Origin of the sequence: Gottfriedia sp. NPDC057948 (assembly GCF_042887255.1) — a bacterium.
Classification (GTDB): domain Bacteria; phylum Bacillota; class Bacilli; order Bacillales; family Bacillaceae_G; genus Gottfriedia.
Genome location: NZ_JBHVPN010000004.1, coordinates 287,389 through 344,676 on the forward strand (window position 1 = coordinate 287,389; position 57,288 = coordinate 344,676).

66 protein-coding genes and 2 riboswitches (2 of these 68 cut by a window edge) are annotated in these 57,288 nt (G+C 32.1%); of the genes, 57 read left to right on the forward strand and 9 right to left on the reverse strand.

Annotated features, from left to right (window positions below; all coding sequences use genetic code 11):
- The 7 genes in view from ACFVRR_RS09980 to ACFVRR_RS10010 are tightly spaced (at most 13 nt apart) and all read left to right on the forward strand, a layout consistent with a single transcriptional unit that may run on beyond the window.
- On the forward strand, positions 1–236 hold the 3' end of the coding sequence (locus ACFVRR_RS09980) for a stage V sporulation protein AA (protein WP_387327703.1). Its footprint begins 388 nt before the window's first position; 236 of the gene's 624 nt are visible here — the last part of the coding sequence; its start codon lies off the left edge, out of view; the stop codon is at positions 234–236.
- Positions 229–645 (forward strand): stage V sporulation protein AB, encoded by a 417-nt coding sequence (locus ACFVRR_RS09985; protein ID WP_069031809.1) that lies wholly within the window; start codon positions 229–231, stop codon positions 643–645. Before ACFVRR_RS09980 ends, ACFVRR_RS09985 begins: the two co-directional genes overlap by 8 nt.
- A 12-nt stretch (positions 646–657) precedes the next feature.
- On the forward strand, positions 658–1,110 hold the full coding sequence (spoVAC, locus tag ACFVRR_RS09990; protein ID WP_387327707.1) for a stage V sporulation protein AC: 453 nt from the start codon (positions 658–660) through the stop codon (positions 1,108–1,110).
- Between the two features lie 13 nt (positions 1,111–1,123).
- Positions 1,124–2,131 carry a stage V sporulation protein AD gene (spoVAD, locus tag ACFVRR_RS09995; RefSeq protein WP_097979051.1) on the forward strand — a complete coding sequence of 336 codons (1,008 nt, stop codon included), beginning with the start codon at positions 1,124–1,126 and terminating at the stop codon, positions 2,129–2,131.
- An 11-nt stretch (positions 2,132–2,142) separates the two neighbouring features.
- Positions 2,143–2,493, forward strand: a complete 351-nt coding sequence (gene spoVAE / locus ACFVRR_RS10000; RefSeq protein WP_097979052.1) for a stage V sporulation protein AE — start codon at positions 2,143–2,145, stop codon at positions 2,491–2,493.
- A 3-nt stretch (positions 2,494–2,496) separates the two neighbouring features.
- Positions 2,497–3,060 (forward strand): stage V sporulation protein SpoVABEA, encoded by a 564-nt coding sequence (spoVAEA, locus tag ACFVRR_RS10005; RefSeq protein WP_069031813.1) that lies wholly within the window; start codon positions 2,497–2,499, stop codon positions 3,058–3,060.
- The gene (locus ACFVRR_RS10010) at positions 3,057–4,517 is read left to right on the forward strand and encodes a spore germination protein (protein WP_387327713.1); all 1,461 of its coding nucleotides are present in this window, start codon (positions 3,057–3,059) and stop codon (positions 4,515–4,517) included. Before spoVAEA ends, ACFVRR_RS10010 begins: the two co-directional genes overlap by 4 nt.
- A 473-nt stretch (positions 4,518–4,990) precedes the next feature.
- On the opposite strand, the gene ACFVRR_RS10015 is transcribed toward ACFVRR_RS10010, so the two are convergent.
- Positions 4,991–5,824, reverse strand: coding sequence for a DUF1002 domain-containing protein (locus ACFVRR_RS10015; RefSeq protein ID WP_387327838.1), 834 nt, complete (start codon positions 5,822–5,824; stop codon positions 4,991–4,993).
- A 223-nt stretch (positions 5,825–6,047) separates the two neighbouring features.
- Here ACFVRR_RS10015 and ACFVRR_RS10020 point away from each other — a divergent pair, with 223 nt between their 5' ends.
- Positions 6,048–6,485, forward strand: a complete 438-nt coding sequence (locus ACFVRR_RS10020; RefSeq protein WP_056466860.1) for a peptidylprolyl isomerase — start codon at positions 6,048–6,050, stop codon at positions 6,483–6,485.
- A 413-nt stretch (positions 6,486–6,898) separates the two neighbouring features.
- Here ACFVRR_RS10020 and ACFVRR_RS10025 read toward each other — a convergent pair whose 3' ends face one another.
- Entirely contained in the window at positions 6,899–7,525 is a 627-nt protein-coding gene (locus ACFVRR_RS10025) for a cupin domain-containing protein (protein WP_387327716.1), read from the reverse strand.
- A 326-nt stretch (positions 7,526–7,851) separates the two neighbouring features.
- Here ACFVRR_RS10025 and ACFVRR_RS10030 point away from each other — a divergent pair, with 326 nt between their 5' ends.
- Positions 7,852–8,211, forward strand: a complete 360-nt coding sequence (locus tag ACFVRR_RS10030; RefSeq protein WP_025672354.1) for a GNAT family N-acetyltransferase — start codon at positions 7,852–7,854, stop codon at positions 8,209–8,211.
- 609 nt (positions 8,212–8,820) lie between these two features.
- Here ACFVRR_RS10030 and ACFVRR_RS10035 read toward each other — a convergent pair.
- The gene (locus ACFVRR_RS10035) at positions 8,821–9,324 is read right to left on the reverse strand and encodes a DUF309 domain-containing protein (RefSeq protein WP_387327718.1); all 504 of its coding nucleotides are present in this window, start codon (positions 9,322–9,324) and stop codon (positions 8,821–8,823) included.
- Positions 9,325–9,434: 110 nt separating this feature from the next.
- The gene (locus ACFVRR_RS10040; protein ID WP_084006686.1) at positions 9,435–9,551 is read right to left on the reverse strand and encodes a YjcZ family sporulation protein; all 117 of its coding nucleotides are present in this window, start codon (positions 9,549–9,551) and stop codon (positions 9,435–9,437) included.
- A gap of 208 nt (positions 9,552–9,759) precedes the next feature.
- On the opposite strand from ACFVRR_RS10040, the gene ACFVRR_RS10045 reads away from it, so the two are divergent.
- From ACFVRR_RS10045 to ACFVRR_RS10105, 13 genes are all read left to right on the forward strand, one after another.
- Positions 9,760–10,530, forward strand: a complete 771-nt coding sequence (locus ACFVRR_RS10045; protein ID WP_387327721.1) for a segregation/condensation protein A — start codon at positions 9,760–9,762, stop codon at positions 10,528–10,530.
- Positions 10,530–11,111: an SMC-Scp complex subunit ScpB gene (scpB, locus tag ACFVRR_RS10050; protein WP_387327723.1), complete on the forward strand. Its 582-nt coding sequence runs from the start codon at positions 10,530–10,532 to the stop codon at positions 11,109–11,111. The genes ACFVRR_RS10045 and scpB overlap by 1 nt, the downstream gene beginning before the upstream one ends.
- Before the next feature lie 72 nt (positions 11,112–11,183).
- A complete protein-coding gene (locus ACFVRR_RS10055; RefSeq protein ID WP_387327725.1) occupies positions 11,184–11,579 on the forward strand; it encodes a hypothetical protein in 396 nt (131 codons plus the stop codon).
- Between the two features lie 18 nt (positions 11,580–11,597).
- Positions 11,598–12,092, forward strand: a complete 495-nt coding sequence (locus ACFVRR_RS10060; protein ID WP_069031822.1) for a DUF3907 family protein — start codon at positions 11,598–11,600, stop codon at positions 12,090–12,092.
- A gap of 167 nt (positions 12,093–12,259) precedes the next feature.
- Positions 12,260–13,246 (forward strand): aromatic acid exporter family protein, encoded by a 987-nt coding sequence (locus ACFVRR_RS10065; RefSeq protein WP_387327728.1) that lies wholly within the window; start codon positions 12,260–12,262, stop codon positions 13,244–13,246.
- Positions 13,247–13,392: 146 nt separating this feature from the next.
- A complete protein-coding gene (locus tag ACFVRR_RS10070; protein ID WP_387327731.1) occupies positions 13,393–14,316 on the forward strand; it encodes a superoxide dismutase in 924 nt (307 codons plus the stop codon).
- Positions 14,317–14,461: 145 nt separating this feature from the next.
- Complete coding sequence (locus ACFVRR_RS10075) at positions 14,462–15,607, forward strand: serine hydrolase (protein WP_387327734.1); 1,146 nt, start codon at positions 14,462–14,464, stop codon at positions 15,605–15,607.
- Positions 15,600–16,193, forward strand: a complete 594-nt coding sequence (locus ACFVRR_RS10080) for a nucleoside recognition domain-containing protein (protein WP_069031825.1) — start codon at positions 15,600–15,602, stop codon at positions 16,191–16,193. The genes ACFVRR_RS10075 and ACFVRR_RS10080 overlap by 8 nt, the downstream gene beginning before the upstream one ends.
- Positions 16,194–16,724, forward strand: a complete 531-nt coding sequence (locus tag ACFVRR_RS10085; protein WP_056466828.1) for a spore maturation protein — start codon at positions 16,194–16,196, stop codon at positions 16,722–16,724.
- 189 nt (positions 16,725–16,913) lie between these two features.
- The gene (locus ACFVRR_RS10090) at positions 16,914–17,834 is read left to right on the forward strand and encodes a PLP-dependent cysteine synthase family protein (RefSeq protein ID WP_387327738.1); all 921 of its coding nucleotides are present in this window, start codon (positions 16,914–16,916) and stop codon (positions 17,832–17,834) included.
- Positions 17,835–17,837: 3 nt separating this feature from the next.
- The gene (locus ACFVRR_RS10095) at positions 17,838–18,992 is read left to right on the forward strand and encodes a bifunctional cystathionine gamma-lyase/homocysteine desulfhydrase (RefSeq protein WP_097977999.1); all 1,155 of its coding nucleotides are present in this window, start codon (positions 17,838–17,840) and stop codon (positions 18,990–18,992) included.
- Entirely contained in the window at positions 18,993–19,634 is a 642-nt protein-coding gene (locus tag ACFVRR_RS10100; protein ID WP_387327741.1) for a class I SAM-dependent DNA methyltransferase, read from the forward strand.
- Positions 19,635–19,662: 28 nt separating this feature from the next.
- A complete protein-coding gene (locus ACFVRR_RS10105) occupies positions 19,663–20,136 on the forward strand; it encodes an S-ribosylhomocysteine lyase (protein WP_056466815.1) in 474 nt (157 codons plus the stop codon).
- 402 nt (positions 20,137–20,538) lie between these two features.
- On the opposite strand, the gene ACFVRR_RS10110 is transcribed toward ACFVRR_RS10105, so the two are convergent.
- Together ACFVRR_RS10110 and ACFVRR_RS10115 are read right to left on the reverse strand one after the other, a co-directional pair.
- Complete coding sequence (locus ACFVRR_RS10110; protein ID WP_088010721.1) at positions 20,539–20,811, reverse strand: hypothetical protein; 273 nt, start codon at positions 20,809–20,811, stop codon at positions 20,539–20,541.
- Positions 20,812–20,878: 67 nt separating this feature from the next.
- Positions 20,879–21,157 carry a hypothetical protein gene (locus tag ACFVRR_RS10115; RefSeq protein ID WP_387327744.1) on the reverse strand — a complete coding sequence of 93 codons (279 nt, stop codon included), beginning with the start codon at positions 21,155–21,157 and terminating at the stop codon, positions 20,879–20,881.
- Between the two features lie 244 nt (positions 21,158–21,401).
- On the opposite strand from ACFVRR_RS10115, the gene rluB reads away from it, so the two are divergent.
- The 13 genes from rluB to ACFVRR_RS10180 all read left to right on the forward strand — a co-directional run bounded on the left by rluB (position 21,402) and on the right by ACFVRR_RS10180 (position 34,745).
- Positions 21,402–22,130 (forward strand): 23S rRNA pseudouridine(2605) synthase RluB, encoded by a 729-nt coding sequence (rluB, locus tag ACFVRR_RS10120; protein ID WP_387327748.1) that lies wholly within the window; start codon positions 21,402–21,404, stop codon positions 22,128–22,130.
- Between the two features lie 281 nt (positions 22,131–22,411).
- Positions 22,412–22,939 (forward strand): thiol-disulfide oxidoreductase ResA, encoded by a 528-nt coding sequence (gene resA, locus ACFVRR_RS10125; protein ID WP_387327751.1) that lies wholly within the window; start codon positions 22,412–22,414, stop codon positions 22,937–22,939.
- Between the two features lie 28 nt (positions 22,940–22,967).
- Positions 22,968–24,584: a cytochrome c biogenesis protein ResB gene (resB, locus tag ACFVRR_RS10130; RefSeq protein ID WP_387327754.1), complete on the forward strand. Its 1,617-nt coding sequence runs from the start codon at positions 22,968–22,970 to the stop codon at positions 24,582–24,584.
- A 20-nt stretch (positions 24,585–24,604) separates the two neighbouring features.
- On the forward strand, positions 24,605–25,771 hold the full coding sequence (gene ccsB / locus ACFVRR_RS10135; protein WP_387327756.1) for a c-type cytochrome biogenesis protein CcsB: 1,167 nt from the start codon (positions 24,605–24,607) through the stop codon (positions 25,769–25,771).
- Between the two features lie 235 nt (positions 25,772–26,006).
- On the forward strand, positions 26,007–26,726 hold the full coding sequence (locus ACFVRR_RS10140) for a response regulator transcription factor (RefSeq protein ID WP_025672290.1): 720 nt from the start codon (positions 26,007–26,009) through the stop codon (positions 26,724–26,726).
- Positions 26,726–28,510, forward strand: a complete 1,785-nt coding sequence (locus ACFVRR_RS10145; RefSeq protein WP_387327758.1) for an ATP-binding protein — start codon at positions 26,726–26,728, stop codon at positions 28,508–28,510. Before ACFVRR_RS10140 ends, ACFVRR_RS10145 begins: the two co-directional genes overlap by 1 nt.
- A 144-nt stretch (positions 28,511–28,654) precedes the next feature.
- A riboswitch (cobalamin riboswitch) is annotated at positions 28,655–28,827 on the forward strand.
- A 123-nt stretch (positions 28,828–28,950) separates the two neighbouring features.
- Positions 28,951–29,910 carry an ABC transporter substrate-binding protein gene (locus ACFVRR_RS10150; RefSeq protein ID WP_387327760.1) on the forward strand — a complete coding sequence of 320 codons (960 nt, stop codon included), beginning with the start codon at positions 28,951–28,953 and terminating at the stop codon, positions 29,908–29,910.
- Positions 29,876–30,928 (forward strand): FecCD family ABC transporter permease, encoded by a 1,053-nt coding sequence (locus ACFVRR_RS10155; protein WP_387327762.1) that lies wholly within the window; start codon positions 29,876–29,878, stop codon positions 30,926–30,928. The genes ACFVRR_RS10150 and ACFVRR_RS10155 overlap by 35 nt, the downstream gene beginning before the upstream one ends.
- The gene (locus ACFVRR_RS10160; RefSeq protein WP_387327764.1) at positions 30,925–31,710 is read left to right on the forward strand and encodes an ABC transporter ATP-binding protein; all 786 of its coding nucleotides are present in this window, start codon (positions 30,925–30,927) and stop codon (positions 31,708–31,710) included. Before ACFVRR_RS10155 ends, ACFVRR_RS10160 begins: the two co-directional genes overlap by 4 nt.
- 29 nt (positions 31,711–31,739) lie before the next feature.
- Complete coding sequence (locus tag ACFVRR_RS10165) at positions 31,740–32,309, forward strand: cob(I)yrinic acid a,c-diamide adenosyltransferase (RefSeq protein WP_387327767.1); 570 nt, start codon at positions 31,740–31,742, stop codon at positions 32,307–32,309.
- Between the two features lie 287 nt (positions 32,310–32,596).
- Positions 32,597–32,743 carry a hypothetical protein gene (locus ACFVRR_RS10170; protein WP_175403423.1) on the forward strand — a complete coding sequence of 49 codons (147 nt, stop codon included), beginning with the start codon at positions 32,597–32,599 and terminating at the stop codon, positions 32,741–32,743.
- 105 nt (positions 32,744–32,848) lie between these two features.
- Positions 32,849–33,757: a phosphotransferase gene (locus tag ACFVRR_RS10175; RefSeq protein WP_387327770.1), complete on the forward strand. Its 909-nt coding sequence runs from the start codon at positions 32,849–32,851 to the stop codon at positions 33,755–33,757.
- Between the two features lie 63 nt (positions 33,758–33,820).
- Positions 33,821–33,957: riboswitch (FMN riboswitch) on the forward strand.
- A 218-nt stretch (positions 33,958–34,175) separates the two neighbouring features.
- A complete protein-coding gene (locus tag ACFVRR_RS10180; RefSeq protein WP_025672334.1) occupies positions 34,176–34,745 on the forward strand; it encodes an ECF transporter S component in 570 nt (189 codons plus the stop codon).
- Positions 34,746–34,841: 96 nt separating this feature from the next.
- On the opposite strand, the gene ACFVRR_RS10185 is transcribed toward ACFVRR_RS10180, so the two are convergent.
- Positions 34,842–35,408, reverse strand: coding sequence for a YpiB family protein (locus ACFVRR_RS10185; RefSeq protein ID WP_387327772.1), 567 nt, complete (start codon positions 35,406–35,408; stop codon positions 34,842–34,844).
- 250 nt (positions 35,409–35,658) lie between these two features.
- Between ACFVRR_RS10185 and ACFVRR_RS10190 the strand changes: the two genes are divergently transcribed.
- Positions 35,659–35,946: a hypothetical protein gene (locus ACFVRR_RS10190; protein ID WP_387327774.1), complete on the forward strand. Its 288-nt coding sequence runs from the start codon at positions 35,659–35,661 to the stop codon at positions 35,944–35,946.
- A gap of 97 nt (positions 35,947–36,043) precedes the next feature.
- Here ACFVRR_RS10190 and ACFVRR_RS10195 read toward each other — a convergent pair whose 3' ends face one another.
- Positions 36,044–36,292: a ferredoxin gene (locus tag ACFVRR_RS10195; RefSeq protein ID WP_025672247.1), complete on the reverse strand. Its 249-nt coding sequence runs from the start codon at positions 36,290–36,292 to the stop codon at positions 36,044–36,046.
- Positions 36,293–36,612: 320 nt separating this feature from the next.
- Between ACFVRR_RS10195 and ACFVRR_RS10200 the strand changes: the two genes are divergently transcribed.
- From ACFVRR_RS10200 to rpsA, 14 genes are all read left to right on the forward strand, one after another.
- Complete coding sequence (locus ACFVRR_RS10200; protein WP_387327777.1) at positions 36,613–37,686, forward strand: YpbB family protein; 1,074 nt, start codon at positions 36,613–36,615, stop codon at positions 37,684–37,686.
- Positions 37,673–39,190 carry a RecQ family ATP-dependent DNA helicase gene (locus ACFVRR_RS10205; protein ID WP_387327779.1) on the forward strand — a complete coding sequence of 506 codons (1,518 nt, stop codon included), beginning with the start codon at positions 37,673–37,675 and terminating at the stop codon, positions 39,188–39,190. Before ACFVRR_RS10200 ends, ACFVRR_RS10205 begins: the two co-directional genes overlap by 14 nt.
- A gap of 9 nt (positions 39,191–39,199) precedes the next feature.
- Positions 39,200–39,784 carry a CPBP family intramembrane glutamic endopeptidase gene (locus tag ACFVRR_RS10210; RefSeq protein WP_387327782.1) on the forward strand — a complete coding sequence of 195 codons (585 nt, stop codon included), beginning with the start codon at positions 39,200–39,202 and terminating at the stop codon, positions 39,782–39,784.
- The gene (locus tag ACFVRR_RS10215; protein WP_387327784.1) at positions 39,781–40,383 is read left to right on the forward strand and encodes a LysM peptidoglycan-binding domain-containing protein; all 603 of its coding nucleotides are present in this window, start codon (positions 39,781–39,783) and stop codon (positions 40,381–40,383) included. The genes ACFVRR_RS10210 and ACFVRR_RS10215 overlap by 4 nt, the downstream gene beginning before the upstream one ends.
- Positions 40,384–40,495: 112 nt before the next feature.
- Positions 40,496–41,152 (forward strand): CBS domain-containing protein, encoded by a 657-nt coding sequence (locus ACFVRR_RS10220; protein ID WP_387327786.1) that lies wholly within the window; start codon positions 40,496–40,498, stop codon positions 41,150–41,152.
- 372 nt (positions 41,153–41,524) lie between these two features.
- Positions 41,525–42,175, forward strand: a complete 651-nt coding sequence (locus ACFVRR_RS10225) for a hypothetical protein (protein WP_387327788.1) — start codon at positions 41,525–41,527, stop codon at positions 42,173–42,175.
- A 33-nt stretch (positions 42,176–42,208) separates the two neighbouring features.
- A complete protein-coding gene (locus ACFVRR_RS10230; protein WP_335447919.1) occupies positions 42,209–43,117 on the forward strand; it encodes a MerR family transcriptional regulator in 909 nt (302 codons plus the stop codon).
- A 76-nt stretch (positions 43,118–43,193) separates the two neighbouring features.
- Positions 43,194–43,802 (forward strand): genetic competence negative regulator, encoded by a 609-nt coding sequence (locus ACFVRR_RS10235; RefSeq protein WP_025672362.1) that lies wholly within the window; start codon positions 43,194–43,196, stop codon positions 43,800–43,802.
- A 237-nt stretch (positions 43,803–44,039) separates the two neighbouring features.
- Positions 44,040–45,320: a Glu/Leu/Phe/Val family dehydrogenase gene (locus ACFVRR_RS10240; protein ID WP_387327791.1), complete on the forward strand. Its 1,281-nt coding sequence runs from the start codon at positions 44,040–44,042 to the stop codon at positions 45,318–45,320.
- Positions 45,321–45,462: 142 nt separating this feature from the next.
- Positions 45,463–46,437: a YpdA family putative bacillithiol disulfide reductase gene (locus ACFVRR_RS10245; RefSeq protein WP_387327794.1), complete on the forward strand. Its 975-nt coding sequence runs from the start codon at positions 45,463–45,465 to the stop codon at positions 46,435–46,437.
- A gap of 117 nt (positions 46,438–46,554) precedes the next feature.
- The gene (locus ACFVRR_RS10250; RefSeq protein WP_387327796.1) at positions 46,555–47,523 is read left to right on the forward strand and encodes an asparaginase; all 969 of its coding nucleotides are present in this window, start codon (positions 46,555–46,557) and stop codon (positions 47,521–47,523) included.
- Between the two features lie 471 nt (positions 47,524–47,994).
- Positions 47,995–48,180 (forward strand): DUF5359 family protein, encoded by a 186-nt coding sequence (locus ACFVRR_RS10255; protein ID WP_069031855.1) that lies wholly within the window; start codon positions 47,995–47,997, stop codon positions 48,178–48,180.
- Positions 48,181–48,318: 138 nt separating this feature from the next.
- Positions 48,319–48,999: a (d)CMP kinase gene (gene cmk, locus ACFVRR_RS10260; RefSeq protein WP_387327800.1), complete on the forward strand. Its 681-nt coding sequence runs from the start codon at positions 48,319–48,321 to the stop codon at positions 48,997–48,999.
- Positions 49,000–49,107: 108 nt separating this feature from the next.
- Positions 49,108–50,226 carry a 30S ribosomal protein S1 gene (gene rpsA, locus ACFVRR_RS10265; protein ID WP_387327802.1) on the forward strand — a complete coding sequence of 373 codons (1,119 nt, stop codon included), beginning with the start codon at positions 49,108–49,110 and terminating at the stop codon, positions 50,224–50,226.
- Between the two features lie 47 nt (positions 50,227–50,273).
- On the opposite strand, the gene ACFVRR_RS10270 is transcribed toward rpsA, so the two are convergent.
- Entirely contained in the window at positions 50,274–50,411 is a 138-nt protein-coding gene (locus tag ACFVRR_RS10270) for a YpzI family protein (RefSeq protein WP_069031858.1), read from the reverse strand.
- A gap of 128 nt (positions 50,412–50,539) precedes the next feature.
- Between ACFVRR_RS10270 and ACFVRR_RS10275 the strand changes: the two genes are divergently transcribed.
- The 7 genes from ACFVRR_RS10275 to spoIVA all read left to right on the forward strand — a co-directional run.
- Positions 50,540–51,130, forward strand: coding sequence for a YphA family membrane protein (locus tag ACFVRR_RS10275; protein ID WP_387327805.1), 591 nt, complete (start codon positions 50,540–50,542; stop codon positions 51,128–51,130).
- Positions 51,131–51,261: 131 nt separating this feature from the next.
- Entirely contained in the window at positions 51,262–52,572 is a 1,311-nt protein-coding gene (gene der / locus ACFVRR_RS10280) for a ribosome biogenesis GTPase Der (protein WP_097979290.1), read from the forward strand.
- A 42-nt stretch (positions 52,573–52,614) separates the two neighbouring features.
- The gene (locus ACFVRR_RS10285; RefSeq protein ID WP_387327807.1) at positions 52,615–53,652 is read left to right on the forward strand and encodes an NAD(P)H-dependent glycerol-3-phosphate dehydrogenase; all 1,038 of its coding nucleotides are present in this window, start codon (positions 52,615–52,617) and stop codon (positions 53,650–53,652) included.
- A gap of 335 nt (positions 53,653–53,987) precedes the next feature.
- A complete protein-coding gene (locus tag ACFVRR_RS10290) occupies positions 53,988–54,257 on the forward strand; it encodes a stage VI sporulation protein F (protein WP_056466710.1) in 270 nt (89 codons plus the stop codon).
- 443 nt (positions 54,258–54,700) lie between these two features.
- Complete coding sequence (locus tag ACFVRR_RS10295) at positions 54,701–54,898, forward strand: DUF2768 family protein (protein ID WP_387327810.1); 198 nt, start codon at positions 54,701–54,703, stop codon at positions 54,896–54,898.
- 20 nt (positions 54,899–54,918) lie between these two features.
- Positions 54,919–55,635, forward strand: coding sequence for a hypothetical protein (locus tag ACFVRR_RS10300; protein ID WP_097979292.1), 717 nt, complete (start codon positions 54,919–54,921; stop codon positions 55,633–55,635).
- A 196-nt stretch (positions 55,636–55,831) separates the two neighbouring features.
- A protein-coding gene (gene spoIVA, locus ACFVRR_RS10305; RefSeq protein ID WP_387327813.1) for a stage IV sporulation protein A crosses the window boundary here: on the forward strand, positions 55,832–57,288 show its 5' portion. Its footprint extends 22 nt past the window's final position; the window shows 1,457 of its 1,479 coding nt (coding positions 1–1,457); it begins with the start codon at positions 55,832–55,834; its stop codon lies off the right edge, out of view.

The following is a 57,288-nucleotide window of genomic DNA, read 5'->3' on the forward strand; positions in this document are numbered from 1 at the left end:
TTTACTATATGATTACAGGAAAACATAATCATAAACCTTTATTACTTCAAGTACCATATTCTTTTGGACTAGGAATTGGGATGATTTTATTTTTTAATCAATGGTTTAAGACTAGATTAAACGAAGAACCGAGTCCTCTTGAAGTAGAAATGTTTCAGTATCAACGCTCAATGGATGAATATGTGTTAGTAAACGAAAATAAAAAGCCAAACAAAAGTGTAAATACCGATGATTAGAGAATTGTTTATTGTGTTTGTAGGGTTTTCAGGAGGTATTGCTGTTGGTACGGGCTTTGTAGCATTTTTATCGGTTATCGGAATTATTCCAAGACTAACGCAGTTAACAAAAACGATTAAAAAAATTCGAGCTTATGAGTTTGCAGTTATTTTAGGAGCAATTTTTGGTTGCTGGATTAGTTTGCGAAATACCGTTTTTAATTTGCCGAATATCTTTTCAGTTTTTATTGGACTGTTAGCAGGTATTTTTATTGGAATGTTAGCTGCAGCATTAACCGAAGTATTAAACGTTTTTCCAATCTTAGCGAAACGAATTGGCATTCAAAAGAAAATTGTGTACTTATTAATGGCTATTGCACTAGGTAAAGTTTTTGGGTCGTTATTTCATTGGATTTATTTTATAGAGTAAAGGATGGATGAAATGAGTGGGAAATTAAAAGCTAATTATAAAGAGAATATAAAACCATACCAACCGAAAAAACCGGTATTAAAAAATTGTATAAAAGCGTTTTTAGTTGGAGGATTTATCTGTCTTTTAGGTGAGTGTATTACGAAAGTCTATATTAACTATTTTAACTTTACTGAAAAAAATGTTGGTGATCCAACAGTAGCAACACTTGTATTAATTTCTAGCTTACTTACAGGGTTAGGTATATATGACAAAATTGGACAATTTGCTGGCGCAGGATCTGCTGTTCCTGTAACAGGCTTTGCCAACTCTATGACGAGTGCTGCTATGGAACATAGAAGTGAAGGTCTCGTTTTAGGGGTTGCAACAAATATGTTTAAACTAGCTGGTTGTGTAATTGTTTATGGAGTTGTTTCGGCATACGTCGTTGGAATGATACGATACGCATTTAAAGTATTCTTTTAGGAGGTGAGTACATATGGCTTTAGTCGGTAAACAAACTTGGGAGTTTCAAAATGGTGTTTATGTCCAAGCATCTGGAACAGCTGTAGGACCAAGAGAAAACTTGGGACTGTTAGGTGGCAAATTTGATTATGCTTATGAAGATCTTCATTGCAATGAAGATAATTGGGAATTAGCAGAAAGAGCATTAATGAGAAATGCAATTTCGGTGGCTCTAAAAAAAGCAAACAAAACCGTAGAAGATATTGATGTATTTTTAGCAGGAGATTTACTAAATCAAAATGTTACTGCGAACTTTATGGCAAGGGAATTGCAACTTCCTTTTTTATGTATGTTTGGTGCCTGCTCAACATCTATGGAAACGGCTGCACTTGGCGCACAATTAATCGATAGTGGCTATGCGAAAATGGCATTGGCAGCAACAAGTAGCCATAATGCTACTGCTGAAAGGCAATATAGATATCCGACAGAATATGGTGGACAAAAACCAGATTCAGCAACTTTTACAGTAACTGGAGCAGGAAGTGTTCTCCTTTCGAATAAAAAAAGCAAAATAAAAGTAAAATGCGCCACAATTGGTACAGTTCAGGATTTAGGTTTGACAGATCCATTCGACATGGGTTCTGCAATGGCACCAGCAGCAGCCTATACAATCGTACAACACTTTAAGGACACAAATACGACACCTGATGATTATGATTTTATCGTAACTGGAGATCTTTCAGCAGTAGGCGCACCAATTTGCGAACAACTTGTTAGAGAAGAAGGTTATGATATGGCAGGGAAATATAATGATTGTGGATTGCTAATCTATGATCGAGAAAATCAGGAAGTTTTTGCTGGGGGAAGTGGATGTGCTTGTTCAGCAGTTGTAACATATGGTCATTTATTTCAAGAGTTAAATAAAGGTACTTATAAACGAATTTTAGTAGCGGCAACCGGCGCACTTTTAAGCCCAACAATGATTCAACAAAAAGAATCAATTCCAACTATTTCACATGCTGTCGTTTTCGAAAGCTGTTAGGAGGTGTTCAGATGGATTTTGTTAATGCTTTTATAGTAGGAGGTCTAATTTGTGTAATTGGCCAATTATTTTTTGATTTTACAAAATTAACACCAGGGCATGTGATGTGCATATTTGTAGTAATTGGGTCAATTTTAGATGGATTTGGAATTTACGATAAGCTAATAAAATTTGCTGGTGCAGGTGCAACCGTTCCAATTACTAGTTTTGGGCATTCCTTATTACATGGAGCGATGGCAGAAGCAAGTGATCACGGATTTATTGGTATTGGAATGGGGATCTTTTCACTTACTTCATCTGGAATTTCAGCAGCAATTTTATTCTCATTTATAATTGCACTTATTTTTAAGCCAAAAGGTTAACTTATGAAAAAGAAAAGGATCATTATCGTAACCGACGGAGATGTTTATGCACATCGGAGTATTGAGTATTTGGCAAAACAATTTGGCGGATGCACAATATCACAATCGCAAGGTAATCCCACTAAGTTCTCTGGAAAGAGAATGGTTGAAATCATAATGCAAGCACAAAAAGAACCAGTATTTGTATTGTTTGATGACAGTGGCTTTATGGGAGAAGGTCCTGGAGAGAAAGCTTTAAAATATGTGGCGAGTGATAAACATATTGAAGTTATTGCTGCACTAGCAGTAGCATCAAATACACATCATCAAGAATGGACAAAAGTGGATGTAAGCATTGATAACGAAGGGAATTTAACTGAATACGGTGTCGATAAGTATGGAGTGCCTGATATTGAAATCGGAAGAATAAATGGAGACACCGTTTACAATTTAGATCAACTAAATATTCCCTTCATTTTAGGAATCGGCGATATTGGAAAAATGGGTGGAAGAGATGATATTGAAATCGGTTCACCCATTACAAGAAAAGCAATTGAATATATCCTCGAGAGGAGTGAACTCCAATGACTACGAAAAAAGAGCCGACAAAACTGACAAATAAACTAGTTACAAATGCTCATACAATAAGTGATCGTATAGGTTATGGAGTAAGTTTTGATGTCGGTAAACGTGTGATCTTTGTAAATAAAGTTGAAGTTAATCTATATTATGTTAACGGATTAACGGATACAAGCTTTATTCAAAGATTTTTGGATGACTTAATTGGGTTAGAAAAAGTCGAGAAAAATAAATCAATGTTTAAAAATATTGAGGATACAATTGTCCATCAATCAGTAGAGATCGTTTTAACATTTGAAGATGTTATAAAGAAAGTATTATCTGGTTTAATTGTAGTATTAGTTGATGGAGAAGATAAAGGACTTGCAGTCGATGTGAGGAGTTATCCTGGACGTGGTCCAACAGAACCAGATACCGAGCGAGTAGTACGTGGATCACGAGATGGTTTTACTGAAAACATTATTAATAATACTGGCCTAATAAGAAGACGTATTCGCGATGAGAATTTAAGAAATGAAATTCTTCAAGTAGGTGAAAGTTCAAAGACAGATGTATGTTTATCGTATATAGAAGGTTTAGCGCACGCGGAACTTGTAAAAGAAGTTCGGGATCGAATTACAGGTATTCACGTTGATGGTCTTACAATGACAGATAAGAAATTAGAAGAATTTATTTTAAAGCAAGGATATAATCCATTTCCTTTAGTTAGATATTCTGAAAGACCTGACGTTGTAGCAAACCACATTCTTGAAGGGCATGTATGTATTATCGTGGATACATCTCCGAGCGTAATTATTACGCCTGCAACGTATTACCACCATATGCAACATGCTGAAGAATTCAGACAAACTCCTACAGTCGGAACATTCCTTCGATGGTGCCGTTATATAGGAATTTTTATGTCAGTCTTTTTATTACCGTTTTGGTTACTATTATGTAATTACCCAGAGGTATTACCAAAATCATTAAGTTATATTGGTCCAAAAGAAACAAGTAATATTCCAATTTATTTACAATTAATAATTGCCGATATGGGGATTGAATTCCTGAGAATGGCAAGTATACATACACCAAATGCAGTTTCCACTTCGATGGGGATTATTGCAGCAGTATTAATTGGGCAAGTCGCAATTGATGTTGGCCTTTTTCAACCGGAAGTAGTACTATATACAGCTGTTTCAATGATTGGATCATATGCGACGCCTAGCTATGAGCTAGCACTTGCAAATAAATTGGCCAAATTTTTTATCTTAATTTTAACTGCAATATTAGGTGTTAAAGGCTTTATGATTGGTTCAACATTATTTATACTGTTTTTAGCAAGTCTCAATACTTTAAATACACCTTATTTTTGGCCATTTATCCCATTTGATGGCAGAGCCTTCTGGCATTTAGTTATCCGTACAAAAGCTAGTGAAAGTCAACATCAAAAAGGTGGAAAAACAATCGGTGATGCGACCATTTGATCTGCTTATGAAATAAAAGAGGTGGGCTGTCCTAGGAGTCAGATTAACTGACAAATAGACGACCTCAAAAATGTACTAGCGCTGGGGAGGTATCTCAACAGCGCTTTTCATTTATAGTAGATAAAATCGAACTTTTTGATAGCAATTAGCCAAATTTTTATTGGAAATAGAAAAAATTAGAGCTATCCATTTAATATAACCTTATATTGTATTATCTTTAACTCGTAATACCCGTACTGGTATGGGTAAATTTTATTTTTAATTGCGGTTTTATAGAATTTAATTGCAGTTTAGTTAAATTTAATTGCGATACTCAAATTTTAATTTCAGTTTTACCAAATTTAATTGCGATTTTCAGATTTTAATTGTACCTCATGATTTATTTGCACAGTCTGAGCCTTTTTTTGCAGTGCAGCGCGCTTTTAACACAATAAACCCGGTTACTTTTTTAAGTAACCGGGTTTGTTTCATTATTATTTAAAGAATGAAAGAATCGCATCAAATAATGCGGAGAAGAAATCTTTAAGTTTTTGAATAAAAGATTGACCTTCTTTAGAATTTAGGTAATCTGAAATTTTATTTTTAGCTTTTGTTAATTGGTTCCCTACTTGATCCCAATTAATATTTAAATCTTTCATTTTTTCAAATAAAGACATCAAACTAGCCTTTTGATCTGCAGTTAATGTGATACCAAGATCCTTTGCTATTCGATCAATTAATGATTTTAATTCATCGGTTGACATGTTTGGATTTTTAGCAAGCTCTTCTTTCACTTTAGTGACAAGTTGTACAGCTTTTTCATTACCTACTGAATCACCAAGTTTGGCAGTTTTAACCATTTCTTCATTTGCTACTTTTTTAACATCATCAGGTATAACTTCACCTGAACTTAGCTCATAAGCCTTCATAATCCCAGTTAAAGCAGCTGTACCAGAGACTTCAAATGGTGCAGTAATGACAATATTTGCATCTTTTAATCCAGCTGTGATTAAAGCATTTGTATACATTGAGTTAGTAACCCATGAAATGTTATTTGATTGAACGACGATACCTGTATTTTTTTCACCGATTGTAATCATAGCAGATGAAAGAGCTCGAGTACCGATTTGAGCACTAGGTACAGTACCATCTAAATATTTATGTTCCTCTTGATTCGAAACAGTCACAATTTTAGCATCAGATGGTGCACCCATTTCAGCTAATAATGATTTCTTTTGCGTTTCAGACAAATTTTGTCCAAGAGTAACAATCGTATCACCAGGAACAGAATCAGCAAATACCGATAAAGGCATAGCTAATAATCCCATTGAAATGGTGAACGCTAATAACTTTCGTTTTAACAAAGAGACACTCCCTTTACAATAATCCAAATTTTACATCTTACAACACTATTATAGTCCTTTTCGAAAACTTGTCATTACTTTTTGTTTTTTGTATGATAATATCAGCGTTACTAATTTATTCAGTAATGAAAAAATATAGGACAATTAAGTCTTATAAAGTTGTACATACATAAGGAGGATTTTTATTATGAAAAAAGCAAGTATTACATTTGAAAATGGTGAACAAATTTTAATCGAATTATTCCCAGAGCATGCACCAGGTACAGTTGAAAACTTTGAAAAATTAATCCGTGAAGGTTTCTACAATGGATTAACTTTCCACCGTGTAATTCCTGGATTTGTATCTCAAGGTGGAGATCCAAACGGTAATGGAACAGGCGGCCCAGGATACAAAATTAAATGTGAAACTGTTGGTAACCCATTAAAACATAAAGCTGGATCTTTATCAATGGCACATGCTGGAAAAGATACTGGCGGTAGCCAATTCTTTATCGTTCACGAGCCACAACCACATTTAGATGGCGTACATACAGTTTTCGGTCAAGTAATCGAAGGTATGGATACAGTTTTAAGAATGCGTAACGGCGATGTTATGCAAGAAGTTAAGGTTTGGGACGAAGAATAGTCAAACCAATGTGAGGTCATTTTAAAAAGACTTCAAATGAAGAAAACCACAAGGGAAAAAATTTTTCCTTGTGGTTTTTAACATGTTCATGTTTGGTTAAACGGTGAAATATTTTATAGCATTTCGCTATTCTAAATTAGAAGATTTATTTGAGTTTTTTTCAAAGATGTTTAGTTTTTATTGTTTCACATTCTATTATCATGTTATTTCTTCGCTATTCTTGATTCTTATAATCAAATTCCACATGATTCATCGCCATATTTGCAGTTTTCATATTTTTAATTGTAGATATGATTTTTTTAATTGCAGATTCCCTAAATTTAATTGCTGTTTTGGCTTTTTTTATTGCAGATACTCCGATTTAATTGCAGTTCACTTGAGTTTAATTGCACTAACTGTACCTATCTTGATCTTCAAGGCTGTTGATAATAATGCTGGTTGTAATAGGAATTTTGATAATAATTTTGGTTCTGTTGATTAGCAAATTCATGTTGGTTTTGAACTTGGCGATTACAGTTTTTTGGTGGTCCTATAAATATAGAAGGTTGTAAATTTGCTGTTGCATTTTTCCATTGGTTTTCATCAAGACAGTAAGTATGTGAGACAATATTTGAAGGTGTAAATTTCAATAAATCAGAGAATAAAATTACATCAGGGGAAGGTGCATTAAATATTGCTAATAGATGAGTATTGTCAACAGTTGCAATTTCATAATGCCACCATCCTTGAGGTACGTTTGCAACTTGACCAGGCGTAATTGGAAAATTTAATAGTTGCTTTGTATAAGGATTCAAAATCGATACAACTGCGGCTCCAGAAATACAATATACTAATTCTGATGAATTTTGATGATAATGTGGTTCTACAACATTATTTACACTTAAATAGATATCCAATAATGACAAATTATCCAAAGTATTCAAGTTATTAACACTTAATTGATTGATAAAGTTTTGACTATCCTTCACAAAGGCTTGGTTTTTATTTATATCATAAGTAAATTGAATACTTGGCGATGTGTAATCTAAATCCAACCTCATAATGATCACCCTTTTATTTAACTTTAACTAAAATTTACTTTATTCAAATTTATCTAATTGGTGACAAAAGCCTATAAGTTTGGGTTGGCAGGAAGAATACTCTAGTACGCTAAATCATTTTAAATTACTCCTATACCATTTATCCCGTTTTTCCTTCTCTCTGGTTTTCTGACTTGACAGAAAAATGTGAGAATTATATATTTGAAATATTGATATATTTGGAACGAATTTTTATATTTACCGTACTATAGAGGGATAATCAATCATATATTATGTATTGGTTTAGAAGCTAATTAGAGTATTAATAATTTTTAAGAGGGGTTAACATGTTAATTAGGTATAAGAAAACATATGAGAAAATTGCAATGGGCCTGCTTTCGTTTATGCCGAATGAAAAGAATGTGAAGAGCTTAGTAAATACAATTAAAGATTATGAAACTAAAGATGATAATCATTTGTTTCTTTGGAAATTAGACGATATTGTTGGGATTATTGGAATACAACTACTACCAGATAAGGTTATTATGATTAAACATTTAAGTGTAAACCCTTCATTCCGAAATCAAGGTATTGCAACTTCACTTTACGATGCTATTCGATCTCAGTATACAGACTATACAATCGTAACAACGCAGGAAGTAGCTTCATTTATTGAACATTGTCATGTTAGTTTGAAAGTATTATAGAAAAGGTGCTCAATTTTTTTGAGCATTTTTTTTGTAGAAAAAAGTGCTTATTTATGAAGAAGTCATGAGTAAGTATTTTTCAACTTACTGCTATTTTTTCATACTCATGAACCAGTTATGAGGAAGTACGAAGCAACAAAAAGGTATTATGGTTCCTCATGAACCAGTTATGAGGAAGCACGATGCAACAAAAAGGTAATATGTTTCCTCATGAACCAGTTATGAGGAAGTACGAAGCAACAAAAAGGTAATATGTCTCCTCATGAACCAGGCATGAGGAAGTACGAAGCAACAAATAGCTAATATGTTTCCTCATGAACCAGTTATGAGGAAGTATGAAAGCAACAAAAAGCTAATATGGTTCCTCATGAACCAGTTATGAGGAAGTACGAAGCAATAAATAGCTATTATGTTTCCTCATGAATCAGTCATGAGGAAGTACGAAGCAATAAATAGCAATTATGCTTCCTCATGAACCATTCATGAGGAAGTACGAAGCAACAAAAAGGTATTATGCTACCTCATAAACCAGTCATGAGCATGTACGAACTTCTATTACGACCACATTGAAAAAGGTGCCCAAAGTTTTGAGCACCTTTTCCTATAACACTAAATATTTCTTCGTAGTTCTAATTGCTTTAATCTTTCCGAAATGACATCTGTTCGATCTCTTGTAGAATGTTTATTAATTAAATCTGCCGTAAAAGACGAATAATTTTCTTTTTGATTTTGATATCTTTCAATCAATTCTTGATCATTTATTGGGAGAGCGAAAGGGTGAAATTCCGTTTCGTTTTGAAGGTTTAGCTGAAAATCAGATATGATTTGTTGAAATCGTAATGGATTGATACCAGCCATTTCCAATAAATTAGAATCATTTGAAAAAGTAATGACGTGTCGAAATAATTTTTTAGCACCAGTAAAGTTTCTTCTTCTATAATGATATAACACTACTGATAGTCTTATTAAACCTAACCAGACCTTTTTATATTGATGATTTAATTCAAGTTTCCATTGTTCCTCAAGGATTTCATGACATTCAAAAAAATCTTGATCAAAATGGAAATGGCATAGATATTTTATGTATCGCTCGTTTTTATTATAATGGACCAAGTTTTTCACCTCTTTATTACTAAAATTTTATCAGAAATGGAATTATTTAAAAAGAAGAAAGCCTAGAGCAATGTCTAGACTTTCACGTTTTGTTTATTCACGGGGTTAAATTAACAGACGAAAGCACATCCAACGATGATTAATAAAATAAATAATACTACAATTAAAGCAAAGCCTCTGCCGTGGCCGAAACCGCCGAACTCTGGAGAAACAGCACCTTTACTCATGAAATAACCTCCTTACCAAAAAAATAATTCTTCTTGCACTGATATCTTATGAAAATTTTAAGAAAATGGTATAGGCGCAAAACTAAAAATTTAGGAACAAAGTAACTTCATCGATGAAAAAACCTTTTCTGTTATATAGTTTTATGAAATAATACTTTATACTGTTATAGAGTATATTTTTATTTTAAAGTAAGTTGGTGAGTAGTTTGTGAAGCAATATGAAGTTAAAATTGATGCATTTGAAGGGCCATTAGATTTATTACTTCATTTAATTCAACGATTTGAAATTGATATTTATGATATACCTGTATCTGAAATAACAGATCAATACGTTTCATATATTCATACAATGAAAGAATTAGAATTGGATATTGCAAGTGAATATTTAGTGATGGCGGCTGAATTACTTGCGATGAAAAGTAAAAGTATTTTACCTAATCATGAAGAACAAGCTGATTGGGATGCTGTACTTGAAGAAGACCCTAGAGAAGAATTAATGAATCGATTAATTATATATAAGCAATTTAAAGAAGCGGCGATCGTATTTCAGGAAAAAGAATCAGAACGTGCGATGATTTTCACCCGAAATCCAGTTGATTTGTCCGAATATGGACCTAGACCAGAAGATATTGTCATGCCGACAGATGTTACGATTTACGATATGTTTGGTGCACTTCAAAAGCTTTTTAAACGTAAAAAGCTACAAGAACCGCTTCAAACTAAAATTGTTCGTGAAGAGATATCGATCGAAAAAAGAATGAATGAAATTATTACTTATTTAAAAAGTATAAAAAAGCGAACTAATTTCATCAGTTTATTTCCATATAATGATAAAGAAAGTATTGTAGTTACTTTTTTAGCGATTTTGGAGTTAATGAAAACAAAAGACATTGTAGTAGAACAGGAACAAAACTTTTCAGAAATTTTTCTAACATCACGGGAGGTTTTTGAAGATAAGCAAGCTGAGGTGTACTTGTAATGGAACAGGAAAAAAATTTAGTAGGAGTTCTTGAAGGACTTTTATTTGTAGCTGGCGATGAAGGAATATCGATTGTCGAGCTATCCGAGACTTTAGAATTAAGTCAGACAGATGTTCTAGAATTAATTGAGAGTCTAAAAAAAGCATATGAAAATCCTAACAGAGGATTACAAATTAGAATTTTAGCGAACAGATATAAACTTACTTCAAAGAGGGAACATGGTGATTTTTTCAAAAAATTAGTTGAAAGTCCATCGAACTCTTCTTTGTCACAAGCAGCATTAGAAACATTAGCAATTGTTGCATATCAACAACCAATTACGAGGACAGAAATTGAAGATATACGTGGAGTTAAGACTGAAAAACCAATTCAAACTCTTGTCTCGAAATATTTAATTAAAGAAGTTGGACGGGCTGAAGGAACTGGACGTGCAATTTTATATGGAACTACTTCTGAGTTTTTAGATTATTTTGGTTTAAAAAACATTAAAGAATTACCTCCACTACCTCAAGATTTAAAAATGGAAGAGGTTGAAGAAGAAGCAGATTTATTTTTTAGCAAATTTGAAAAACAAGATTAGTTAAAAAATTCTGCAAATCTGTATGTATCCTATGTTAAACTAATACTATGGAAATCTTGGAGGGTGAAAGAATTGTTAATTTATAATTGCCATGGGTATGAATTAGTAAAGGCTCAACCAAATACTTCGGAAGATTTTTTTAATCGTTCTGAAGTTGAATATGAATATAATGGCCAAAAAATTGTAACTTCTGTTTTATATGTTCGCTTTTTTGAAGAACAAATTTCTGAAGTAAGTGATTTAAAAACAGCTAGATTATATGAAAATGGCGATCAATCAGTAGATTTCCGTGATATAGTGGCTCTTGCGCTAATTATTAAAAATCCTGATTATCGTGGAAGAAAGCGAATATATATTAATGAATTAGATCAATTTGTAAAAGAGCTACAAGGTGCTGATCTTGATAAATTGGTAGGATATGTGAGAAGTATTAAACAAAATTCAAATAAAATTGAAATTTCGATCTAATATAACGGAGGGAAAAAAATGTCGAATAAGATGGTAGAGCATCAATTAAAGATTGTTGGTAATCAATTAGGGATTGTTGGTCTAGAGTGTAATTTGTTTTTAAATAAGAATTCTTTACCGTCATTTCAACATGAAAACCAAGCAGTGGATCTTAACTACTTAGAAAAAATACTTTCTTCATTACGTAGAATTACAGTATATTGTGAGGATGCTAAAGAAGTTTGTGAGAAAATTCTAAGTGGACAGTTCCATAAAGCAACAGCTGAAGATACTTTACATAAAATTTATCACAGATGTATCGCAGAATTCTTCTCTCCTAAAAACGATGCATGGTATGAAAATAGTCGTGCAGCTTACACTGGTAATCAAGCAATTACATTCTATAAAGCTGTGCCAGGTACAGTCCAAGACCTATTCTCTTCATTAGAAAAAGTTTTTCAACAAATGCGTGAAGAACTTGAGTATTATGAAACAGATTATTCAACAAAACTTATGCAACAATACAAACAGTAATTAGAAAATAGTAAAATGTAAATAGTAATGTTAAGAGAAAAAGACTAGAAACTTTCTAGTCTTTTCATTTTGTACAAAACTTAGGAAAAATGGATATATCTAGTAATTTTTATTTAATATGCGTTACAATACTATAGAAATTTCTTTGTAAGAGAAGAGGATTTAAAATGAAACGAATGTATTCAATTGGACAAAGGACCATCAAAACAGCAATCGGAAGTGGTGTATCCTTATTAATTGCAGAAGCCCTACATTTACAAAATTACAGTACTGCGGCTGTCGTTACACTATTAAGTATTCAAAATACAAAACGTAGATCATTTATTGTAGCAATTCAAAGATTTGTTGCATCAGTTATTGCCATGTTAATTGGATGGATGATGTTTGAATTTTTAAGCTATACACCATTAACAGTTGTCATTTATTTTCTTTTAACTATCCCCTTGTTAGTCACATTAAAGTTACAAGAGGGAATTATTCCAAGTTCTGTGATTGTTTTGCAAATCTATGTGAGTAACAATAAATCAATATCTTTCTTAATTAATCAAGTTGAAATTTTAGCAGTTGGGATTTTAATTGCATTAATAATGAATACATATATGCCGAGTATTGAGAAGAAGATGATTGAATCTCAAAAGAAAATCGAGCAAAATTTTAAAATGTTACTGCTAGGGATCGCTTTAAAAATGAAGGGTAAGGATGAAGATTCACAAAATGATTTAATTGATGAAACTAAAATACTTTTACAAACGGCAAAAACGTTAGCTTATAGGCAAGTTGAAAATAGTTTTATAAAATCGAACTTATATTATATTAATTATTTTGAAATGAGAGAACGTCAATTTGAAATCATATCGAATCAAATCATTCCTTTATTAAAAAAGGTTGCGTTAAATTATCCGCATTCAAAAATTGTCGCTGAATTTTTTGAGGACACAGGTGTTTACTTAAAAGAAAAATCTACAGGGATTGAATTATTAGGGGAATTCAGTCATATGATGAATGACTTTAGAAAGATGCCATTACCTGAATCAAGAGATGAGTTTGAGACTAGAGCTAGTTTAATGATGATTGTTTATGAATTGGAAAAAGTCATTTCATTAAAAATGGAGTTTTACTCAGAAAATCAGACTGTTTTAGAGAAGTTAAACTAATCATTCATTTTAAGAACATGTGGAATTAATATCTTAATTATACGAATTCATCGCGTGAAACACGAGATTACCGGTAATAGCTATAAATTTAATATCATACAATGGAAAGTAGAAGAGAAATTTATTTTCTCTGATGGAGGTGTATGATGTTAAATCAATCTGAACTCGTCACTTACTTTCAGGAGGTAGAAATCTGGTGTGCGAATGTATTACAGTTGCTGTCTGAAAGATTTGACCATATTCAAGAAAAAGAACTATTAGAATATAAAGTAAAACTATTGTTAAACAGAATGGGGACAAAAGGTCATTATGTAGATCAAAATTCCTTTTTAGATGAAATTAGTACGGATGTGGACGATATTCAAGAACGATTAATTTCAATTTTAAATGAAGAGGAATATGATGATAGCTATGCGTATCGGGTAATCGAAGTTGAAGAGAGGGTTGGAATTGGTAAGCATGAGCTTCCACCACTACCCTATCCATATAATGCGCTCGAGCCATATATATCAAAAGAAATTATGATGCTTCATCATGATAAGCACCATAAAAGTTATGTAGATGGTTTAAATAAAGCTGAGATTGAATTAGAAAAGGCAAGAAAAAATAAGAAATACGATTTATTAAAGCATTGGGAAAGAGAGCTTGCATTTCATGGGTCGGGTCATTATTTGCATACTATATTTTGGAATAATTTAAGTAAATCAGGTGGAGGGCAACCTCATGGAGCTCTTTTAAAACAAATTGAAGATGACTTCGGAAGTTATGAAGATTTTAAAGAGCATTTTACACAAGCGGCTAAAAAAGTGGAAGGTGTCGGTTGGGCCATTTTAGTTTGGGTTCCAAGAGCGAATCGGTTGGAGATCCTTCAAACAGAAAAACATCAATTCTTTACTCAATGGGATACAATACCATTGCTAGTTTTGGATGTTTGGGAGCACGCTTATTATTTACAGTATAAATTTGATAAAGACGCATACATTACAAATTTTTGGAACATCGTTAATTGGCCAGATGTAAATTATCGATACGATTATGCTAGTCAATTAAAATGGCAACCCTTTTATTAATTTGCGAAAAATAGTAGGTGCTGGAATTGCTCAGGTTGTATATCTGAACAAGTTCAGCACTTTTTTTCTTAAAAAAAGTCATTTTTTTATAATGTAATTCGTAAACTTGTACTAATTAGGACTAACTGTGGAGTTGATGCGAAAGATGAAAAAATGGCTAGTAGTAGGAATCATTGGCTTATTTTTAATCGGGATTCTGATTCCGACGAATAATGTTAAAGCATTTGGAGGAGTTAGTGCTAGAAATGCTGTTTTGATGGATCAAAAAACTGGACGAATCTTATATGGTAAAGCAATGCATGACCCTGAAAGAATCGCAAGCATAACAAAAATAATGACTGCAATACTTGCTGTAGAGTCCGGTAAAATGCAAAACACGATAACAATTAGTTCAAGAGCAGTTCAAACAGAAGGATCATCCATTTATTTAAAACCTGGACAAAAAATTAAGCTGGAAGATTTGGTTTATGGTTTAATGCTTAGGTCTGGGAATGACGCGGCTAATGCAATTGCCGAGGCTGTAGGAGGTAGCATCGAAGGATTTGTTTATATGATGAACGAGAAAGCAAAAGAAATCGGAATGAGTAATACATATTTTAGCAATCCATCAGGCCTTGATCAACAAGGCAAAGAGCATTACTCATCTGCTTATGATATGGCGTTATTAACGAGATACGCTATGGAAAATCCTAAATATGCAAAAATTGCAGGTACAAAAGTACACCGTGCCCCAAATACGGCAGAATCTTGGGATTATGTTTGGAAGAATAAAAACAAGTTGCTTACTTTTATGTACAAGTATAGTACTGGAGGAAAAACTGGATTTACTAAAAAAGCCAGAAGAACGCTTGTTTCAACTGCTTCAAAAAATGGAATGGATTTAATTGTTGTAACACTAAATGATGGCCAAGATTGGCAAGATCATATGTCGCTATTCGAATATGGTTTCAGTAACTATCCTTTAACGAAAGTATTAAGTAAAGGTGGAATTAAGGAAGTCACAAATAAAAAATATAAAGGGCATGTTTATATGAAAAATGACTTCTCTTATCCATTAGATAAAAAAGAACGAGATCAAGTAAGAATCACAATTGAAATGCAAAAGCCGACTAAGAAAAAAATCGCTAATGATGCAATTGTTGGTAAAGCGATTATCGAATTAGAAGGTGAACAAATTGGATTTAGAAATATTTTTTATAGTGATAGTAAAGTCAAAGTATTTACGAAAGAAATAATCCAAAATGGAAAACAAGTTTTATTAAACTTAATGGGAGAGCACTCAGATGGTTAATATAATTTGGGTTGCTCTTACAATAATTGGTTTTATTTTTGCGATGATTAATGGCACGATGGACGAAGTAAATAAAGCAGTATTTGATGGAGGAAAGCAAGCAATTACCATTATTATTGGATTAGTTAGTGTTCTAGTTTTTTGGTTAGGTTTAATGCGAATTGCAGAAGAATCAGGATTATTAAAAATTCTTTCGAAATTATTTCAACCATTTCTAGCATTCTTATTTCCGAGAATTCCTAAAGACCATCCAGCACTTGGTTATATTATGTCAAATATGGTAGCCAATTTATTCGGATTAGGAAATGCAGCAACTCCATTAGGTATAAAAGCGATGGAACAACTAAAAGTTTTAAATAGAAATAGTAATGAAGCAAGTGATGACATGATTACATTTTTAACGTTAAATACAAGTGCAATCACGTTAATTCCTACAACTGTCATAGGAGTTAGAATGTCTTATCATTCTTCAAATCCGACTGAAATAGTAGGTGTTACTATACTTGCACAGGTCGTTTCATTTATTGGGGGACTCGCGGTAAATAGTTTTTTTGCAAGTAGGCGAAATCGAAAGGGGAGAAAATAAATGGGATATATGAATACGATCTCACTTTATATCATTCCATTTATTATCGCTGTCATTTTAATTCATGGAACTTGGAAAAAGGTACCGACGTATGAATCTTTTGTAGAAGGTGGAAAAGAAGGTGTAACAATTGCTGTGCAATTAATCCCATTTTTAGTAGGTATGCTAGTATCCATCTCGATCTTTAGAGCTTCAGGTGCTCTAGAGTTTTGTGTAGAACTCATGCGCCCGTTATTAAGTTCACTAGGTATTCCTGCAGAAGTTTTTCCGCTGGCAATTATTCGACCTATTTCCGGTTCGGCTGCTTTAGGTATTACATCGGATTTAATTAAAACATATGGACCGGATTCATTTATCGGAAGACTAGCTTCAACTATGCAAGGAAGTACAGATACAACGCTATATGTTCTAACGGTGTATTTTGGAGCGGTAGGTATTCGTAAAATGGGTGATGCATTAAAAGTAGGATTAATCGCAGATGCAATCAGTATTATTTTTTCAATCATTTTTGTAACGATGTTCTTTTCTTAACCAAACCCATACGAATAAAAAAGTACTTTTATTTTAGGATAAAAGTACTTTTTTATTGCGCATTTAAAATTAATATCTTATAATACCACTAAGAATAGTTGGTATTAAGACAACATTCAATTTTACCCATGTTGCATATAATGGATTGGAAGAAACTAACCTTTTTGTGACATAAAGGAGCTTGAAATTATGAAAGTTGTAAAATCAGTACACGAGCTGATCGGATCAACACCATTGCTTGAAATTACAACATTCCCTTTACCAAAAGGAACAAGACTATTTGCAAAACTAGAATTCTGTAACCCAGGAGGAAGTGTAAAAGATCGACTTGGAATGGAATTATTAGAAAGTGCACTTAATGAAGGTAAATTAGAAAAAGGTGGGACAGTAATTGAACCAACCGCCGGAAATACAGGAATTGGTTTAGCGCTAGCAGCTATAAAATATGACGTAAATGTGATATTTGTTGTTCCTGAAAAATTCAGTATTGAAAAACAAACGTTAATGAAAGCACTTGGAGCAAAAATTGTGAACACCCCTACAGAAGATGGAATGACAGGTGCAATTAAAAAAGCAAATGAACTATCAAAAGAAATACCGAATTCATTTGTGCCTTCACAATTTAGTAATGAAGCAAATCCAAGAACTTATTACAAAACATTAGGTCCAGAGTTAGTTGACCAACTCGATGGAAAAATAGATGTATTTGTTGCTGGAGCTGGTAGTGGAGGAACTTTTACTGGAACAGCTCAGTATTTAAAAGATAAATTACAAAATGTAAAAACAGTTATTGTTGAACCAGAAGGATCAATCTTAAATGGTGGAAAGCCAGGTTCACATGATACTGAAGGAATTGGAATGGAATTCATTCCTGCCTTTGTAGATACAAACTTATTTGATGATATTCACACAGTACTTGATTCAGATGCATTTCGTTTAGTAAAAGAACTAGCAACGAAAGAAGGACTTTTAGTTGGCAGTTCCTCAGGAGCTGCGTTATATGCAAGTTTATTAGAAGCAAAAAAAGCAAAACTAGGGAGTACAATCGTAACGATTTTCCCAGATAGTAGTGAAAGATACTTAAGTAAAAACATATATAGTGAGGGATAAAATATGAAGAAAAAGACGGCGTTAATACACGGGGGAATTAGTAGAGATGAAGCAACTGGTGCGGTTAGTGTTCCGATTTATCAAACTAGTACGTATAAACAAGATGCTGTTGGCAAACATAGGGGATTTGAATATTCCAGAACAGGCAATCCGACACGACATGCTCTTGAAGAGTTAATGAAAGATATTGAACACGGTGTTGCAGGTTTTGCATTTGCGTCTGGAATGGCAGCTATTCATACTGTGTTTAGTTTATTCAAGACTGGTGACCATATCGTAGTCGGCGATGATGTTTATGGTGGTACTTACCGATTACTTACAAGAGTATTATCAAATTTAGGTATAACAGCCACATTTGTTGATACAAGTAATATTACATTAGTTGAAAATGTTATTTCACCAAATACAAAAGCAATTTTTATTGAGTCACCTAGTAATCCATTATTAAAAATTACTGATATTAAAGCAATTGCAAAACTTGCAAATGAATATGACTTATTAACGGTTGTAGATAATACTTTTGCTACTCCATACTGGCAACAACCACTTACACTAGGTGCTGATATTGTTGTTCATAGTGGAACTAAGTACCTTGGAGGACATAGTGACGTAGTAGCAGGAATTGTTGTAACGAATAAAGAAGAGTTAGCTGAAGAATTAGCGTTTTATCAAAACTCGATTGGTGGAGTTTTAGGACCAAACGATAGTTGGTTATTACAACGTGGTATTAAAACACTTGGAATAAGAATGGAAGAGCATGAAAGAAATACGCATGAAATTGTGACGTTCTTATCGAACCATCCAAATGTAAATAAAGTATTCTATCCTGGATTATCCACACATCCAAATCATGAATTAGCAAAACAACAAAGCAGTGGATTTGGTGGCATGTTATCTTTTGAATTAAAAGAAGGATTAGATCCGGAAGAATTTGTAGGTAAATTAAAGTGGTTTACATTAGCTGAAAGTTTAGGCGCAGTTGAAAGTCTTGTAGGTATCCCGTCAAAAATGACGCATGCTTCAATACCAAGGGAAAAACGAATTGCATCAGGAATTTCTGATGAATTAATTCGATTATCAGTTGGTCTAGAAGATCTAGAAGATTTAATTGAAGACCTAGAACAAGCATTAATATTTCAAACATCAAAGGTGAGATAAATGGGTAGAGAGTTTTTAGATGTTTTTACAGGTTGGGCAGAAAGTTACGATTCTTTTGTTGAAGGCCATGACCCAGAATATAAAGAAGCATTTCGACGTTATGATGAAATACTGAATGAAATTGTTAATAGAAGTGGAAACAGCGTCCTTGAATTTGGTATTGGTACAGGGAATTTAACAAAGTTACTTCTTGATAAAGGAAAAACTGTATTTCCTATCGAACCATCTCCTGAGATGAGAATTATTGCCTCAAAGAAATTAGGCGAGAATATTACGATTCACGATGGAGATTTAATTGATTTTCCTAAACCACAGGTCGGGATCGATACAATTGTAAGTTCATACGTTTTTCATCATTTAACTGATCAAGAAAAATATGAAGCTATTAAAATATATAGCTCATTATTGAACTCAAATGGGAAAATCGTATTTGCGGATACAATGTTTCTAACAGAAAACGATTATAAGAATGAAATTACAAAAGCAGAAAATGCAAATTATATCAATCTAAGAGATGATTTAATTAGAGAATATTATCCATTAATTCCAGTTGTTCGTTCACATTTTGAAAAAAATGGATTTGATGTAAAATTCGAACAATATAATGATTTTGTATGGATCGTTGAGGCTACAAAAAAATAGAGAGATGTAATTTAGGAGGAAATAAAATATGCCATCAGTTGAAAGTTTTGAATTAGATCACACAAAAGTTGTTGCTCCTTACGTTAGACACTGCGGTACTCATGCAGTTGGTACAGACGGAGTCGTTACAAAATATGATATACGTTTCTGCCAGCCAAATAAGCAAGCAATGAAGCCAGATACAATTCACACTTTAGAACATTTATTAGCTTTAAACGTTCGTGAAGCAGTACCTGCGGGTGACCCTTTTAAAATTATTGATTTATCACCAATGGGATGCCAGACAGGATTTTATTTAATCATTGCTGGTACACCTTCAATTTCAGAAGTAATTACATTATTACGTAAAACAGCTGAACTAGGACAACAAGTTGAAGAAGTACCTGCTGCAAATGAGCTTCAATGCGGCCAAGCAAAACTTCATGACCTTGAAGGCGCAAAAAAATGGTTGAAATATTGGAGCGAACAAACAGACGAAACGTTGGAAAGCGTATTTGCTTAATCGTGAAAAACGTCATCTTAATGGATGACGTTTTTTATATTGTTGGAATAAAGAAAATTGTAGAGTGCAAATAAAAAAGCTCATCCTGCAATAAAAAATGGCGGATCAGCAAATAAAAAAGTCAAAACTGCAATTAAAATAACGTGAACTGCAAATAAGATCACGAATCATTAATAAATTTGAGTGAAACCAGCAAGAATCTCGATGATTAATAGTAAATTGAATGGTGAAATGAACAAATCAAAATAATATCAATTAAAAAAGATAAACAGGTATCTCGCCCAAATGAAATTGTGCATCCCGTAGTAATAAAACTCATGCAGGAGAGTTTTTCAAAAAAATGAAAAAACGTCATCCTAATTTTGATGGCGTTTTTGATTAACTGATTTATGACGTTTATTTTTAATTGATCACAAGAAGTAATTTCTCTTTTGGAACGGTGAATTTAATTTCTCCAATATTCTCTTCAATATCTTCAATTGTTGGAATATCATCAAAGCTTTGAATCGAAATGGCATCATCTAAGCATAATAAAATATAAGGGAAGTTTGTTTCTGTAGAGTCATAGATTAATTTGTATGCTTTTGAAGGTTTATCGGAAGTGAAAAATACATCGCCTAATTTAAACGAACCAACTGAATTATATTTTACTGCTGGATTAAAAGAATAATTCATATAGTAAGCTCCTTTTTCATTTTACTTATTATATTATTGACGGGTTTTTAATAGATTAAACAGCAAACTAGTAATTTGCTTGAATTGTAATAGATAGTTTGTTTTTTTGAGTTACCATTGTGACTTCACCAATCCAATCTTCAATATCTCCTAGGGTTGGCATAATGTCATAATTTTGGACTAGTCTTGCATCGGATAATGAGACAAGTACATATGGAAAATCGTCTTCATTTTCTTCATAAACAAGCAGATAGATTGTTTCATTCTTTTTAGTAATAAGCACACTACCTGGCGTAATAATTTTAGAACGGTCAAAGGCTGAGGAGTGTTTTAAAGTTAAATTCATATCTATTACCTCATTTCTGCAAATCTAGTAAATTATATGATAGATTTCCAGAAAATATGATATTGAGAGAATGAATAAAGGAACAAGGGATTAAGGCGAAGAATGATGATGGGGCACGACTTGAAAAATGAAATTATGGTTTAGATTTGGTGTTTAACGCACTTTATTCACAAAAAACCTTGTAGCTGCCACTTGTTTTCAATTGTATAAATCTGTATGATGGTTGAAGAGGTGAAATGATCGAATGGAAAGATTACAAAAAGTTATTGCTAGAGCGGGAATTGCTTCTCGTCGTAAAGCAGAAGAGTTAATTAAAGAAGGAAAAGTGAAGGTAAATGGTCAGGTTGTTACTGAGTTAGGTGTAAAAGTAAGTGGTAACGATCGTGTTGAAGTGGGAGAGATTCCGATTGATAAAGAGGAACCAGTTTACTTCCTTTTATATAAACCATCAGGTGTGATTTCAAGTGTTTCAGATGATAAAGATAGAAAAGTTGTAACGGACTTTTTTCCAATGATTAAACAACGTATTTATCCAATTGGTAGATTGGATTTTGATACATCAGGTATCATTCTATTAACAAATGATGGAGAATTTTCAAATCTACTTCAACATCCAAAATATGAAATAGATAAAGAATATATTGCAAAAGTAAAAGGGATTCCAACTAAAGAGCAGTTACGCAAATTAGAAAGAGGAATTGTACTTGAGGATGGGAAAACTGCCCCAGCTCAAGTTAAAATGATTTCACTTGATAAAGGCAAAAATACTGCAATTATAAGACTGATCATTCATGAAGGTAGAAACCGTCAAGTTAAGAGAATGCTTGAGGCGATTGGTACACCTGTTATGAAGTTAAAACGTGAACGATATGCGTTTTTAGATTTGACTGGATTAACTCCTGGTGATGCAAGAGAACTATCACCTCATGAAGTGAAAAAACTAAGAGCAATGGCTACAGCAAAGCCACGCTAATGATAAGTCAGACTATTGATCACTGTTTTCTTATTTAGTTACCCTACTTATTAATCGTACTTATTTATAATCCGGTTAACATTTTTAGAAACTGTGTTTTAATTCAGTCTGATACCCTATTATTTCCACTACGACTCGGTAAATACCGAGTTTTTTCTTTGCTTGAAACATTGAATATTTTTGGATAAAAGATTGAAAATTTAGTCTTTTTTGAAACGTATCAAATTTCTATTCAAGAATAGGAAATAATGATATTCTATCATATGGGAGGAACTGTATATATGAAGAAAAATAGAACGTTAATTCGAACAATTATCTTATTAGTTTTGGTTTGTGCAATTGGTTATACTTTTTACATAAATTTTTTTAAGAAAGATGAAGTTATTACTAAAGGAAGTAAAGCACCAAACTTTGCTATGACGGAGCTGAATACTGGTAAAAGCTATACTCTTTCAGGTGAAAAAGGAAAAGGCGTAATTGTTAATTTTTGGGGTACTTGGTGTGAGCCATGTAAGCGAGAAATGCCTTTTATGAATGAAATCTATTCGAAATATAAAGGAAAAGGGATCGAGTTACTTGCAATGAACGCAGATGAATCGAAATTTTCAGTAAAAAGATTTGTAAGCGATTATAAACTTAATTTTCCAGTCGGAATAGATAAAGATCAAGAGGTTTTAAATATATATGGTGTTAACCCTTTACCAACTACGTTTTTTGTAAGTCCGGATGGGACAATAAAGAGAATCGTAACTGGTCAAATGACACCGAATTCTTTTGAAAGTTATATTAAAGAAATATTACCAAAATGATGAGTGTACATTAGTAAGGGGAAATAAAATGGAGACTTTTAAATGTGAATGTGGTCATCTTAATCATGTAGGTACTATAATATGTGAGTCATGTGGTAAACCTCAAGATGAAAAAGCAACCGAATTACTTGATATGCGCTATGAAGGGACTGCTAGAAGATCAATCGTTAATAATCAAACTTATATAGATAAAATATGGACGTTTTTTTCATCTGTAAAAGTAGCTGTTGTAATCATTCTAATTACGCTAGTAGCATCAGCATTAGGTACTATTTTTCCGCAAAGAGAGTTACTACCGCCTACTGCGAATCCTGCAACGTATTATCAAGATGAATATGGAATCTTTGGTAAAATATACGATGCAATTGGTTTGGATAATACGTTTAACTCTTGGTGGTTCATGTTACTTGTTGCATCGATTGGGATATCACTAGTAATCTGTAGTTTAGATCGAATTTTACCACTCTATAAAGCTCTAAACAAACAAACTGTTACTAGACATCCAAACTTTTTAAAAAGACAAAAAATGTTTGGAATTAGTAGAGTTGAACAGATTCCAGACGAAATAGAAAAAGCTAAAGTTAACTTGCGTAAAAGAGGTTATAAAATTCGTGAAGAAAACGGCAATATCTTAGCGGAAAAAGGACGTTTCTCTCGTTGGGGTCCATATGTAAACCATATAGGGTTAATTATGTTCCTTATTGGGGTAATGATGAGATATGTACCAGGTATGTATATGGATAAAGCTCTTTGGGTTCAAGAAGGCGAATTAAAACCTGTCGTAGGTACAAACCAAAACTATTATATTAAATTAAATGATTTCCATATGGAAACGTATGATAAAGATAAAGAGGGTAAAGTTTATAAAAAAGCGATTGAGCGCTTTGGAAATGATAAGATTCCTAAAAACTATCAAGCTGATGTGACGTTGTATAAACGCGAAGGAAATTTAATACCAGGAGAAGATCCAAAACTTAAAAAAGTAAAAGATTATAGTATTAAAGTTAATGAACCTCTAAAGTTCCAAAACTTCGCTCTATATCAAGTAGATTATCGAATTGGTGAATTTAGTGCATTTTTATTTACATTACAAAATAAACAAACAGGTGAAAAATTAGGGCCAATAACAGTAGATTTACAAAATCCTAAAGAAGTATATGACTTGAAAAATGGATATAAAGTAGAACTTAAAAATTATTTTCCTGATTTCTATTTTAACTCTGATGGTCAACCTGATACAAAAACGAGAAAACCGAACAATCCAGCGTTTGTATTTAAAATGACTACTCCAAAAACACCAAAAGGTGAAGTAGCATTCGTTGCGATCAAACAAAATATTGAACCAAATGGTGAAAACAAATATAAAATGTCATTTGCAGGTATTGAAACAAAAGATTCAACAGGTTTAACAGTACGTAAAGATTTAACTCTTTGGTTACTTGGACTTGGAGGAGCAATCTTTATGATCGGTGTAATTCAAGGGATGTATTGGTATCACCGACGTGTTTGGATCCAAAATCAAGATGGGGAAGTTTGGGTTGCGGCATTTACAAATAAAAACTATTATGGTTTAAAGATGGAATTAAAGAAAGTGTTTAAAGACACAAAAATAGAATTGCCGATTGATCAACAAGCTAATGAATAGTGTTTAACTAGGGGGAAAATATGTACGAGCTAAGTAGTAATTTTTTATTTATCGCGTTTATTTGTTATATTGTAGCTACTTTCTTTTTTGGTGGCTCTTTGAAAACAAATGATAATGGTCCAAATAGATGGGGTACAATTGGAATTACAGTTACATTAATTGGATTCTTGTCTCAAATTACTTATTTTATTTTAAGATGGATTGCAGCTGGGCATGCACCTGTAAGTAATCTATTTGAATTTATTACATTCTTTGGCATGATGTTAATTTTTGCGTTTATCATGATTTATTTTATGTATCGTTTAAATATAATTGGATTATTCGCATTACCATTGTCAATAATCATCATTGCTTATGCATCAGTATTTCCACATGAAATCAAACCATTAGTTCCATCTTTAAAAAGCTACTGGTTACATATCCATGTAACGACAGCAGCTTTAGGGGAAGCTATTTTAGCAATTAGTTTTATAACAGGACTAATTTATTTAATTAAAAATATTGATCAAAAAGTATCAACAAAGAAAACATTTTGGCTAGAAGCAGTTTTATATTTCTTAGTAACTGTTGTTGGTTTCGTTGTTATTTCAACAGCATTTACTGCATCTGGATACGAAGCAAAATATAATTGGATTAATAAAGATAAAGTACAAGAAGAAATGGTCTATAATCTTCCATCACTTGTTGGTCCACATAAAGGTGAATTGACTACAAAAGATCGATTTGAAGCCCTTGCTGAAATGCCAGCTATGGTTAATGCTAAAAAATTGAACACTGTAATTTGGTCAGTTTTTGCCGGAGCAGCTTTATATGCAATCATCCGTTTAATTTTAAGAAAACGAATTGGTGCATTTTTACAGCCTTTTGTACAAAAAGTAGATAGTGAATTATTAGATGAAATCGGATACCGTGCTGTAGCAATTGGCTTTCCGGTATTTACACTTGGCGGACTAATCTTTGCTATGATTTGGGCTCAAATTGCTTGGACAAAGTTTTGGAGCTGGGACCCAAAAGAAGATTGGGCATTAATAACATGGTTATTCTATGCAGTATTCTTACATCTGCGTTTCAAACGAAATTGGCAAGGTGAAAAGTCTGCTTGGTTAGCCGTACTAGGATTTGCGATTATTATGTTTAACTTAATTGCTGTTAACTTAATCATTGCAGGCTTACACTCTTATGCGTAATTAATAAAAAGCCCTGTAAAGGATAAACTTTCCTTTATAGGGCTTTTTTTCTAATTTATATTTTCGATCTACATGAATTAAAATTTGGTTCACTAGAAATGGTACACATACTTCCTAGTTTTTTTTCACTATTTTATGGAAATAATAATTTCTAAGAATTATGTAAAAATGTTCACAAATTATACTAGAATATACAATTTTTATTATGTAGAATTATGAAGAGGGGGTCGAAATTATGGATCAAAATATAAAAATATTAATAGCAGATGATGAAGATCGTATTAGACGATTATTAAAAATGTATTTGGAACGTGATGGTTATAGTATTGATGAGGCTGAAAACGGCGAGGATGCTTTAAATTTAGCATTGAAGAATGAATATTCCTTAATCGTATTAGATTTGATGATGCCTAAAATTGATGGAATTGAAGTTTGTAGGGAATTACGAAAAACAAAAACAACTCCTGTGATCATGTTAACGGCAAAAGGGGAAGAAACAAACCGTGTTCAAGGTTTTGAAGTAGGGACAGATGATTATATCGTAAAACCATTTAGTCCGCGTGAAGTCGTTCTTCGAGTTAAAGCTCTATTAAGACGTTCTTCCCCTGTACCAGTATTTACTTCAGACAATTCTTCAGCGAAGGATATCGTTGTGTTTCCGCATCTAACGATTGATAATGACGCGCATAAAGTAATTGTTGAAGGGGAAGAGATCAGTTTAACGCCAAAAGAATACGAACTACTGTTGTTTTTAGCTAAGGCACCTGACAAAGTATTTGATCGTGAAACATTATTAAAATCAGTTTGGCAATATGATTTTTTCGGAGATTTACGTACAGTAGACACACATGTTAAACGTCTCCGAGAAAAACTGAGTAAAAGCTCTGAGGATGCTGCGAAAATGATCGTCACTGTTTGGGGTGTCGGTTATAAATTTGAAGTAGGTCAGGAGTAATGATCGTAAGAAGTTTAGTTGGAAAGCTTTGGCTGACAATTATCTTACTAGTCTCTCTTGTATTATCATTCTTGACCTTTGTCTTAATAGGATTTTTTGAAAAATTTTATATTGACCTTCAAGTACAAAATATGAAGGATGATGCCACAAAAATTGCACAGTTAATAGAAAATGGTCAACCACTCTCCGATATTGAGTATTTATCAAATAATATTGTTAGTAGATATTCAAGAGTAATCATTTCTATTGACGGTCAAGAGCCATGGTATTCAAATAATACATATGGAATACAGGAGCTACCATTTAAAGAAATTAAAAATGATGAAATCTTAAATAAAACGTTAACTGATCATAAAGAGGTCAGTAAAAGACTTGTTTATGGTGAAAATAGTGAGAGAGAAAAATTAGTTGTAGGTGCTCCATTACATACAAACTCAAAAAATGGAGCTGTATTTATATACCAAACATTACAACCTGTAAAAGTGATGATTCACCAAACGACTAATTTTGTCTTGCTCGCGGCATCGATTGGGATCGTATTAACAACATTTTTCTCATTTTTTCTTTCTTCTAAAATTACAGCTCCTCTTAGAAAGATGAAAGAAGTTGTAAGTAGTATGACTTCAGGGAATTTTAATGTGAAAGTACCAATCCATTCAAGTGATGAAATTGGAGAACTTGCGTATTCATTTAACAAGATGAGTAAACAATTAAATTTTAATATGAATGCATTAAAACAAGAGAAGGAGAAAGTTTCTAATATTATTACAAGTATGGTAGATGGTGTAATTTCGATTGATAAAGAAGGTCAAATCGTGACATCGAATCCACCAGCTGAACGTTTTTTGAAAATGCTTAATGATGATCAATTTGAAGAACCTTCTTCACTTGTTTTAACGAAGGAACTATTAGATTTATTTGTATTAGTTGTCGAAAGTGAGAAAAAGCAATTTATAGAACTAAATTTCGATCAAGGCAATTGGCAAGTTTTAATGTCGCCTCTTTATAATCAAACAAATATAAGAGGCGTTGTAGCGGTGATTCGGGATGTTACAGAACAAAGACGTTTAGAAAAGATGAGAAAAGATTTTATAGCGCATGTTTCTCATGAACTTCGAACGCCTATTTCCTTATTACAAGGTTATAGCGAAGCGATTGTTGATGGTGTAGCAGAATCCAAGGAAGAGATGCAAGAATTGTCACAAATCATCTATGATGAGTCACTTAGAATGGGTCGATTAGTAAATGATTTGTTAGATTTAGCAAGAATGGAGAACGGATTTACTGAACTAAATAGAGACTTCGTTCCTCTAGTACAATTTGTAGATCGGATTTTACGCAAGTTTAAAGGTTTATCAAAGGAAAAAAATATTAAACTATTTGGAGAAATCGACAACATTCCGCATTTAAATATCTACATAGATGAGGATCGGATGGAACAGGTTTTTACAAATTTAATTGATAATGCAATAAGACATACAAATGAAAATGGAAGAATAATTGTTTCAGTAAATCAAAATGAAAGATCAACTACATTTAATTTTATTGATTCAGGTGCAGGGATTTCAAAAGAAGATTTACCTTTTGTATTTGAACGTTTTTATAAAGCGGATAAAGCTCGTACAAGAGGTAGAAGTGGCACGGGTTTAGGTTTATCAATCGTTAAAAATATTGTAACAGCACATGGTGGATCGATTCAGGTCTATAGTGAAGTAGGACAGGGAACGACATTTAAAGTTAAAATACCGCATAATTTACGAATGAACGAAAAAGATGTAGAGTAATCTTGTTTCATATAAAACATATTACTTTTAAGTTTACAGAAGATATCACTGCTAAACACGCAAAAAACAAAAAAATAAGTAAAATAATAAACATATAAAGAAAATAATTGAATTCTTACCAAATTTATCTTACGATTGAATTAATGAAATATTGATGAGTTTAGTGCAAGTATTGCTTAAAAGGGAATCTGGTATAATCCAGAACTGTCCCCGCAACTGTAATGTGGACGAAACGAATAGCCACTGTTCTTTAAGAATGGGAAGGTCGGAGTAGGTTGAAACAAAGTCAGTAGACCTGCTAAATTCATCCTTGTTCAATTCTTCGGGGAGTAAGAATTTGAAGCAGCAGTTGCAAGAATTCTTGTATTTATATGTTGTTTCAGCCCCGTTCAAAATGAATGGGTTTTTTTTATGCTTTCCAAAATATTAGGAGGATTTAAATGAAGAAGTTTTTATCAAGTTTTATCATTATGTTATTGTGTTTAGGATTATTTGGTTGTAATAATGATACGACACAAAAAAAATCGAATGTAAGTAAGAGTGAACAAGCAACTTTTCCAATGACTGTAAAAGATGCAACGAACAAAGAAGTTAGCTTTAAAGAGGCACCTAAAAGAATCGTATCACTTATTCCAAGTAATACTGAAATCTTGTTTTCTATTGGTGATGGCAAGGATGTAGTAGGGGTAACGGATTTTGACAATTATCCAAAAGAAGTAAAATCAATTGATAAAGTTGGCGGAAATAATGCCGATATGACTTATAATGTTGAAAAAATTATTTCATTAAAGCCAGATTTAGTTTTAGCGCATGAATCAAGTTTAGGAATTTCTGCTGACGGTTTAGAACAGATCAAACAAGCGGGGATCAATGTTTTTGTTGTAAAAAATGCTGCAACTATTAAAGACGTGTATGATACAATTCAACAAGTTGGAGAAATAACGGGAAAAACTGAGCAATCGAAAAAAGTAGTAACTGGTATGAAAACAAAATTAGATGAAATTAGCAAAAAAACAGCTAAAGCAAATACAAATCCAAAGGTTTGGCTTGAAATATCAGGACCACCAGAAATATATACAGCAGGTAAAGGTACGTTCTTAGATGAAATGCTTTCGATTGTTCATGCTAAAAACGTTGCTGAAAGTGAAAAAGGTTGGGTTAAGTATAGTGAGGAATCAGCTATTAAAGCGAATCCTGATGTGATTTTAACTACTTATGGATATTATGTTCCAAATTTAGAAAAAACTGTAATGGCTAGAAAAAACTGGCAAACAGTAAACGCAATTAAAAATCACCGTGTATATGATGTTAATTCAGATACAACATCTAGACCTGGTCCAAGACTTGCAGAGGGAGTCGAAGCAATTGCAAAGGCGGTTTACCCAGAGCTTTATAAATAATACATATTTAATCTTTTTAATTCCAATTATCTTATTAATTTTTTTATTTATTTTAGGGGTTTCGATTGGGTCTACATCGATTCCCTTTTCTTCTATTATTTCTAGCTTTTCAGATGCTCTATTTAAAACTGATTATGTTCCAGCTGATATTCAAACAATTGTCATGAATATACGAGTGCCAAGGGTAATGTTAGCTGGATTAGTCGGTGCTAGCCTTTCGTTGGCAGGTGTTGCATTTCAAGGAATACTTAAAAATCCATTAGCTGATCCTTTTACATTAGGTGTCTCTTCAGGTGCCTCTGTAGGAGCGGTGGTTGTTTTATTTTTTCAAATAAGCTTACCTTTTGTAACTTATTTTACTTTGCCAGTTGTTAGTATATTATTTGGATTTGGAACACTCATCTTATTATTACTATTTGTTCGAAAACTAGATCCATCTCTTAATGTAGAGACAATCATACTAGGTGGCATTATAATAAGTTCGTTTTGTTCTGCATTATTATCATTATTTATAACGTTTTCAAATAATGAATTACGTACAGTAATTGGCTGGTTAATGGGTAATATCGGTGGGAGGGGCATTCAGTACTCTCTTAGTTTATTACCGTTTTTAATCATTTCATTCTTAATTTTATTTAGTCAAAATAGGCAGCTAGATGCGATGACATTTGGTAGCACAAATGCAAAACATATCGGAATTGATGTAAAAAAATCCACTTATTTAATTTTGTTAACTGGTAGTATTTTGTCTGGTGCAGCAGTAGCTGTTTCTGGAACAATTGGATTTGTGGGATTAGTTGTTCCGCATTTTACTAGAACTTTGGTAGGGCCATTACATAAAAAATTACTTCCATTATCAATGATCAATGGCGCAATATTTTTAATCGGGTCGGACATATTATCAAGAGTTGTATTAGCCCCAAGAGAGTTACCAATCGGGGTAATTACTTCATTAATTGGTGCTCCAATATTTGCATTAATTTTACTATCTTTGAAAAGAAATAGGGGAAAAGTATGATTAAATGTCAAGATATCTCATATTCATATGATGGAATTCATACTGATTTGGATGAACTGTCTTATTCTATTAATCAAGGAGAATGGCTAGGAATTATTGGTCCAAATGGGAGTGGAAAGTCAACGTTTTTAAATATTCTTAGTGGACTTTTTAAACCGTCTAAAGGAAATGTCATGTTAGATGGAGAATTTGTATCTAGTATGTCTAATAAACAAATAGCAAAAAAGATTGCTGTTTTATCACAACAAAATTCCTATACATATTCTTATGAGGTAAAAGAAACAGTTAAACTTGGACGTCTTGCTCATTCGTCTTCCTTTTTTCCTAGCTGGTCCACAATCGATGAAACTGCAGTCAATAATGCAATGATGATGACTGGTACTAAGAAGATGGAAAAAAGCCTCATAAATGAAATTAGTGGTGGTGAGCGTCAAAGAGTATTTCTTGCTCAATGCTTTGCTCAGGAAACACCATATATTTTTTTAGACGAACCAAGTAACCATTTAGATTTAATGCATACAATTAAAATTTTAGATGTTTTAAAGGAATTACAAAAACATGAGAATAAAACGATCGTAACTGTTTTTCATGACTTGAATTTAGCAAGTCTTTACTGTGATCGATTAATAGGATTAAAGGACGGAAAAATTTATATCGAAGGAAAAACAGACTTAGTTTTAAGTGAAGATTTATTAAAAGGTTTATATGACACATCTTTTCAAATTTTAGATAATCCCGAAACAAATAAAAAAGTCATTATTTATAAAAGTAATGTATTGTAAATTAAAATTGAAAAAAGGAGAGATTTTTCATGAAAATTTATACAAAAACTGGGGATAAAGGTCAGACTAGCTTAGTAGGTAAACGAGTTGACAAAGATGATTTAAGGGTAGAGTCTTACGGGACAATTGACGAAGTAAATACAATCGTTGGTTACGCAATGACATATTTAGATCATCAAGATACGAGAGATATTTACAATTCACTTCAAAAGATCCAACATGAACTATTTGACTGTGGTGGAGATTTGGCAGTAGTAAAGGATAGCATCCCTTTTAAAACGACAGAGAAAATGGTTGAAGAGCTTGAAACATTAATCGATGAATATATGGAAGCAACTCCCCCATTACAACGTTTTATTTTACCAGGTGGGTCAAAGCCTGCTGCAATCATTCATCAAGCAAGAGCGGTAACGAGACGTGCCGAAAGAACGGTCGTAACATTAATGAAGCAAGAAAATATTCATCTTCCAGTATTTTTATATTTGAATCGATTATCTGATTATTTCTTTGCACTTGCAAGGTTAATCAACACACGTTTAAATATTAAGGATGTAGAATACGAGCGAGGAGCAATTGTATTTCGAACTGATAAAAAATAAATAAGAAAAATAGCGATTGAATAGTTAAATTTTTCTAATCAATCGCTATTTTTTTTGTATAAATAAGATTTTTCCATCATAGAATGATTGAGTGTATGATTAGTAAAAGTACTTCTTGTCGTTTACATTTTCGATTTGCTCAAGTACATCTTAAGTAATATACATAAGAGTTAAAGGTTTGAAATGAGTAAGTAGCTTAGTCCAATTTTTTTTGAATTACCAGTTGATAGTCCACGAGTTATTGGGCAGATTAAACACTTTTTACATTTTCAGGTGGGAGGTAAATAATGTTTGATTTTCTTAGGAGATGTTTGTTGATTGTGGTGTTTGTTTTAACGATTGGCCTTTTATTTATCGGAGGAAATCGAGAAAAATTAAAGGATATTATATTAGATAAAAATTTTCATGAATTAAAAATAGTTTCAAATCCTTAATAATAGTATTTGTTTTTAGAACTTCTATTTTAAATGTAATTTACTAATAAATTTGGTAAAGTACATTTATATGTGAGGTTCTATTTTTGATTTAAGGAGAAAAAAATGACTAATATATGGGATCCAGCAATTGTAATGGAAGAGGAATTAGCGAAAGAAATAGTAAAGATACAATTTCCTAAAATAAAAATAAACGTAATAAAAAAAATTGGCGAAGGATTTGATAATACTGTTTTTTGTTTAAATGATGAAATTTTACTAAGATTTCCGCGAAGAGAAATAGCTGTAGCAATTTTAAACGTTGAAAGAAAATTACTCCCAATTATATTTAATCATTTTGAATTGAAGACTACAGTACCAATACTCGATGGAAAACCATCTGAATTATTTCCTTGGCCATTTTTAGGATATAATTTTATTGCTGGAAAGCCTCCAACTAATTTAAATAGGACTGAGAGAATTTTAATGATTGAACCAATCGCGAATTTCTTGAAAAATTTACATTCAATAAATTTCGATGAATTAAATGATATTAATTTACCGTATGATGAGTTGAAGAGATTAGATATAAACTTCCGTAAACCTCAGGCTAAAAAATATATACAACAGGCAATACAGAAGGAACTAATTGAAGATGAACAGAAAATTAATCAATATATTGAAAGCTTAGTCGAAATAAAAAGTGAGACACCATTAGTACTTGTTCATGGTGATTTACATTTTAAGAATATGATCGTCAATAAACAAAACCAACTTAAAGGAATTATTGATTGGGGTGATGCTCATATCGGACATCGTGAATTAGATTTATCAATTATTTATAGTCTAATTCCGAACGATATGAGAGGGAAGTTTTTTGAGATTTATGGTAATGTATCGGAAGTGTCAAAAAAACTAGCACAGTTTAGAGCCGTCTTTACAACAGTTGTGCTGTTGTTATATGCGGATGATCAAAAGGATGATTCGTTGGTAAGGTTTTGTCAAGAAAACCTAAGTAATGCTTTAAATGTTTAGCCAGAGATTTTTATTTACAAACTGTATTTAATTTAGTAACATTAAACTGTAATTTAATAAACGATCTATCTTCGGGGCGGGGCGAAATTCCCCACCGGCGGTAATTAAGCATTGCTTATAAGCCCGCGAGCCTGATTTTTTGGGCAGGATCTAGTGCGATTCTAGAGCCGACAGTATAGTCTGGATGGGAGAAGATGGAGGTTCGCAAGTTCAAAAAATTATTTCTTTTTGAACGCTTATTTGGCGTACTGAAAATTCTCCCCTATTTCGAAAAAATAGGGGATTTTATTTTATTTGCAGAATTTTATACTATTTTTCATTTTTATTTCGGACTTATTATAATATGTGCAAATAATAACGCAACTTAAGCGAACCTTTCATTTTTCTTGATATGATCGGGAAAAAGGAGAGAGGTAATATGCAACAACGCAACAAAGTAAATAAAATGGTGATAGTGGCAATGCTTAGCAGTATTTCTTATGTACTCATGATGCTGTACTTTCCACTTCCTGCATTTCCAGTATGGCTTACAATTGATTTTAGTGACGTACCAGCATTAATAGGAGCAATTGTTTTTGGACCAGTAGCAGGAATAGGAATAGAGTTAATAAAAAACATCCTACATTATGTGATTAATGGTAGTATGACTGGTGTACCAATTGGAGAATTTGCTAATTTTAGTGCGGGAGTATTATACATTTTACCTGCATCGTATTTCTTTAGAAAATACCGTTCAGTAAAAGGGCTAACTCTTGGATTAATCGTTGGTACAGTTGTGATGACTGGGATATTAAGTCTTTTAAATTATTTCGTGTTATTACCTGCATATGCACATTTCATGAATTTTAAGCTACCAAATGAAGTAATTGTTGCATCAATTATGCCATTTAATGCAATTAAAGGTTTATTAATCATGATCTTATTCTTAGTTATCTACCCAAAATTAAAGGTTTGGTTAACTCAAAGAATGAATGTTCATAACGTATAAATAAATGAAAGTGTCTACTAATTTTTGGTAGACACTTTTTTGTTTTTTGAGTCTCTTGGATGAGAGAGAGATCAATATCTAAAAAAAGAGAACCATCTATCGAATGATAGATGGTTTATTTGTTAGTTTAAGTTTATTAGCTAAAGAAGATAACAAAAGAAATTGTTGTTCGTCTCTCTCATCTAGTGCTTTATCAATTTGACGAAGTAGAAGTGTGTGTGTAGTTTGAGCTATAAGAGATGATAGAAGCTCATCGATTTCTGTTTGTAGTTCCTCGTTGGGTTCAAAGGTAGTCGTCGAAAACGGATTAATATCTAAGATCAAAGCGTACTCGATCGGCATCACATCAAATAACAACTCAATATAAAACTTTGTTTCCTTCCCATGTAGTCGAAGTTTATGGTAAATCGTTTCTGTTGACAAATCGACCTTCTTATTATTTTCATAATAAGAAAACTGAGGATATGAGTAGTTATCATTTCGAAAATTAAAGACAATGCCATTTGGTGTACTTTGTGCATCTTCGACAAAAGAGATGTTTGCTAGTACTTCATCAACAGCAAGGAGATATTGTAAAATCAATTCGATGTCTTTTTTTACTTGTTTTTTCTCTAATAACTTGTTTAAAAACGTCTTTTTCTCGGTAATTGTCATCTGTTCCATGCTGTTCATCCTCTCATGATGTTTTATTTATTATAGCAAGTTATTTGATAATTCTGAATATGTAAAATAAGGAAATAATTTGTATCAAGACTTTGGGTGCACTGTCTTCATTTTTTAGGAAAAGGTTTTATAAGTACGAATTGAAATGTGATATTGTGAATCACTTTATGTAACTAAGGCATCTGTTTTGTTGAACTGATCATGAAATGGGAATAGTAATTAAATATCAAATTCAATAGGGGAGTTAATTATGAACGATGACCAATTCTCAAAGAAAGGTCAAGAAACTTTAAATCAAAAGGATTCATGGACCAAGGCGATTTTAGTAAAAGAATTAGGTCCAGAATTTTATACGAGAAGTGATTCAGAAATTATACAAGAAGCGAAGAATAGGGGATTTAAGTTAGTCGATGTTAAAGAAGGTTTATCATCAACTAGGATTGACTTAATCGATAAAGATAATCAAGTAGCTGGTTCATTCACAATGAGCTATACGATGGAATCAAAAAGGAGAAACCTAATGCTTATAAGTGGATAATCCTTGAACGATTATAGAACACGAGCTGGTATGTTGAGCTCGTGTTTTCATTTGAAAAAATAAAAAAAGCGACGAAATAACTTCGCCGCAGTTTTTACTATTCGAATTTTAAAGCGTCGCCATCGAATGCTTCGTCAGCAACTTTGATTGAGTCTGTTGGGCATCCTTCAAATGCATCCATCATGTCATCAACTAAAACGTCTGGAATTTCAACGATTCCTTGGTTATCATCTAGAGTAACGTATGCGATCCCTTCATCATCATAGTCATAGATATCAGGTGCAGCTGCGCCACAAGCGCCACATGCGATACAAGTGTCTTTATCAACGATTGTATATTTTGCCATTGTATTGACCTCCCAAATTATTCCCTGTTTATGTTACAGATACTATTTTTGTAATGTACCTGTAAACATTTTAAAACGGTTTCCAAAACTTTTCAATATAATTGTACAAGGTTTTGAAAAAAACGAGAAATGATGAAATCTCAAATAAAATAAATAATGATTTTTATATGTTTAAAATGGTTTGGTTATTGATACATATGATAAGCTAGAAGAAATAAAAACTATTTAGAAAAAATGCACAAATATTTTTGTACTACTAATTATTATTCGGAAAAATATTTAAATATATTAATGGAATAATTTTAATTGAGAGGTTTATGATGTTTAAGCTATCAATATTGGAGGAAATCATCCTTTTTTTACTTCATCGATATAATGGTGAACGAACGATCCAAGGTATAATGTATTTATTAAAAGGTAAACAAAGTGCTCAAATTATTCAAGATTCTCATTTTTATCAAGTGACATCATTTTTCGGACTTTTTCATTTCCTTACACATCAGAATATGCATGAAATTATAAATGGGTTAGAGGTTAAGGGGTATATAGGTCAGTCTGAAAATAAGAATATCTATTTGTTAAATAAAAATGGTCAAGCTTATTTAGCAAATCAAAAAATACAGTTTATGGAATTTACATATATAAACGGACTAAGGTTTTCTAGTATTCAAAAGATATTTTGGAAAAGATTTTCATTGTTTTTTCAAACGGTCTCCAATCTGAATATGAATTTAAAATATTTTAGGGCAGTTATTCAAGATCAAGATATACAAGATTGGGTAAAAAATGAGATTCTTAATTATACTGGGAATAAAAACGAATTAGTTAATCAATTTTACAAAGAATTGCATACAATTTTAGAAAATATAAGTAACGAAGACGCATTACTATTTGTGAAACGATTGTCTGGAGCAAATGCTTATGGAATGACTTTTGAGCAAATTGCATCAGAACACAAAGTGAGTGTTGAAAAAATTTATCTCAATTCGATTAATACTTTACATCATATGATCACTATTTTGGTTGTACCAAACAATAATTATCCTTTGTTAAGTAAATTTGTAAATGGAGATAAGAGTACTAATATTACGAATACCTCTATTGAAACGAAGCGATTATTTACTGATGGTAAAACAATTCAAGAAATAGCTGAGATTCGTAAGTTAAAGATTAGTACAATAGAGGATCATATAGTTGAGTGTGTTTTAGGTGATAAGTTATTGCCAATTAATCAATTTATTACAACAAAGCAATTTACTTTAATAAAAAATAAAATTATTGAACTAAACACAAGGAAATTAAAAATTATTAAAGAAGCTTTATTAAATGAGGTAACATATTTTCAAATTCGTATTACTCTTGCAAGAATGGGTGATCTACATGGACCTGAATAAACTTCTATACGAAAAATTCGGTTATTCAAGTTTTCGAATTAACCAAAAAGAAATTATTAATGATTTGTTAAACTCGAAGGATGTTTTAGCAATGCTCCCTACAGGTGGGGGTAAATCATTATTATATCAATTAACAGGGCTACTTTTGCCAGGCGTTGTAGTAATCGTTTCACCATTACTTTCCCTTATGGAGGATCAAGTAGAGCAGATTAAAGCATTTGGGGATAAACGAGTTATTGCGCTAAATAGCTTTAGAAGCTTTGAGCAAAAAAAATATTTATTTAATAATATAAGCAGCTATAAGTTTATTTTTGTTTCGCCTGAAATGTTACAAAATCAATTTTTAATACAAAAGCTTTCTGCGTCTAGGATCTCGTTATTTGTTGTTGATGAGGCACATTGTATATCACAGTGGGGGCATGATTTTAGACCAGAATATAAAACTTTAGGGGAAATAAAGCGGAAATTAAATAATCCGACGGTTTTAGCTTTAACCGCTACAGCTAGCAAAAATGTACGGGAAGAAATAATCGAAACTTTACAGTTAAAACATGTTCAAAAATATATCAATTCAGTTAACAGGGAGAACATAGCAATTCAAGTTGAAAAAGTAGATTCGGAAATGGAAAAGCTGAAGTCTTTAACTGATCATCTTTCTAAATTAACTGGTCCAGGCATCGTCTATTGTGGTACAAGAGCTGCTTGCGAGAAAATTTCACATACCATAAGAGAAAATTTAAATTGCAAAGTCGCTTATTATCATGGTGGAATGGAACATGAACAAAGAATTTTAATTCAACAACAATTTATTCAAAATCAAATAGATATCATAGTTTGTACAAGTGCTTTTGGTATGGGGATTAATAAGCCAAATGTAAGGTTTGTTATTCATTATCAGTATCCTTCAAACATCGAGAATTATCTTCAAGAAATTGGACGAGCCGGCCGAGATGGTGAGCCAAGTATTGCGATATTAATTGTTTGTGAAGAAGATCATGAATTACCACTAAGGCTTATTGATGACGAAATCCTTTCTGTAAATCAAGTTGAGTCTTTTCTAGCGTATTTAAAAAGAATAGAAGAAAATCCGATCAAATTGACTGAAACGCTCGTATCTAATTGGAAAGCAGTTTTTCAATTTAGTGAAATACAGTGGACAACGCTTCATTCTGAAATGGTTAAATTTAATGTAATCGTAGATGAAAACTTGCATTTAGAAAAAATAAATAATGACTTATTAGAATCGATTAAAGAGTTAATTTCGGAGCGAAAAAAAGTAAAATATTTAAAACTTAAAGCGATGATCGATTTTCTAGCTTCATCCACTTGTTATCGCGAAAAATATCTTTTACTTTTTGATGAAATATTAGTACAGAGACCAAAAAATTGCTGTAATATTTGTGGTATATCGTTTGAAGACTATTGTTCAACTGATCATGAGAAAAATGAAAATGATAAAGTACTTTCATGGAAACAAGAATTAAGAAATAAATTGGGGCTGTGAGGAATCTATATGGAAAGCGAATTAAACCGTCAAGAAATTCCAGTTAACTATTTGAAGAAAAGCGTATATGGTACGCAGTTTATCATTTTAGTAGTCGCTATTTTATGTATTGCTTTTTTTATTGGTACAGAAAAATTTATAGATGATTTACATTTATTTAAAAGTTTTAAAACATATTTATATGGATTCGGTGCTGGATGCTCACTCGTCCTATTTAATATTTTATTAAATTATACGATTCCGGAGCGTTTGTTAGATGATGGTGGATTTAATAAAAGATTCTTTACGTCACTTTCAGTCCCTGAAATGACGATTCTTTGCATTTTAATCGCATTATCAGAAGAATTATTTTTTAGAGGATTTATTCAAGCTAAATTTGGACTAATTATTGCATCAGTGGTATTCGCTTTAGTTCATTTTCGATATGTGAAAAAACCAATTTTACTTACAATTGTATTAATTGAAAGTTTTTTCTTAGGTTACTTATATTTGAAAACAAATAATATTGTGATAGTATTTATCGCACATTTTATTTTAGATTATGTTTTAGGAATGTATATGAAATTTAGTTTGGAAAGTGAAGACAAAGAATGAAAAATGAGCTTCAGACTAATAGTATAGCTTACTTAAGTCGAAAGAATAAAAATAAGAAAATAAATGACCAAAATAAAGCCGTTGATTTGTTAAATCTACCACCAAGAAGTGAAACAATGAAAATAAAAGAGGATCAACGAAGGCCTTGGTGGAAAATAAAATATCCTTTAATCACTGCTTTAGTCATAATCTTTATCATGCTACCATTTGGAGTAGTGAAATTTGTACATAGTAAATACGATAAAATTTTTACTGAAAAAGGAAGTTTAATCATTCCTTCAAATAAATTTGAAAAGGTTGAATTAGCAGCTACCGATCATTTAAAAAAACAAAAAAAGAATGAATCACAGAAAAAAGCTCCAATCAAAAAAGAGATAAAAAATATAATAAAACCCCAAACAGATTCAAGTGAAACTGTAGGTGTAGAAGAGATTAATCACGAAGTTCAAAGAGGGGAAACATTATTTACTATTTCAATGAAATATTATGGTAATCGTGATGGAGAAGAAATTATTCAAGATGCAAATCATTTAAATGGGATCGAAGTGAAGCCCGGCCAGATATTAAAAATCCCATTGAATGTTGATGTGGATAAATAAGGTTAAGTAATATATAAAAGCCAATGAAATTGAAATTCGAAATCTAGACAAATTCTCTTTAATCGGATGCTTTCTTTCTATGTTATAAATAGAGTGAAGGGAGTGTTAAAGAGTGTTAGCAAAACATCGAATGCTTCAAAAACATCAAGTCATAACGGTCCAATCAAATGATACTGTAGAAAGCGCAATGAAACTTTTATTGGAAAAGCAAATTGATAGTGTACCCGTATTAGCGGGTAATAAATATATTGGAATGATTTCTCAAGCAGAGATTTATAGAAGTTGCTTTTATAATGAATTACCAAAAGAAGAATTTATTAAGATGATAAAAATAGGCGAAATCGCAACACATCAAACAATTTGTGTTAAAGCGGATGAGCCATATGAAGATACAATGAATTCGTTAAAAAAATATCCATCAATTGCGGTAGTTGATGATGAGAGAAATTTTGTTGGACTAGTTATTAGATATGACGTAATTGAGATTTTTCAAGAAGTACTTGGAAAGGACTGTCGAGGAATAAGAATTTCAATGACAAGTATGGAGAAGGAAGGGCAATTAGCAAGATTACTTGAGTATCTTCACCATTTTAGGATTAATATAATTTCGCTAGTAACTTTTGATTCAAAAGATCATTTATTAAGAAGAATTGTCTTGAAAATAGATGATAATAAAAATATCGATAAAATTTTACGTAAATTTGAAGAGCTTGGTCTAAGATTAGTATCTGTTACGAATGAAATAGAAAATTCTGCAGTTAAACACTAATATTGAAAATCTGTTTTTCAATTTTTTTGAAACTAAATATTGATTAATGCTCTTATTTTGCTCATACGAAAATTGACTTTTAAAAACGATTAAAACATAATTCACTTAAATTAAAAACTTATGCCCATTTTGTATCAATGGACATAAGTTTTTTTGTTGTTTAAAATTTTTCAATTTCTACTAGTTTTTGTATAATAAAAAAAAGCACTTTGAACAGAAACAAAAAGAAATAAATTAAGTTGATTTTTTGAATGAAGTAAAATCAGAGAAACTACTGACATTTACTTTATTATAGGGTTAAGTTACAAGGGGGAAATTAAAATAAAAATAATATCATTGATCGGATTCTTAGTAATTGTAGCAATTATTCTATTGATTAATCGAAAAAGTAAGCTAGAAATTATACATAAAAAAATTAAAATAAAGAATTTAGATGATTCATTACAGTCAATTCAGCTTATATGGATTCCAAATATAGGCGATATTCCTTTTAAATTGAGTGAGATTGAAAAAATTTGCAATCATAATACATTAATTCTTTTAAGTGGTTACTCAAAAAAGAAGTCAAAAAAATATAAGGATGAAAACATTCACTATTTATCTTCTATTGCTCCTGTCTATTTTTTGTGGAATGATTTTGACTATAGTGGCAATTATAGGGATCTAAATGCATTATTACTAGATTGTAAAGTTACAATTTTAGAAAATAAAAGTGCTTCATTTGAAACTGAATATGGTACGAAGTTTTCGATTGTTGGTTTAGATGATGTGAAAACAAAGAGAGATCATTTAGACTTTGCACTTGAAGAGCGTTATAAAGATGATCTTAGTATATTAACAAGCTATACTGAAGTCACGGATAGTCATAGTAGTAATTTTGAAAGTATTCAAGTTTATCTGTTTGAAAGAAGTCAATTAAATGTACATCGAAATCAGAAAACGGTATATTTGGAGCTACACAACAATAAAGGAATTCGCAAACAAAACACAATAACAGTTCTAAATTTTGAAGTTATGAAATAGGTGTTTGTTGTTTACATGCAGGAGGAAAGAAAATTGGCCCAAATAGGAAAGTACAATATTAAAGCAATTTCTAACATTGTTGGGATTTTACCAGGCACATTAAGAGCATGGGAAAGAAGATATAATATTATAAGTCCTGTACGAAATGATGCTGGCCATCGACTTTATACAGAGGAACATGTTTACATTTTAAAATGGCTCGTTCAAAAAGTTAATGAAGGGTTTACAATTGGACAAGCAATTAATTTATACGAAGCCAAAGAGCATAAGTCGTCAAATGACAGCTCTCTTACTGAAAATCTTCAATCAGATGCGCTAGTAAATCGAATTGTTTCTTCATTATTATCTTTTGAAGAAAGTGAAGCCCACAATTATGTGAATGACGCTTTTAGTCTTTTTTCTGTCGATAAAGTATTATTTAAAATAATTTCTAAGGTTTTTATATTAATCGGTGATAAATGTCGTAATGGTGAAATTACAAGTGCTCATGAACATTTTGCAACATCTTTTTTGAGAACGAGATTAGGGATGATTTATCAAAATTCACCTAACAATAAACATTTGCCAAAGTTAATCGCAGTTTGTGGACCAGAAGAAAAGCATGAATTAGGTTTATTAATTTTTACGATTTATTTAAGAAGAATCGGTTTTCAAGTAATTTATTTAGGAGCATCAATTGATTCAAACGATGTTGAACAAGTAATAAATGAAGTGAATCCAGCTGGATTTATCATGACCTGTACTTTAAGAGAAAATTTAAAGAAAACAATTGATCTAGCCATCATAATTAAAAAAATTAAACCTGATATCATTATCGGAATTGGTGGACACGCAGTTTCAACTTGTGAGAGCCCAATTATGGATTCCATACAGGAATTTTATATTGGTAGTCAACAATCGAACTGGGATGAATGGTTAAAGCAGAATTTTAATTATAAATGAATTTTGACTTTAGAATCACCAAAATTATATAAAAACATAAACTGTACTATGGTAAATGCAGCAAGGAGGCTAGTTCATGAGGTTGGAACGGTTGAACTACAATAAAATAAAAGTTTTTCTTACATCTGATGATTTATCTGAACGTGGTCTGACAAAAGAAGACTTATGGTATAATGCGCCAAAAGTTCAACAGCTTTTTCAAGATATGATGCATGAAGCTAGCGTAGAACTAGGTTTCGAAGTAGATGGAAAAGTATCCGTTGAAGTTTTCTCTCTTCAAGCTCAAGGAATGGTTGTAATTGTAACAAAATCCGATGAAATTGAAGAAGAGGAAGATGAATTTCAAGACGATTTTATCTCGATGGAAGTAATCCTAGATGAAAGTGAACATATATTGTACGAGTTTTCTACTTTAGATGATCTAATCCTACTTTCTGAAAAATTGGTTTCATGTGATGCTTTAGGTGGGAGATTATTCTCTTTTGAAAATACGTTTTACTTAAAGTTCGAGGAGAATGAAATTGGAAGACTAGATCGTGAAACATTTTATGCGATCTTAGCTGAATATGGTAATCCTTCCACAAGAACAATTTACCGTATTATTGAATATGGTAAAGAACTTATCTCAGAAAATGCTATTGAACAACTGCATTTTTATTTCGTTAAAAATAAAGCCTCTCAGTAATTTATTACGAGAGGTTTTACTTTTGTAAATTTTTTATTAATATATTGTATTTCTTCATATTCTTTCCTTTTCAAATTTTGGAAATAGGAGTATAATGACCTTAGAAAACGCTTACATTAAACGGATATTATATTTTGTTTTCTATGTGTTTATAACTTTCAAAAAGGGATGGAAAGTTGTATACTAATTTCAGAATGAATGAATCTTTTCATAGTTCAAATTTCTAGGGGGTTTACAATGGTTGCCGAGAAATCTACAGAGAAAAATAGCAACACAGAAGAACATTTAGACGTACTAGCGCCTACACAAGTAGTTATTAAAGAAGCGTTAGAAAAATTAGGATATTCAAATGAAATGTATGAACTTTTAAAAGAACCAGTTCGTATGATGACTGTAAAAATTCCAGTTCGCATGGATGATGGACAAGTGAAAATTTTCACTGGTTACAGAGCTCAACATAATGATGCGGTAGGACCAACAAAAGGTGGTATCCGTTTCCATCCAAATGTAACAGAAAATGAAGTTAAAGCCCTTTCAATCTGGATGAGCTTAAAATGTGGAATTGTAGATTTACCATATGGTGGAGGTAAAGGTGGAATCGTTTGTGATCCACGTGATATGTCATTCCGTGAGTTAGAGAGACTTAGCCGCGGTTATGTACGTGCAATTAGCCAAATCGTAGGACCAACTAAAGATATTCCAGCTCCAGACGTATTTACAAACTCACAAATCATGGCTTGGATGATGGATGAATATTCTAGAATAGATGAATTTAACTCACCTGGTTTTATTACTGGTAAACCATTAGTATTAGGTGGATCTCACGGCCGTGAAACAGCTACTGCTAAAGGTGTAACGATTGTAATTCGTGAAGCAGCAAAGCGTAGAGGTATTAACTTAGAAGGTGCACGAGTTGTTATCCAAGGATTTGGTAATGCAGGTAGCTTCTTAGCGAAATTTATGCATGCTGCTGGCGCAAAAGTTATTGGTATTTCTGATGCTTATGGTGCACTTCATGATCCTAACGGCTTAGACATTGATTATTTATTAGATCGTAGAGATAGTTTTGGTACAATTACTAAACTATTTAATAATACAATTTCAAATAAAGAATTATTAGAATTAGATTGTGATATCTTAGTGCCAGCAGCGATTGAAAATCAAATTACAAAAGATAATGCTCATAATATTAAAGCAAATATTGTAGTTGAAGCTGCTAACGGACCAACAACCCTTGAAGCTACTAAGATTTTAACAGAGCGTGGTATTTTACTAGTACCAGACGTATTAGCTAGTGCTGGTGGCGTAACTGTTTCTTACTTTGAATGGGTGCAGAATAACCAAGGTTACTACTGGACTGAAGAAGAAGTAGAAGAGCGATTAGAAAAAGTTATGGTACGTTCATTTAATAATATTTATGAAACAAGTGTAAATAGAAAAGTAAATATGCGATTAGCTGCTTATATGGTTGGTGCGCGTAAAATGGCTGAAGCTAGCCGATTCAGAGGCTGGGTATAAGATTATATTTGCTGATAAAAACAAGGTGGAGAATATCCATCTTGTTTTTTTATGATTAGCTATTATTAGACAAATTGAATATTTTACGTAAAATAGTAATAGTAAATATAATTAAGACTCTAGTTTATTGGAGATGTTTCAAATGGAAAAAGTTGAAGTTCTAATCATTGGCGGAGGACCCTGTGGTATTGCAGCTTATCTAGCATTAAAAAATAAGGGGATATCTGCATTAATTATTGAAAAAGGAAATATAGTTCATACTCTCAGTCGTTTTCCAACTCATCAAACATTTTTTAGTACAAGTGAAAAATTAGAAGTGGGAAATATTCCATTTATTATTGAAGGTAGAAAACCAAAAAAACACCAAGCTCTAGCATATTACCGTGATGTTGTTAAACGAAATAGAATAAAAATTAATGCTTATGAAGAGGTAAAAACAGTTAGTAAGAAAAGTGATTTTATCATCGAATCAGTTACAATTAACGGTGACGAAAAACGTTATGAAGCCAAAGCTGTTATTGTAGCAACTGGATATTATGACCAACCAAACTACTTATTAACACCTGGTGAACAACTTAATAAAGTATCCCATTACTTTTTTGAAGGTCATAAACATTTTAATCAGAAGGTTGTCGTTATTGGTGGGAAAAACTCAAGTGTGGACGCAGCACTAGAACTAGAAAAGTGTGGAGCGGATGTAACTGTACTTTATAGAGGCAGTTCTTATTCACCAAGTATTAAACCATGGGTACTACCAGAATTCGAGGCACTTGTCCGTTCTGAAACAATTAAAATGGAATTTAACGCAAATTTACTTGAAATAAAAGAATCATCAGTAGTATACGAAAAAGAAGGACAAATAGTTGAGATTGACAATGACTTTGTCTATGCCATGACAGGTTACCACCCTGATCATACATTAATTAAAAGTATGGGCGTTAAAGTAGATGATCTAACAGGAAGACCATTATTCAACCCAGAAACAATGGAAACAAATATTGAAGGCATTTTTATTGCAGGGGTAATTGCTGCTGGAAACAATGCAAACGAAATTTTTATAGAAAATGGCCGTTTTCACGGTGACTTAATCGTTTCTCACTTAGTTAGTAATAAATAATTTTAAAAAATTAAACGTAGCCATGCTACGTTTTTTTTATTAAAGATTTTCAAGCCGTTTTCTGTTTACTAAAAGAATTTTAAAATGTTATAATTTCTTGTGAAATGAGGTGCTAAAATGAAAAAAGTAGTATTAATAACAACGGGTGGAACGATTGCTAGTAAACCAAATGCAGAATCAGGTAAATTAGATTCTGGGGCATTGTCAGGTCAAGAAATTGCAGAAATGCTTAATTTACCAAAAGATATAAATGTTATTGTTGATTCTTTTTTCCAAGTTCCAAGTATGCACATAGGCTTCGAACATTGGATGTTGTTAAAGAATAAAATTGAAGAATATTATCAAGATGAAACAATTGATGGGGTTGTCGTTACCCATGGAACTGATACGTTAGAAGAAACGGCTTATTTTTTAGATTTAACAATTGACGATGATCGTCCAGTTGTTATTACTGGCTCTCAAAGATCACCAGGTGAATTAGGTACCGATGCTTTTATCAATTTAAGACATGCAATCTATACTGCATCTGACGAATCTACTCGAAACGTAGGTACAGTTGTTGTCTTTAATGAACGTATTTTTACTGCAAGATATGTAAAAAAAGAACATGCATCTAATATTCAAGGTTTTAACGTATTTGGCTTCGGATACCTAGGTATTATCGATAACGATAAAGTACATATCTATCAAAAACCGGTATTAAAGGATAAATACAAAATTACAAGTGAGTTACCTCAAGTAGATATAATTAAATGTTATATTGAAGCAAAAGGATACTTAATTAAAGCAGCTGTTGAAAATGGCGCTAAAGGTATTGTCCTTGAAGGTGTTGGAAGAGGACAAGTATCTCCACATATGACTGAAGAAATCGAAAAAGCTGTAAATGATGGCATTAAAGTAATCATCACAACAAGTTCTGAAGAAGGCGAAGTATATCCGACTTATGATTATTACGGAAGCGCCTATGATTTAGTTAATAAAGGTGTAATTTTAGGTAAAGATTATGATAGTAAAAAGGCAAGAATTAAATTAACTGTTATGTTAGCATCCGAAGTGAATGATATTCTTGAAGGATTCTCTAAATAATCTTACTTGTTTATACATTTTTGAAAAACGTGCATAGCACGTTTTTTTTAGTTGAAATACAAATGGTCAATTGTATATTAGTGAAACTCATTGATAATATATTTTCATTATTTGATGGACTATTAAGGGTTTTAAATGTTAATTAGTTTTAGCAGTTTTATAATAGTCAACAAACTTTAGTAATTGTAAAATCTTAAAAATTTAAAAATATTTTGTTTTATTGTAAACTTTTTTTGATGAATTAGTTGTTTGGAATGGAGGGATGCTCGACTCCTATGGGATAAGCGGAAGGCTGAGACCCCGCAGGGGAAATCAACATCACTCTACTCCTTTTACGAAAATTTGGTAAATAATTGACAAGGTTGTTTTTTATTATTGAAAAAATTTAGATGAATTAAAAATTAAATTCAAAATTGTGTATAAAATTAATAGAATCTAATCATACTGGTAATAAAAAAGGTATGATCTTAAATGAAAAGAATCGAACGAATACTATTTAAATTAATTATTATTCAATTATTTTGTTTAGTCATAAGTCAATATGTCTTATCATTCCCTAGTCTTTCGGTCTATTTAACGAAAATTGAATTATATGAAGGCGTTACGCAAAAAGCTAAGGACGTAACGAGAGAAGTATATAATCATATTGGTAAATAGATGAATTCATCGGAATCATATGGTAATATAAAATAAAGCAGGCTAGCCTGCTTTATTTTTATTTGTTTTTATTTTTTTAGGACATGATAAGATTAAAGGTTGCTATTAAAGTAGCACTTTTTTTATGTAGGAGGACATATGAGTAAAAAAATTAGTATAGCGATAGATGGACCTGCAGCTGCTGGTAAAAGTACAGTTGCAAAAATTGTTGCAAAAAAATTAGGATATGTATATATCGACACTGGTGCAATGTACCGTGCTCTAACCTTTAAAGCAATCCAAAACGATATTGATGTAAATAATGAGATGGAATTAAGTAACTTACTTTCAAATATAGCGATTAAGTTAATCCCAGAAGAAGGAACTCAAAAAGTTTTCATTGATGATGTTGATGTTTCTGAGCCAATAAGAACACCAGAAGTAACTAGAAACGTATCATTTGTTGCAAAACATAGTTTAGTTCGTGAAAAAATGGTAGATTTACAACGTGGATATGCCGTAAATGGTGGGGTTGTAATGGATGGTAGAGATATTGGGACTCATGTATTAATTGATGCAGAAGTTAAGATCTTTATGATTGCTTCTGTTGATGAACGAGCTCAAAGAAGACATATCGAAAATGTCAAAAACGGTTTTGAAAGTGACTTTGAGCAATTGAAAATAGAAATAGCAACAAGAGACCGAATTGACTCGGAAAGAGAAGTTTCACCATTGAAAAAAGCTGATGATGCAATCTCATTAGATACTACTTCTAAAAACATTGATGATGTTGTAAATGAAATATTAACGATTGTTGAAGATAAAATAAAAAATATTTAGAAGAATTAGTCATCAGATTTCTTGACTTTTCTGCTTATTTATTAGAAGGTAAAAGAGGATAATACATAATTGGTCTATCCATTTTTAAAACATAAGGAGGAATATGACATGGTTGAAAAAGTAATGCCAGAAGTTGGAGAAATTATCTCATGTGTAGTAGAACAAATTGAAGATAAGCAAGCAATCGTAGGTTTCGGTGGAAAAACAGATGGTATTCTTCCAATAAAAGAAATTTCAAACGTACATATTGAAAATGTAAGTGACGCGCTAACTGTTGGACAAGAAATTGAATTAAAGGTTATTAAAGTTGAGGAAGATTCAGTTGTTTTTTCTAAACGTGCCGTAGATTCAGTTAAAGCTTGGGAACAATTAGAAGGAAAATTAGCTAGTAAAGAAGTTTTTGAAGTGATCGTTACAGAGCAAGTAAATGGTGGACTAATTGCAGACGTAGGTGTTCGTGGATTTATTCCGGCTTCACTTGTTTCAAAAAAATTCGTTGAAGATTTAGGAAGCTATGTTGGTCAATCGCTTGAAGTAGTGATTGAAGAACTAGACCGCGAAAAAAATCGAGTAATCCTATCTCATAAAGCTGTTGAGCAATTAAATGAAGTTGAAAATCGCCGTCAAGCATACTCTTCTATTAAGGTTGGGCAAATTGTTGAAGGTAAAGTAGAAAGAATAACAAATTTCGGAGCGTTTGTAAATATTGGTGGAGTTGATGGATTAGTCCACGTATCTCAAATGTCTCATAAACGAGTTGCAAAGCCTGAAGAGATTGTAGCTGTAGGAGATACTGTAAAAGTTCAAGTTCTTTCAATTGACACAGATACTAACCGTATTGCTTTATCAATGAAAGCAATTCAGCCAGGACCATGGGATCAATTAAATCCAAGCATTAAAGCAGAGGCTGTAGTTGAAGGGACTGTAAAACGTCTTACAAACTTTGGTGCATTTGTAGAAGTTCAAAATGGAATTGAAGGATTAGTTCATGTTTCTCAAATTGCTGATAAACATATTAAAAATCCAAACGAAGTCCTAACAGTTGGTCAAGAAGTAAAAGTTAAAGTTTTAGATATCAACCCTACTGAAAAACGCTTATCATTAAGCATTAAAGAAGCTGGTGAAGCTGAACTTCAAGAAGATATTGCTAAATACGTACAGCCAAGTGAAAGTGGTTTCCAATTAAGCGAACTACTTGGTGATAAATTAAATAAATTTAAAAAATAATAAAAAATCCTTCAGCCATTTGCTGAAGGATTTTTATTTAGAGTACTTTAGTTATGTTGATTTTCTGCTCTTGCTTCTTCAGGTGTGTCTAAACGCGTAGCACCTTTGTTATGAATGCTTTGATCTCGATCAGATTCAACTCTTCTAGATTGTTTAAGTTTCTTTTCTTGACGATCTTTTCCCACTCGATTCACCTCCATAAAAATCTCATTTATAGATTCGTTTTAAATGCAACTTCTTATACACTTTCTTTTCTATTTGATTATTTTTGAAATATGAATTGTTCATACTAGTACTATTAGGAGGTTTTCGTGTGCAAGGTAGTCTATTTATCATTACTTCTTGGATTATTGTATTAATTCTTTTACTTTATCGGGATCGAACTAAGAAGAATTTCTTGTATTTAGCGGGAGTGCTTATATTAATCAGCTGTTCAGCTTACACAATTGATCTATTTTCAATTGATATAAATTTTTCATATATCATTATAATTTTTATCATAAGCTACTTTATTAGTTTATTAAATTTAATTGAACAAATTGTTCATTTCTTTAAAGGCCTGATTATAGGCATGACATTTAGTGTAGTTACACTGCTTTCGATTTATGATCCTGCAAGTTTTTTTATTGATGAGAAGATAATTAGTTCATTTTTAGTAATACTACTTACTTTCTTTTTAAGTAAATCCTATTATGAAAAAATGCGTTATATAACGATTGGTCTAATTCAGGGAGACATTTTTAATTATATTACGTTTAAGTCGATTAATTTTAAATATATAATTGGAGATTTGAATTGGTTTGATACGTTATTTATGTCCATTTTATTATTGTCTGCAATTCAATTCATCGTAATTTATGGATCAAAATTAAGTCTCAAAAATAGAAAATTACTAAAAAGTTGAAGTGTATTGGTCTTTTCTCATATTTTTTGTTAAAATAGATAAGTTATTTAAATAAATCAATTTTTAAAACTAAACTAAAACTCATTTAGATGATTAAATGGTACATAGTTATGCTAGGAAGGATGAATTAAATGTCTAAACCGACAGTTGCAATAGTTGGACGACCAAATGTAGGGAAATCAACTATTTTTAATAGGATAGTGGGAGAAAGAATTTCAATTGTAGAAGATATTCCAGGGGTTACTCGTGATCGTATTTACAGTTCAGGAGAATGGTTAAATCAAGAATTTAGTTTAATCGATACAGGTGGAATTGACATTGGTGATGAGCCATTTTTAGAGCAAATTCGTCAACAAGCTGAAATCGCAATTGATGAAGCGGATGTTATTATTTTTCTAACAAATGGCCGTGAAGGTGTTACAGCGGCAGATGAGGAAGTTGCTAAAATTCTTTATAAAACAAAAAAACCGGTAGTATTAGCAGTTAATAAAGTCGATAATCCTGAAATGAGAAGCGATATTTACGACTTTTATGCATTAGGATTTGGAGAAGTATTTCCAATCTCAGGTTCACATGGTTTAGGGCTGGGTGATTTACTTGATGAAGTTGTAAAACACTTCCCTGATCAAGAAGATGAAAATTACGATGAAGAGACAATTAAATTTAGTTTAATTGGTAGACCAAACGTAGGGAAGTCTTCTTTAGTAAATGCATTATTAGGTCAAGAACGTGTAATTGTAAGTAATGTTGCTGGAACTACTCGTGATGCTGTCGATACACCTTATTCAAAAGATGGCCAAGACTATGTCATTATCGATACAGCTGGTATGAGAAAAAAAGGTAAAGTATATGAAAGTACGGAAAAATACAGCGTATTACGTGCTTTACGTGCAATTGAAAGATCAGATGTCGTCTTAGTCGTATTAGATGGTGAAGAAGGTATTATCGAACAAGATAAGAAAATTGCTGGATATGCACATCAAGCAGGTAGATCAGTTGTTATTGTCGTAAATAAATGGGATGCAGTAGAAAAAGATGAAAAAACGATGAATGAATTCATTGAAAACATTCGAGCACATTTCCAGTTCTTAGATTATGCTCCAATTGTATTCCTATCAGCTAAAACGAAGAAAAGAACTCAAACTTTATTACCAATGATTAATAAAGCATGTGAAAGCCATAGTTTACGCGTTCCAACAAATGTATTAAATGATGTTATCATGGATGCAATTGCGATGAATCCAACACCAACACATAATGGACAAAGATTAAGAGTGTATTATGCAACTCAAGTAGCAATTAAACCACCTACATTTGTTGTTTTTGTAAATGATCCTGAATTACTTCACTTTAGTTATGAGCGTTTCTTAGAAAATCGTATTAGGGATGCTTTTGATTTTGAGGGATCTCCAATTAGGATTATCGGTCGTGCTCGAGCTTAATTCGATATAAAATTTGGATTCTTTTTGAAGGGGAGTGTTGAATTGGAAAAAATCGCTGTTTTAGGTGCAGGTAGTTGGGGTACTGCTTTAGCCATGGTTTTATCAGATAATGGGCATACGGTTACTTTATGGGGAAATAAATCCGAACAAATCAATGAAATAAATGAACAGCATACTAATAAAAGATACTTGCCAGAAATTAATTTACCTCAAAATTTAAAGGCATCGGTTAATTTAAAGGAAGCTATAAATGGAGCTAACTATATTTTGCTTGTTGTTCCAACTAAAGCAATAAGAGAAGTTTGCCAACAATTAAATAATGAATTAACGAACGAGGTTACAATAATCCATGCAAGTAAAGGGATTGAGCCTGACACATCTAAGCGTGTTTCAGAAATGATCGCTGAAGAAATTAAAGCGAAATTCTTAAAATCAGTAGTTGTATTATCAGGTCCAAGTCATGCTGAAGAAGTTGCTTTAAGACATCCAACGACTGTAACATCGGCATCTAAAAATATGGAAGATGCGGAAATTGTACAAGAATTATTCTCAAATGGTTATTTCCGTGTATACACAAACGAAGATGTAATTGGTGTAGAAATTGGTGGAGCATTAAAGAATATTATCGCTCTAGCTGCTGGTATTACTGACGGACTTGGATATGGCGACAACGCGAAGGCGGCTTTAATGACACGCGGACTTGCAGAAATAATCCGTTTAGGTAAGGCTATGGGAGCTAATACTCAAACTTTTGCTGGTTTAACAGGAATGGGCGACTTAATCGTAACTTGTACGAGTGTTCATAGCCGTAACTGGAGAGCTGGTAATTTATTAGGGAAAGGCAAATCTTTAGACGAAGTATTAGATAATATGGGCATGGTCGTTGAAGGTGTTCGCACGACTAAGGCTGCATATCAATTAGCAAAACAAGTAAATGTAGAGATGCCAATTGTTAATGAATTACACGCAGTATTATTTGAAAATAAAAATCCAAAATTAGCAGTTGATGCACTTATGTCCCGTGTAAAAAAACATGAGGGCGAAAGTACTTCAAATTATATAAGCGATCTTGCTGAGTAATTAATTTATAATTTATGTAAATATAATCAGATTAAAAGCATTAAAACTTTGTTTTAGTGCTTTTAATTTGTAGACAAAGTACAAAATACTTGATTTTCAGACTGATTGCAAGCGCTTGTCTTTCGAGGCGCGAAGCCTGGTGAGGAGCGGAGTTACCTTTGACGGTAATGAGCACCGCAGACAGGCGAAGTAACGAAGAAAGCGAGCGTTTGGCGGGCAGTCTGAAAGCATTAAAACTTTGTTTTAGTGCTTTTTCTTTTGTGGACTAAAATAGGCGTTTCACCATTTCTCTTTTTTTGCATAGCATATGTTGTATAGAAAAGAAGGAGGTTTGAATGGTGACTAATAATAATCCAAATGGTTTCTTCGATAAGATTGAAAAGAAAGCAAATGTAAGCAAATCAGATATTTTTAAAGTCGCTGATTCAGTAAAAGATGCAAACTTTAAAGATGAAGCAACTGTTAGAAAACTAGTTCGTCAAATTGCATTGATGACAGGTCGTCAAGTTTCTAAGGAAAAAGAAGACAAAATCGTTCAAGCAATTGTTACAAATAATATGCCATTAGATTTTCAATCATTAACAAATATGTTTAAACAAAAATAATTGGGCTTATTCTTCAGCGATGTATTTAGTGCATAATCATACATTTTCGCATACTATAGAATGACTTATACCGGATGTATTCTGGTGGGTGTTAGTCGAGGATGATTACGAAGCAATTGCCCCAGTTTGCTTCGAAGAAAGAAGAAGTATATTTTTACTTTTTCTTTCTTTTTATTTTGTCCCTTTAAATATGTGAATGGTCCTAAAATCCTCCTTGGTTGGTTTTTATCAAGGAGGTATTTTGATGGTGGTTGTAAAGGTTGTAACTAGTGAATATGTTCTAATGGATTTTTTATGAAGCTGGAAATAAATTTATAGCAGACAAGTATACGTAAGCATTAAATAAGTCGATAATGTCTTAATAGGATTAAAAAGATTTTAATTCAAATCATGTGATTATTTTGATACTATAATAATGGTAGAAAATACATAGGGGGAACATAATGAACTTGTCACATATTAATGAAATTATTTCTTTTGTAGGAATCGGATTAATGCTTTTATCATTATTTTTAATTTTCTTGAGTAGAAACAAAATAAAAATAAAATTTTTAAAAATGATTACAGCTTTCATTGCGTATATGTCTTTAATTATTTCAGGGATTTTAATTACATATATCGTATTAAGCTGGCCTAGTTAATGAGAATAAAGGGGACTAACATGAAAAAGCTATTTCTTTCCATTCTAATGTGCTTTGTTATAAGTCTATTAAGTGGCTGTTTGTATCCACAAGATAAACTTGCACAAAATCAAGTACCATATGATGATCAATTGCAATCAGTTCAAACTGCCATTAATAAATTTAAGGAAAACAATTCAGGAATGTTACCTATAAAAAACAAGGATATGAATACACCTATTTATATTAAATATCCAATTGATTTTACAAAGTTAACACCTGGTTATTTAAGTGATGCACCTGGTAATTCTTATGAAAATGGTGGTATCTTCCAGTACGTATTAGTAGATGCAGAGAAGAATCCGACTGTTAAATTAGTCGATCTTAGAATTGCAGAGAAACTAAGAGATGTTTCATTAAGAGTACAAGTTTATAAAGATAAACATACATACCCACCAATCAAGAAAACATTGGCTAATGGTGTTTTTCTATTAAACTATAAAAAGATGGGTTTCAAGGAAGAACCGTTCGTAGTCAGTCCTTATAGCAATAAGAACTTACCAATTATCATGGGGAATGATGGGGAGTTCTATGTTGACTATTCAACTGATTTATATGCAAAAATAAAAGAAGCGAAAAATTATAAGTTCGGTGAAGATATTCGTTCTATCTTAGTAAAAGACTCTCCAATCGTGCCTGCATACTCACTTCCATATACGATTAAAGATGGACAACCAGTGTTTTTAGAACAAAAATAAATAATATAAATCATAATCCTTTGATAAAAGAATACATTTTATCGAAGGATTATTTTATTTGATCCCAAGTGAATAAAAAGAAAAAATAAAAAATCTTGTCATAACTCACTAGGACAACATCATAGAATGATATTGTCATAGGTATACTACTTCAAGTCAATTATTCCCATGTATTGATAAATCGGGAGGGGAACACATGGAAAAGATAGATATTTTTAAAGACATTGCCGAGCGCACAGGAGGAGATATCTACTTAGGTGTTGTAGGTGCTGTGCGTACTGGTAAATCAACATTTATTAAACGCTTTATGGAAGCTGTTGTAATCCCTAATATTCAAAATGAAGCTGATCGTGCTAGAGCACATGATGAATTACCTCAAAGCGCTGCAGGTAAAACAATAATGACTACTGAACCAAAATTCGTTCCGAATCAAGGCGTAAAAATTCATGTAGCGGATGGGTTAGATGTAAATATTCGATTAGTAGATTGCGTTGGTTATAGTGTGCCAGGGGCTAAAGGATATGAGGATGAAAATGGTCCTAGAATGATTAGCACTCCTTGGTATGAAGAACCAATTCCATTTAATGAAGCGGCAGAAATCGGTACAAGAAAAGTTATTCAAGAGCATTCTACAATTGGAGTTGTTGTAACAACTGATGGCACAATTGGAGAAATAGCTAGATACGATTATATCGAAGCAGAGGAACGAGTAGTTGCTGAATTAAAAGAAGTTGGAAAGCCTTTCATTATGGTAATTAACTCTTCTCAGCCATATCATCCTAATACAGAAGCACTTAGACACGAACTATCAGAAAAGTACGATATTCCTGTCATCGCATTAAGTGTTGAAGCAATGCGCGAAGGAGATGTAATGAACGTACTTCGCGAAGCTTTATACGAATTCCCAGTCCTTGAAGTGAACGTAAACTTACCTAGCTGGGTATTAGTTTTAAAAGAAAATCACTGGCTACGCCAAAGCTACCAAGAAGCAATTCAAGAAACAGTTAAAGATATTAAGCGATTAAGAGATGTAGATTATGTAGTTGGCCAATTTAGTGATTATGAATTTATTGAACATGCTCAACTTGCTGGAATAGATATGGGGCAAGGGGTTGCAGAAATTGATTTATCTGCACCAGATGAGTTATATGATCAAGTCTTAAAAGAAGTAGTGGGAGTAGAAATTCGCGGTAAAGATCATCTATTAGAATTAATGCAAGACTTCGCCCATGCTAAACAAGAATATGATCAAGTAGCAGATGCCTTAAGAATGGTTAAACAAACCGGCTATGGAGTTGCTGCACCTTCGCTTTTAGATATGAGCTTAGATGAGCCAGAAATTATACGCCATGGTTCAAGATTTGGGGTCAAATTAAAAGCAGTAGCACCTTCAATTCATATGATTAAAGTTGATGTTGAGTCAACGTTTGAACCAATCATCGGAACTGAAAAACAAAGTGAAGAACTTGTTAAATACTTAATGCAAGATTTTGAAGATAATCCATTATCAATTTGGAATTCAGATATATTCGGACGTTCTTTAAGTTCAATCGTACGAGAAGGCATCCAAGCGAAACTTTCACTAATGCCAGAAAATGCAAGATATAAATTGAAGGAAACTTTAGAAAGAATTATTAACGAAGGAAGTGGCGG

What these genes read in the sequence shown, in the direction of transcription:
- ACFVRR_RS10015 (WP_387327838.1), bottom strand. Translation starts at nt 5,824, where the DNA reads ATGGGATTATTAGCTATGCCTTTATCGGTATTTGCTGATTCTGTTCCT.
- ACFVRR_RS10300 (WP_097979292.1), top strand. Translation starts at nt 54,919, where the DNA reads ATGAAAAAGCTATTTCTTTCCATTCTAATGTGCTTTGTTATAAGTCTA.
- ACFVRR_RS10160 (WP_387327764.1), top strand. Translation starts at nt 30,925, where the DNA reads ATGATTAAATGTCAAGATATCTCATATTCATATGATGGAATTCATACT.
- scpB (WP_387327723.1), top strand. Translation starts at nt 10,530, where the DNA reads ATGGAACAGGAAAAAAATTTAGTAGGAGTTCTTGAAGGACTTTTATTT.
- ACFVRR_RS10190 (WP_387327774.1), top strand. Translation starts at nt 35,659, where the DNA reads ATGAACGATGACCAATTCTCAAAGAAAGGTCAAGAAACTTTAAATCAA.
- ccsB (WP_387327756.1), top strand. Translation starts at nt 24,605, where the DNA reads ATGTACGAGCTAAGTAGTAATTTTTTATTTATCGCGTTTATTTGTTAT.
- ACFVRR_RS10080 (WP_069031825.1), top strand. Translation starts at nt 15,600, where the DNA reads ATGGTTAATATAATTTGGGTTGCTCTTACAATAATTGGTTTTATTTTT.
- ACFVRR_RS10010 (WP_387327713.1), top strand. Translation starts at nt 3,057, where the DNA reads ATGACTACGAAAAAAGAGCCGACAAAACTGACAAATAAACTAGTTACA.
- spoVAEA (WP_069031813.1), top strand. Translation starts at nt 2,497, where the DNA reads ATGAAAAAGAAAAGGATCATTATCGTAACCGACGGAGATGTTTATGCA.
- ACFVRR_RS10095 (WP_097977999.1), top strand. Translation starts at nt 17,838, where the DNA reads ATGAAGAAAAAGACGGCGTTAATACACGGGGGAATTAGTAGAGATGAA.
- spoVAD (WP_097979051.1), top strand. Translation starts at nt 1,124, where the DNA reads ATGGCTTTAGTCGGTAAACAAACTTGGGAGTTTCAAAATGGTGTTTAT.
- resB (WP_387327754.1), top strand. Translation starts at nt 22,968, where the DNA reads ATGGAGACTTTTAAATGTGAATGTGGTCATCTTAATCATGTAGGTACT.
- ACFVRR_RS10070 (WP_387327731.1), top strand. Translation starts at nt 13,393, where the DNA reads ATGTTAAATCAATCTGAACTCGTCACTTACTTTCAGGAGGTAGAAATC.
- ACFVRR_RS10250 (WP_387327796.1), top strand. Translation starts at nt 46,555, where the DNA reads ATGAAAAAAGTAGTATTAATAACAACGGGTGGAACGATTGCTAGTAAA.
- ACFVRR_RS10105 (WP_056466815.1), top strand. Translation starts at nt 19,663, where the DNA reads ATGCCATCAGTTGAAAGTTTTGAATTAGATCACACAAAAGTTGTTGCT.
- ACFVRR_RS10020 (WP_056466860.1), top strand. Translation starts at nt 6,048, where the DNA reads ATGAAAAAAGCAAGTATTACATTTGAAAATGGTGAACAAATTTTAATC.
- ACFVRR_RS10175 (WP_387327770.1), top strand. Translation starts at nt 32,849, where the DNA reads ATGACTAATATATGGGATCCAGCAATTGTAATGGAAGAGGAATTAGCG.
- rpsA (WP_387327802.1), top strand. Translation starts at nt 49,108, where the DNA reads ATGGTTGAAAAAGTAATGCCAGAAGTTGGAGAAATTATCTCATGTGTA.
- ACFVRR_RS10100 (WP_387327741.1), top strand. Translation starts at nt 18,993, where the DNA reads ATGGGTAGAGAGTTTTTAGATGTTTTTACAGGTTGGGCAGAAAGTTAC.
- ACFVRR_RS10115 (WP_387327744.1), bottom strand. Translation starts at nt 21,157, where the DNA reads ATGAATTTAACTTTAAAACACTCCTCAGCCTTTGACCGTTCTAAAATT.
- ACFVRR_RS10170 (WP_175403423.1), top strand. Translation starts at nt 32,597, where the DNA reads ATGTTTGATTTTCTTAGGAGATGTTTGTTGATTGTGGTGTTTGTTTTA.
- ACFVRR_RS10205 (WP_387327779.1), top strand. Translation starts at nt 37,673, where the DNA reads ATGGACCTGAATAAACTTCTATACGAAAAATTCGGTTATTCAAGTTTT.
- ACFVRR_RS10075 (WP_387327734.1), top strand. Translation starts at nt 14,462, where the DNA reads ATGAAAAAATGGCTAGTAGTAGGAATCATTGGCTTATTTTTAATCGGG.
- ACFVRR_RS10145 (WP_387327758.1), top strand. Translation starts at nt 26,726, where the DNA reads ATGATCGTAAGAAGTTTAGTTGGAAAGCTTTGGCTGACAATTATCTTA.
- ACFVRR_RS10185 (WP_387327772.1), bottom strand. Translation starts at nt 35,408, where the DNA reads ATGGAACAGATGACAATTACCGAGAAAAAGACGTTTTTAAACAAGTTA.
- ACFVRR_RS10195 (WP_025672247.1), bottom strand. Translation starts at nt 36,292, where the DNA reads ATGGCAAAATATACAATCGTTGATAAAGACACTTGTATCGCATGTGGC.
- ACFVRR_RS10060 (WP_069031822.1), top strand. Translation starts at nt 11,598, where the DNA reads ATGTCGAATAAGATGGTAGAGCATCAATTAAAGATTGTTGGTAATCAA.
- ACFVRR_RS10150 (WP_387327760.1), top strand. Translation starts at nt 28,951, where the DNA reads ATGAAGAAGTTTTTATCAAGTTTTATCATTATGTTATTGTGTTTAGGA.
- ACFVRR_RS09985 (WP_069031809.1), top strand. Translation starts at nt 229, where the DNA reads ATGATTAGAGAATTGTTTATTGTGTTTGTAGGGTTTTCAGGAGGTATT.
- ACFVRR_RS10215 (WP_387327784.1), top strand. Translation starts at nt 39,781, where the DNA reads ATGAAAAATGAGCTTCAGACTAATAGTATAGCTTACTTAAGTCGAAAG.
- rluB (WP_387327748.1), top strand. Translation starts at nt 21,402, where the DNA reads ATGGAAAGATTACAAAAAGTTATTGCTAGAGCGGGAATTGCTTCTCGT.
- ACFVRR_RS10085 (WP_056466828.1), top strand. Translation starts at nt 16,194, where the DNA reads ATGGGATATATGAATACGATCTCACTTTATATCATTCCATTTATTATC.
- ACFVRR_RS10245 (WP_387327794.1), top strand. Translation starts at nt 45,463, where the DNA reads ATGGAAAAAGTTGAAGTTCTAATCATTGGCGGAGGACCCTGTGGTATT.
- ACFVRR_RS10110 (WP_088010721.1), bottom strand. Translation starts at nt 20,811, where the DNA reads ATGAATTATTCTTTTAATCCAGCAGTAAAATATAATTCAGTTGGTTCG.
- ACFVRR_RS10140 (WP_025672290.1), top strand. Translation starts at nt 26,007, where the DNA reads ATGGATCAAAATATAAAAATATTAATAGCAGATGATGAAGATCGTATT.
- ACFVRR_RS10165 (WP_387327767.1), top strand. Translation starts at nt 31,740, where the DNA reads ATGAAAATTTATACAAAAACTGGGGATAAAGGTCAGACTAGCTTAGTA.
- ACFVRR_RS10040 (WP_084006686.1), bottom strand. Translation starts at nt 9,551, where the DNA reads ATGAGTAAAGGTGCTGTTTCTCCAGAGTTCGGCGGTTTCGGCCACGGC.
- resA (WP_387327751.1), top strand. Translation starts at nt 22,412, where the DNA reads ATGAAGAAAAATAGAACGTTAATTCGAACAATTATCTTATTAGTTTTG.
- spoVAC (WP_387327707.1), top strand. Translation starts at nt 658, where the DNA reads ATGAGTGGGAAATTAAAAGCTAATTATAAAGAGAATATAAAACCATAC.
- spoVAE (WP_097979052.1), top strand. Translation starts at nt 2,143, where the DNA reads ATGGATTTTGTTAATGCTTTTATAGTAGGAGGTCTAATTTGTGTAATT.
- ACFVRR_RS10235 (WP_025672362.1), top strand. Translation starts at nt 43,194, where the DNA reads ATGAGGTTGGAACGGTTGAACTACAATAAAATAAAAGTTTTTCTTACA.
- ACFVRR_RS10210 (WP_387327782.1), top strand. Translation starts at nt 39,200, where the DNA reads ATGGAAAGCGAATTAAACCGTCAAGAAATTCCAGTTAACTATTTGAAG.
- ACFVRR_RS10200 (WP_387327777.1), top strand. Translation starts at nt 36,613, where the DNA reads ATGTTTAAGCTATCAATATTGGAGGAAATCATCCTTTTTTTACTTCAT.
- ACFVRR_RS10030 (WP_025672354.1), top strand. Translation starts at nt 7,852, where the DNA reads ATGTTAATTAGGTATAAGAAAACATATGAGAAAATTGCAATGGGCCTG.
- cmk (WP_387327800.1), top strand. Translation starts at nt 48,319, where the DNA reads ATGAGTAAAAAAATTAGTATAGCGATAGATGGACCTGCAGCTGCTGGT.
- ACFVRR_RS10090 (WP_387327738.1), top strand. Translation starts at nt 16,914, where the DNA reads ATGAAAGTTGTAAAATCAGTACACGAGCTGATCGGATCAACACCATTG.
- ACFVRR_RS10295 (WP_387327810.1), top strand. Translation starts at nt 54,701, where the DNA reads ATGAACTTGTCACATATTAATGAAATTATTTCTTTTGTAGGAATCGGA.
- ACFVRR_RS10180 (WP_025672334.1), top strand. Translation starts at nt 34,176, where the DNA reads ATGCAACAACGCAACAAAGTAAATAAAATGGTGATAGTGGCAATGCTT.
- der (WP_097979290.1), top strand. Translation starts at nt 51,262, where the DNA reads ATGTCTAAACCGACAGTTGCAATAGTTGGACGACCAAATGTAGGGAAA.
- ACFVRR_RS10240 (WP_387327791.1), top strand. Translation starts at nt 44,040, where the DNA reads ATGGTTGCCGAGAAATCTACAGAGAAAAATAGCAACACAGAAGAACAT.
- ACFVRR_RS10255 (WP_069031855.1), top strand. Translation starts at nt 47,995, where the DNA reads ATGAAAAGAATCGAACGAATACTATTTAAATTAATTATTATTCAATTA.
- ACFVRR_RS10065 (WP_387327728.1), top strand. Translation starts at nt 12,260, where the DNA reads ATGAAACGAATGTATTCAATTGGACAAAGGACCATCAAAACAGCAATC.
- ACFVRR_RS10025 (WP_387327716.1), bottom strand. Translation starts at nt 7,525, where the DNA reads ATGAGGTTGGATTTAGATTACACATCGCCAAGTATTCAATTTACTTAT.
- ACFVRR_RS10290 (WP_056466710.1), top strand. Translation starts at nt 53,988, where the DNA reads ATGGTGACTAATAATAATCCAAATGGTTTCTTCGATAAGATTGAAAAG.